The sequence below is a fragment of the Ruegeria sp. F12 genome (genome assembly GCF_056533885.1).
Window position 1 is genome coordinate 56,044 of record NZ_JBQFOV010000009.1, and the last position, 54,502, is coordinate 110,545.

The window sequence follows — 54,502 nt, forward strand, 5'->3', positions numbered from 1 at the left end:
ATCCCCCGCAAGCTGCCCGAGGGGAAGGTTAACCTTGTCGGTCTGACTCGCGACCAATTGCGCACGACGCTGGTCGCACATGGCACGCCCGAGAAACAGGCCAAGATGCGCACCGGGCAGATCTGGCAGTGGATCTATCAATGGGGTGTTCGCGATTTTGCGCAGATGACAAACCTCGCCAAAGCCTATCGGGCCCAACTGGCCGAGAGCTTTGTGATCGAAATTCCCGAGGTCGTAACACGGCAGGTGTCCGAGGATGGCACCCGAAAATACCTGTGCCGCATCGCCGGCGGGCACGAGGTTGAGGTAGTCTATATCCCCGAGGACGATCGCGGCACGCTGTGTATTTCCTCGCAAGTGGGCTGCACGCTGACTTGTTCTTTCTGCCATACAGGCACACAGAAACTGGTGCGCAATCTGACCGCGGCCGAGATCGTGGGTCAGGTGATGATGGCTCGCGATGATCTGGACGAATGGCCCACCCCCGGTGCGCCCAAAGACGAAACACGCCTGCTGTCGAACATCGTTTTGATGGGCATGGGCGAGCCGCTTTACAATTTTGACAACGTGCGCGACGCGATGAAGATCGCCATGGACCCAGAGGGAATTTCCCTGTCCCGCCGTCGGATTACGCTTTCGACCAGCGGTGTGGTGCCCGAGATTGCCCGCACGGCGGAAGAAATCGGCTGCCTGCTGGCGATCTCGTTCCACGCCACTACGGATGAGACCCGCGACGTGCTGGTGCCGATCAACAAGCGCTGGAATATTGAAGAGCTGCTACACGCACTGGCCAGCTATCCCAAGGCGTCTAATTCGGAGCGGATCACGTTCGAATACGTGATGCTGGATGGCGTCAATGACAGCGACGCCGACGCGCATAGGTTGATTGACCATATCAAGCGCCACAACATCCCGGCCAAGATCAACCTGATCCCGTTCAACGAATGGCCAGGCGCGCCTTATAAGCGCAGCTCGAACAACCGGATCCGGGCGTTTGCGAATATCATCTATCAGGCGGGTTATGCCTCCCCCATCCGCAAAACGCGGGGCGAGGACATCATGGCAGCCTGTGGTCAGTTGAAATCCGCAACCGAGCGTGCGCGCAAGTCGCGCAAGCAAATTGCAGCCGAAGCGGGCCTCGACGGATAGTAAGCATAAAATTTGATCGCCCCATAAACAGATTTAATGCGTCTGCGTCTGTCTATTGCATGCGTTTTTTGGTATGTTTGCCAGGTCAAAACTTGGGTACTGCGCTCACATCCATGCACAATGGGGTGAGAGTCGAGTGCCCCGTGATGGCGAGAAGACCCATGGCCGCTATCTAATAGCCACTCACAAGACGTGCGGCGTTTCTGTGAACCGAATTGAACAGATAGGCCATATGAATGTTTGTGCAATTGATACGACAAAACCGCAAAATTCTACTGGGGTTAGGATTGGCAGGCTTGGTGGCGACCGGAGTCGCGGCCCAGTCGAATGGTGAAAACGCGCATCTTGCGATCGAAAACCCGGCGGATCTAACCAAGGAAGAGGCGCTGGGTATCTATGCCTCATTACAGCGCCGGATGGCGCGGGGGTACGCCGCCGCGCAGATGGATGAGCTGCGAAATTATCAGAACTGGCCTTTGTTCAACGATGCGCCCTATATCTCGGAAACCCATGGCAGGCGGTTCGTAAACAGCTATGCCAACCGGATGGCGCACAATTACGGCACGCTGCAACCGGGTGAAAAGCTGCCTTTGGGGTCGGTGTTGGCCAAGGACAGCATGACTGTCACGGATGAGGGCAACACCCATCCCGGCGCCTTGTTCGTGATGGAGAAACTGGCCGAAGGCGCCAGCCCGGATACGGCAGATTGGCGCTATATCATGGTGATGCCGGACGGGTCGGTCTTTGGCGACACGATGGGCGACCGCGCCAGCGCCGTGTCTTATTGCCATGATTGTCACGAGGCCGTGGCGGATAGGGACTATACATTCTACGTGCCCGAAGAGAATCTGGTGCAGAACTGAGCTTTCCTATCGCCCGAACCGGGCGGTGCCGATCACGTCGACCAGGCTTTGCCTGACGGGCTCGGGCTGCGATTCGACGGCGTTCAGCACCTCGCGCAGTTCGGCGCGCAACCCGTGCATCTGGTCGATCAGCGAGATCATCATCGACAGTGCATCTGCTTCCATCTCGTACTGGTCGTGTAACTCGCAGGCCAGCTCTAGTCGGGCCACGTCAAGGCTATGATAGACCAGCCCTTGTTCGGTGCTTTCAGGGATCACGATTTCGGCGGCCAGATACTCGGTCAACCGGGCTGAGGTCAGGCGAGTCACGGTTGCGATCACTTCGGATTCGGTCAGGGTGCGGGTCATGACGGCATTCCTTTGCGAGGATCATAGCGGTGTGTGTCACGCCACGTTTCCATGAAAGCCTTTAGGTCATCGTCGATCTGGTCCGGCATGGCGACGGTCAATTCGATCAGTTGGTCGCCCCGGTCGGAAGAGCCGCGTTTTTTGACCCCTTTGCCCCGCAACCGCAAGGTTTTGCCGCTGCTGGTGCCGGGCGGCACGCTGACGTTGACGCCGCCGTCAATAGTTGGCGCGGGGACTTTGCCGCCCAGAACAGCCTCGTCAATGGTGATGGGCAGGGTAATGTGGATGTCATCACCCTGACGTTCAAACACCGGATGAGGTGCGACTGTCACGGTGACCAGAGCATCACCTGCAGGCCCGTCGCCAAACCCGGGATCCCCCTTGCCGCGAAGTCGGATGGTTTGGCCGTCTGTAATGCCTGCCGGGATCTTAACCTCGATCCGGTCGCCGTCAGGCAATGTCAGTTTCTGGCTGGCGCCAAACACAGCGTCCAGAAAGCTGATCTGCAGGCTGTAGCTGCGGTTATGCCCCGGCGCATGGAACCCCTGACTGCGTTGACCATAGTTGGCGCGCCCGCGCATGAATTCGGCGAAGATGTCCGACATATCGTCCGGGTCTGCCGCGCGCCCGCGATAGGGGTTTCCGGCAGCCTCGGCATAGTCACGATAGTATTGTTGTTGCGGACGCTCCTGGCCCGAGGCGTCAATCTCACCCCGATCGTATTGCGCCCGTTTCTCCGGGTCTTTCAGCAGATCATAAGCGGCGGCTGCGGCTTTGAATTTTGCCTCGGCCTCGGCGTCGCCGGGTTTCAGATCGGGGTGACAGTCCTTGGCGATACGCCGATAGGCTTTCTTGATCTCGGCGTCGCTGGCATCCTTGGCAACACCTAAAACGGTATAGGGATCGTCGCTCATCTCACCTCTCGTCGGTGGGGGTCTGACCTTGATACTTGGGTTTTATCATGCGATTTCAAAGACCCAAAAGAAAGAGGCTTTTGAAATACCTCGCTAAATCGCTTAATCCTGCTAATATCTGCATGTTTTGAATTGATTGCTGACGGAGACTTTAATGACGCGCAGACTCAAGTCCGTTCTGGCCCTGCTGGCTGGGAATGCCATCGGTTTGCTGCTGGCGGCGATCTTGCTGCCTGAATTTGCGATCCGGCCGATCTCGTTCATCGTGGTGGTGATCGTTTTCACGCTTATTCAATTGGTCGCCGAGCCACTGATCCTGAAACTGGGCGCAAAGCGCGCGCCTGCGATCAAGGGTGGCATCGCGCTGATCGTGACCTTTGTCGGCTTGTTGCTAACCGATCTGATCACAAACGGCCTGACTGTGGGCGGGATTTCCAACCTGCTGGCCTCAACCCTGCTGGTCTGGCTGGGGGCGTTGATCGCCAGCATCGTGCTGCCGATCTACGTGTTCACGGAACTACGCGAGCCCAAAAAGTAATCACAACGCGTTAAGGCTGTCGTTGATCGTCTGCCACAATTCCTCGACCGGTTCACACCCGACCGATAGACGGATGAAGGCCGGGTCCACATCGTCGCCCCAGCGCGCGCGGCGTTCGGCTGAACTGTGGACGCCTCCGAAGGATGTGGCAGGACGAAGCATCGGGCAGGCGTTGATGAAGGTTTCGGCTTTGTCTTCACTGTCCAGCGTGATCGACAACAGAAACCCGAACCGCGTTGTCTGCGCTTTGGCCAGCGCGTGCGCGGGGTCAGAGGGCAGACCGGGATAGCGGATAGCTTTCACCGCAGGGTGATCCGCTAGCCGCTCGGCCAGTACCTGCGCCGAGGCGCACATCCGGTCGAACCGCACATCCAGCGTCTCTAGCCCGCGATTCAGCAGCCATGCCTCATGCGGGCCGGGGATCGCGCCAGAGACTTTGCGCCATTCCTCGACCCGCTCCATGATCTGCGGATTGCGGCTGGAGACATGGCCCATCAGCAGGTCGGAATGCCCACCCATCGCCTTGGTGTCCGAGGCGACAACCACATCCACGCCCAGATCCAGCGGGCGCTGGCCCAGCGGGGTCATGGTGGTGTTGTCAGCAATCGTGATCCCTCCGGCTGCGCGTACTGCTTGTGCAATCGCGGGCAAGTCCATCATGTCCAGACCGGGGTTCGAGGGACTTTCGACAAAGACCACATCGAACCCCTCAAACCCGCCCTCAGTGAAACCGGTCGTGGGGCGTTCGGTGACGGACACACCCAGACCCGACAGGAACCGATCCGCCAGCACGCGGGTGACATAGTAGCCGTCGGACGGGATCAGGATGCGCGACCCGGCCTTGATGGTGGCAAACAAAGCGGCGGAAATCGCCCCCATGCCCGAGGGGAACACGAGGCAAGGCGCGTCCTCCAGATGGGCCAGAACATGTTCCAGATGCACCCATGTGGGGTTGTCGACGCGGCCATAGGTCGGCAGGCCATCCGGCGCGCCTGGCAGGTGGTACATGCTGCTTTGCGTGAGCGGCAGCGCCACAGGGTCGCCTGCATTCAGGGCATTGCCGCGCAGGTGCAGCATCTCTCCGGGTTTGGGGGCCATCTCTCAGCGCCCCGGAATGTCGTCGCGGGGCGGGGCGGGTTCCCAGTTCTCGATGATGTCGACAGCCTCTTGTGCGGTGTCTACAAAACGGAACAGGTCCAGATCTTCTTCCGAGATGGTGCCCGCATCCGCCAGTGCCTCCCAGTTGATGACCTTTTCCCAGAACTCTCGGCCAAACAGCAGGAAGGGCACGCGGTCCATCCGGCCGGTCTGGATCAAAGTCAGGGATTCAAACAGCTCATCCATGGTGCCAAAGCCGCCGGGGAAGATGGTGATGGCCCGGGCGCGCATCAGGAAATGCATCTTGCGGATGGCGAAATAGTGGAAGTTGAAGCTGAGTTCCGGCGTCACGTAGAGGTTCGGCGCCTGTTCATGCGGCAGCACGATATTCAGCCCGATGGAACAGCCGCCCGCGTCCTGCGCGCCGCGATTGCCAGCCTCCATCACGCCGGGGCCGCCGCCGGTGACGATCACGTTCTCGCGGCAGCCTGTCTGGTTCGACTTCTCGGTCATCAGCCGGGCGAATTCGCGCGCCTCGTCATAATACTCAGACAAGCCAGCCAGAGTTTTCGTGCGCGCAGTGTGTTTTTGCGACGGTTCCGGGATGCGCGCGCCGCCGAACATGACAATGGTCGAGGTGATCTCGCGTTCGGACATGATCATCTCGGGCTTGAGAAGTTCCAGTTGCAGGCGTACCGGGCGCAGCTCATCGCGGCACAGAAACTCGTCATCGGCAAAGGCAAGACGATAGGCGGGCGAGCGTGTCTGCGGCGTGTCCGGCACCTCGCTCGCGGTCGAGCGGTCGGTCTGCGCGTCGCGAAATGGACTGTGGCGGTCTTCTCTCATATGTGAGGTTTCCCTGCTTGCGTGTTTGCAAAACAGCTATAGGGTTCGCGGTCAGAGCGCCAGTCACGGAAGTACAAGAATGAATTGGAAGAACGAAATTTCAGCAGCCGCAGACCGGATCGCTGGGTACGCACAGGTTACACCCGTGATGGAGAGCCGCGTTCCGGGCTACCCGATTGAGTTGAAGCTGGAGCATATGCAGCACACTGGCAGCTTCAAAGCGCGCGGGGCATTTAATACGTTGCTCAGCATGGATGTTCCCGCGGCCGGTGTCGTGGCCGCATCGGGTGGCAATCACGGGGCAGCGGCGGCCTATGCGGCGCAGACGCTGGGCTATCCGGCCAAGATTTTCGTACCTGAACTGGCGGGTCCGTCCAAAATCGCATTGATCGAACAAACGGGAGCGGACCTGAGTGTTGTGTCCGGCGAATATGCGAACGCGCTTACGGCGGCGCAAGATCATGAGGCGCAGACCGGCGCGATGCAGATCCACGCCTATGACTCGCCGGGCACCGTCGCCGGGCAAGGCACGTGTTTCGCCGAATGGGAGGCGCAAGGCCTACAAGCCGACACAGTTTTGGTCGCCGTTGGTGGCGGAGGGCTGATCGCCGGGGCGCTAGCGTGGTTGCAAGGTGCGCGCAAGGTCGTGGCTGTCGAGCCCGAGACCTCATGCGCTTTGAATGCCGCATTGCAGGCCGGGGAGCCAGTCGATGTCTCGGTCTCGGGTATTGCGGCCAATGCGCTGGGCGCGCGGCGGATTGGATCGATTTGTTTTGGTCTGGCGCAGGGCATGACCTCGGTCTTGGTCAGCGATGCGGCCATTGCCGATGCGCAAAAGCGGCTTTGGCAAGCGCATCGGATTCTGGTCGAACCGGCAGGTGCTGCGGCTTTGGCGGCGTTGATCTCTGGCGCGTATAAGCCCGCGCCGGGGGAAAAAGTGGCCGTGCTGGTGTGCGGGGGCAATATTTCACCCGACCCGCTGATGGGCTGAGAATGCGGCTTGTGATCTTTGGGGTCGGATTTTATCTATTTTTCATGAGCGCGACCATTGCCGACACCATTTACGACAGCCTAAGCCAGCAGATCATAACTGGCGCACTGACCGCTGGGGAAAAGCTGCGTCAGGATCATATTGCACGGGCCTTTGACACCAGTCATGTGCCGGTGCGCGAGGCCTTGCTGCGGTTGCAGGCCCATGGGCTGGCCAAAAGCGAACCCCGTCGTGGAATGCGCGTAACAGCGCTGGACCCGGTTGAGATGCGCGAAGTGATCGAGATGCGCGTCGCGCTGGAGCCTCTGGCGCTGCAATACGCGGTACAGAACCTGACACCTAATGCCCTGGTACGTGCAGAAGAGGCGCGACTTGCCTGTGATGCGGCTGAAACCATGCCGGAATGGGAAGCCAGAAATCGCGCCTTTCATCGTGCCATTCTGACGCCCTGCGGGTTGCCGCGTTTGCTGCGTACAATCGACGATCTGCACATCGCCAGCGCGCGCTATCTGTTCGCGCATTGGCGGCCGAAATGGGAGCAGCGGGTCGACAGCGACCACGCCGCGCTGATGCAGGCGATCCAGAAGAAAGACACGGCAGGGGCAGTTTCAATTTTGGTGCGTCATATCAGGCGGGCAAGCTAGACGGCCCGCAAAACACCGCAGTGTCGATGTCCTGACGTAAACGCACCCGCCTTCGTCGCATTGCGTCATTGTTTTCGGCTGCGTATAGGCAACACCAACGTGAACAGATTCGTCAGGGAGCCCCGAAATGTCCAACGCGCAACTGGAAGCCGCCATCGAAGCCGCATGGGAGGCACGCGATACCATCACCCCCGCCACCACCGGCGAAACACGCGAGGCCATCGAAGACACGCTGAACGCGCTGGACAGCGGCACGCTGCGTGTTGCTGAAAAGCTGGACAGTGGAGACTGGCACGTGAACCAGTGGGCCAAGAAAGCGGTCTTGCTGGGCTTCCGCATCAAGGACATGGAAATCCAGACCGGTGGCCCACAGGCCGGTGGCTGGTGGGACAAGGTGGACAGCAAGTTCGCCGGTTGGGGTGAGAACCAGTGGAAAGCCGCAGGCTTCCGCGCCGTGCCCAACTGTGTGGTCCGCAAATCAGCCTACATCGCGCCCGGCGCGGTTCTGATGCCGTCTTTCGTGAACCTCGGCGCCTACGTTGACGAAGGCACGATGGTCGACACGTGGGCCACCGTTGGGTCCTGCGCGCAGATCGGCAAGAACGTCCACCTGTCGGGCGGCGTCGGCATTGGTGGCGTGTTGGAGCCGATGCAGGCCGGCCCGACCATCATCGAAGACAACTGCTTTATCGGAGCCCGGTCGGAAGTGGTCGAGGGCTGCATCGTCCGCGAAGGCTCGGTTCTGGGCATGGGCGTGTTCATCGGCAAATCAACCAAGATCGTCGACCGCGAAACCGGTGAGGTCACCTACGGCGAAGTGCCGCCCTATTCGGTGGTCGTTGCTGGCTCTATGCCGACCAAGAACAACATCAGCCTCTATTGCGCTGTGATCGTGAAGCGGGTGGACGAAAAGACTCGCTCGAAAACCGGGATCAATGAACTGCTGCGCGACTAAATAAACCCCGCGCCAGTCGAATACAGGCCGCAGCCCCGCGCTGCGGCCTTTATTGTTAGCCCTTGACCGGATAGCGGTCGGCTTCCTCGAACACGTCGATCACCCGCGACCCGGCCTTAATCTTACCGCCATGTTCCACACCTGAAGGGATCGAGTAACTGTCGCCGGGTCGGTAGATGCGTGTCTCATCCCCGATGGTCAATTCGATCTCGCCTTCAATGACCGTGCCCCATTGCGCCTTGTGCGAATGCATGGGCAGTTCGAAGTCTTGCAAAAAGGTAAAAAATGCCACCAAACCGGCGTCCGAGCGGATCACGGCGGATTGTACCACGTCCTCGGGGAACGGGACGTCGAGGCTGGGAAAATTGGTAATGAAATCTGGATAGGTCATATGGCCCCCTCTTGGCTGATGGCGTCACTATGGCCAGATGCCCGCCTTCATGCAATCGCTTGACCGGACAGGGGCGCGCAGCTATGGCCCCCAACATGGAAAAGCAAAAGAAACCCTCCCGTCAGCAAGTTTACACTCTGCTTGTGCAGATCGGCCGCAAAGAAGGCGATGGCCTGCCCGAAGGCGCGACCGGGGCGGCGTTGATGTGCTTTGCCAGCGGTGTGGATGAGGCCGAGGCGGTGCGCGAAACCGTAGCGATCCTGAAACAAGCCGACACCGCGCCTTTGGACGTGACCGGCTATGGCACATTGGCCGAGCGCGAAGCGCAGGGCCACGACATCGACCCGGATGAGCGTGCCCTGATGCAACGTGCGCTGGACGAGAACGCGGTCATTGTTGCTCAGATGACGCCGTTTTTCGGGGATGAAGACGCGGTCTAGTTCCGCGCGCCGAACCACTTTCGGTAAATCTCGTCATAGGTGCCGTCTTCGCGCAGGGCCAGCAATGCCTGATTGACGTCTTCCACCAAGGGCGAGCCGGTCGGGAAAACGATCCCGTAGTTTTCGCGCAGGAAAATACCGCCGGTCATCGAAGCGAACCTGCGCCCCTGATGCGTGGCATAGTAGGACAGGATCGGGGCATCGAACACGACGGCGTCCAAATCTTCGGCCTCGAACGCGGCCAGTAAGGGATCAAGACTGTCATAGCCTGCAAACTCGATCTCGCGCCGGTTCAGGAAACTGGCAGCGGTCGAGCCCGAGATCGTGCCGACCTGCTTGCCATAAAGGTCATTGACCGAATTCACGTTGCCGCTGATCGCATCCACCGTCATGACCGAGGTGATGCGCGCAGTGAACACCGAAACGATGAACAGGGACGACACCACCAGCACCACGCCCAGCAGGCGGCCAAAGGGGGTGCGCGGCATCCGTTCCTCGAACCCGCCATTCACGACTAGATTAAGCGCCCACCAGAAGGACGGAAACCATGCCTCATCTAGCTTGCGGTCGAAATAGGGCTGCGAGCGGCGCTCGAACACCCACATCAGCATCCCTCCGCCCAGCAGGATGGCAAAGGCCAGCCCGATGGCGATGAACAGCTCAACCGACAGCAAGGCTTGCAGCAGAGACGGGCGTCGCACCGCGTCCGAGGGAACCATGATCTGCAAACCGGCCTCGAAAATCGGTTGGCTGAAATCCATCTGCGTTTCACGCGCGGCGGTGATCGAGATATTGGCGATGGCCAGATCAGACGTGCCGTCTTGCACCGCAACCAGCATGTCGCCGAAGCCGTCCACGCGGTCGATCTCGTAGTCCCAGCTCAGGGCCTCGGCCAAAGCAGCCAGCAGGTCCATCGAGAATCCCACATCCGCCCCATCCTCGACATATGAGAACGGAGGACGGGTCACGGTGGTGACCGACAATGTCTGCGCCTGGCTTTGCTGTGCGAGAACCGCGAAAGTCAGGCAGATCCATGTGACAAGAATGCGAGTCATCAAAATTACCTGTTTCGCGGCCCTGTAACGCGAATTTATCGGGTGGGACAAGGTGGTCGCTGGGTCACACCTGATGTTTTGTTGGGGTATCACCCCGAGAGTTCTGTCAAAAAACGAGGTGAAGTGGCCGACTCAGGGGTTGGCAATTGGGCCAATTCGTTGAATCTGTGCGCGAACCTGCGTGTGAGGAATGGGAAAGGGGCAAAGATGACAGACCCGGTAGAGTTGACGGCGGAGCTGATCCGTTGCCCATCGGTCACACCCGAGGAGGGCGGAGCGCTGGTTCTGCTGGAAAATCTGCTGTCCGGCGCAGGCTTTGACTGTACCCGCGTTGATCGCGGTGGGGTCAGCAACCTGTTCGCCCGTTGGGGCGACAAGGCGCATCCGCGTAGTTTTGGTTTTAACGGCCATACCGATGTTGTTCCCGTCGGCGATGAGGCCGCATGGACCACGCCGCCCTTCGGGGCGCAGGTGAAAGACGGTGTGATGTATGGGCGTGGCACCACGGATATGAAGTCCGGCGTGGCGGCCTTCGCTGCTGCCGCGGTTGATTTCGTGCGCGACACACCCCCCGATGGGGCCGTGATCCTGACCATTACAGGCGATGAAGAGGGCGACGCGCTGGACGGCACGACCGCCCTGCTGGACTATATGGACAGCGCCGGGGAAAAGATGTCGGTTTGTCTGGTTGGTGAGCCGACCTGCCCGAACACAATGGGCGAGATGATGAAGATCGGGCGGCGTGGCTCGATGAATATCTGGTTCACCGTGACCGGGGTTCAGGGCCACGCGGCCTATCCGCACCGCGCCAAGAACCCGATGCCCGCAATGGCGCGGCTGATGGACCGGTTGGCCAGCCACGAGTTGGATCAGGGTACGGACCATTTCGACGCCTCAACACTGGCCGTGGTGACGATCGACACGGGCAACTCGGCAACCAACGTGATCCCCGCGCAATCTACTGGGGCTGTGAATATCCGGTTCAATGATCTGCATTCCGGGGCCAGCCTCAGCGATTGGTTGCGGGCCGAGGCCGCTGCCGTGGCCGATGAGTTCGGGGTTGAGATCGACCTGCGCATCAAGATCTCGGGCGAGAGCTTTTTGACCCCGCCGGGGCCCCTGTCCGCACTGGTCGCCAAGGCGGTTGAGGCGGAAACCGGTGTGGTGCCCGAGATGTCGACCACGGGCGGCACCTCGGACGCGCGATTTGTGAAAAATCACTGCCCGGTGGTGGAATTCGGGCTGGTGGGCCGCACGATGCATCAGGTGGACGAATGCGTCGAGGTAGCCCAGATCGAACAGCTCAAGGCGATTTATACGCGCATCCTGCGGGACTATTTCGCCTGAGATGCAGCGCACCCTTGTGATCATGGTCAAAGAGCCGCGACCGGGTCGGGTGAAAACCCGGCTGGGTCGGGATATCGGCATGGTTGGTGCAGCGTGGTGGTTTCGCCATCAGACCCGAAACCTGATCCGGCGGCTGCGCGACCCGCGCTGGCAGATCGTGCTCGCGGTTTCGCCCGACCGCGAAGGGCTGACCAGCCGCATCTGGCCCACCGACCTGCCGCGCGCAGCGCAAGGGCGGGGAGATCTGGGTGACCGGATGGGGCGAATGTTGCGCGGGATGCCAAAAGGACCCGTCTGTCTGATCGGGGCGGATATTCCGGGCATCACGCGTAGCCATATTGCCCGCGCGTTCACAGCGCTTGGCGGAGCGCAGATGGTGTTCGGCCCTGCGCCCGATGGCGGGTATTGGCTGGTGGGCGCGCAAAGAAACGGTGCGCTGCCCGACGGTCTATTTAGCAATGTGCGCTGGTCCACCGAACATGCACTGGCGGATACGCTGGCATCGATCCCCGGCGCGCGGGTGTCGCTGCTGGACCCGTTGCGTGATGTGGACACGGTGGCGGATCTGAAACCCTGAACCGTTTTTGGTCATGACGCCGTCGCACGCCCGTGTTACGCCAAATATATGAGTCGCATACCCACCAAGCAGGAGGTCCTTGACTGGATCTCGGCGAACCCCACCCTGACTTCGAAACGCGATATCGCCAAAGCCTTTGGGATCAAGGGTGCGGCGCGGATCGACCTGAAACGCATCCTGCGCGAGCTTGAGGCCGAGGGCCATCTGGAAAAACGCAAGCGCAGCTATGGCGACCCTGATCGTCTGCCACCGGTCAGTGTGTTGCAGGTCAAGGCTCCGAACGAGGATGGCGACCTGTTTGCGCGCCCGCTGGAGTGGCATGGCGAAGGGGTCGAGCCTATCGTTTTGCTGATTACCCGCGCCAGTGACCCGGCTCTGGGCGAGGGCGACCGGATTTTGGCCCGCCTGACCGTGGTGCATGAGGAAGACCACAACTACGAAGCCCGCCTGATCCGTCGCATCGGCACCAACCCGCGCAAGATCGTCGGCATTTTCCGCAAAGGGGCCGAGGGCGGGCGGATCGTACCCATCGACAAAGCGGGCCAGAATGAATGGCTTGTTCCCGATGGCGCTGTGTTGGGCGCAAAGGACGGTGAGTTGGTCGAGGCCGAACAGGCCGGGCCCAAGAACCGCATGGGCCTGCCCCGCGCCCGCATCGTTGAACGGTTGGGCGACCCCACCGCGCCCAAGGCGGTCTCGCTGATTGCTATCCACCAGCATGGTATCCCTGACGACTTCCCGGACAAGGTGATCGCCGAGGCCGACAAGGCCAAACCCGTCGGTCTGAAGGGCCGCGAAGACCTGCGGGATATGCCGCTGCTAACCATCGACCCCTCGGATGCGCGGGATCATGACGACGCGTGCTATGCGCATGCGGACGATGATCCGAAGAACCCCGGCGGTCACGTGATCTGGGTCGCCATCGCCGATGTCGCCGCCTATGTGCAGCCCGGAACCGCACTGGATCGCGAGGCACGCAAGCGTGGCAATTCCAGCTATTTCCCAGACCGCGTGGTTCCAATGCTGCCTGACCGTCTGTCAGGCGATCTGTGTTCACTGCATGAAGGCGTTCCGCGCGCCTGTATCGCCGTTCGGATGCAGATCGACGCCGAAGGCAACAAGATCGGTCATCGCTTTGTGCGGGGATTGATGCGCTCGGTTGCGTCGCTGCACTATGCTGAAGTGCAGGAGGCCATCGACGGGTCGCCGAATGATCGCACCGGCCCACTGTTAGAGACAGTTCTGAAGCCGCTCTATGCCGCTTATGCCGCGCTGAAAACCGCACGGGCAGAGCGTCAACCGCTGGAGCTGGACCTCCCCGAACGCAAGATCGTGCTCAGCGACACGGGTGAAGTGACCAGCGTCGCGTTCCGCGATCGTCTGGACGCGCATAAGCTGATCGAAGAGTTCATGATCCTCGCCAATGTGGCCGCCGCTGAAACTCTGATTGCCAAGCGCCGCCCGCTGCTGTTCCGTGTCCACGAAGAACCCGCGCCAGAGAAGCTGGAAAGCCTGCGGGAAACTGCTCAGGCTGCCGGTTTGAACCTTGCGAAAGGGCAGGTGCTGCAAACACGCCACCTCAACGCGCTGCTGAACGCTGCTGCGGGCACTGAAGATGCCGAGTTGATCAACCTGAGCACCCTGCGGTCGATGGCGCAGGCCTATTACAACCCCGAGAACTTCGGCCATTTCGGGCTGGCGCTGCGGAATTACGCGCATTTCACTTCGCCCATCCGCCGCTACGCCGACCTGATCGTGCATCGGGCGCTGATCTCGGCCCATGGTTGGGGCAAGGATGGGCTTACCGAGGATGAAATTGCGCGGCTGGACGAAACCGCCACCCATATCTCGGACACCGAGCGGCGTTCGATGATGGCCGAGCGTGACACAACCGACCGCTATCTGGCCGCCTATCTGAGCGAGCGGGTGGGTAACGAGTTCACCGGCCGCATCAGCGGCATCGCGCGGTTCGGGGCCTTTGTGAAGATGGACGAAACCGGCGCTGATGGGTTGGTGCCCGTGCGATCCTTGGGGCGTGAGTTTTTTCATTTCGACCGCGAGGCCGGGACGCTGATGGGATCAGACACCGGGCTGATTATCGCCATCGGCCAACGCGTCACGGTGCGCCTGACTGAGGCGACGCCGGTTACGGGCGGGTTGGAGCTGGAGTTGCTGTCCATCGACGATCAGGCCCTGCCGCGTGGGCGAGGTCCGGTGAAACGCGGCGCGCGGCGAAAGGCGCTAAGCAACAAGCGAAAGAAAGACAAGATCAAGCGCAAGGTCGAACGCAAGCGCCGGCAGAAGTAGGCGCCCTGGCCGGGCCTCAGGTCACGAACCGGTGCCGTCAGCATGCGTTCGCTGGGCAAAACACGGCGCATCGGTCTTTTGCGCGCTTTGTGAATTTCCCGTTTTGCGCTATTCTTGGCCTTGAGCAGTAATCAGGACATTCGACATGCGTAAAAGCATCAGCGGCGCCGTGACCGTCGCGCTATGGGCGTCCCTTTTGCAGGTATCGCCGGGTCACGCAGAAGACGGGTCAGGGGCTTTTCAGGTGGCCTCGGCGGATGTGACGGTTTCGCTGCGTCCGGCCTTGCGGCCATCGACACAGGAGTATCGGGTGGCAACCGAAGGAAACGCACGCTTTCAGGCATGGTTGGGCGCCTTTCGCAAACGGGCGCTGGAACAGGGGATTTCGGCGGGTACTTTGGACCGGTCACTGACCGGGCTGACCTATGACAAGGACGTCATCAAACGGGACCGCAATCAGGCCGAGTTCTCAAAACCGATCTGGGACTATCTGGATTCCGCTGTGTCGAGCAAACGCATCGCTGGTGGGCGTGCCGGGTTGGATGACTACAGTCAAACCCTGAACAAGATCGAAAAGAAATATGGCGTCGAAAAAGAGGTTGTGACCGCGATCTGGGGGCTTGAGACCTCGTATGGATCATTCAAAGGCGGGGATCAGACGATCCGCTCGCTGGCGACATTGGCCTTTGACGCCCGCCGCGCGCAGTTTTTCGAGGCGCAGCTGGTTGCGGCTTTGCAGATTGTCGAGGCCGGGGATGTAGCGCCGTCCAATATGGTTGGAAGTTGGGCGGGTGCGATGGGGCATACGCAGTTCATGCCGACCTCGTATCTGGAACATGCGGTGGATTTCGACCGCGATGGTCGCAGGGATATCTGGGCCGATGATCCAACGGATGCACTAGCCTCGGCCGCGTCTTATCTGGCGCGCCATGGGTGGAAAAAGGGTCAGCCCTGGGGGGTCGAAGTGCGGTTGCCTGAAGGGTTCGACTATAGCCAGGCGCGGCGGGATTATACTCTGAAACCATCGCAATGGGCGCGGCAGGGGGTGGTGACACCGCAAGGCCGTGCGGTTCCCAACCATGGTAAGGCCGCGATCCTGCTGCCTGCTGGTGGGCAGGGGGTTGCGTTGATGGTCTTCGACAATTTCCGGGTGATCGAGAAGTACAATAGCGCGGATGCCTATGTGATCGGGGTCGGGCACCTGTCGGACCGTTTGGCGGGTGGCGCGCCGTTTCAAGGCGCGTGGCCACGTGGCGACCGGGTGCTGAGCTTTACCGAGAAGAAAGAGCTTCAGACCCGCTTGACTGAAGCCGGGTTTGATACGCAGGGCGTGGATGGACGCACGGGCCCAAATACGGTCAATGCTGTGCGAGAATATCAGCTCGCGCAGGGGTTGGTGCCGGATGGCTACCCGTCCCTGCGGTTGCTTGAGCGGTTGAGGTAAAGGGGGCGCTGCCCCCGCCGCGGCAGGCCGCGACTCCCCCGAGATATTTTTGGCCAGATGAAGCTGCGCGGATCAATTGGCGGCTCTCATCAATCCCTGTTTGGTGATTTCTGCATGCGCTTCGTCCAGTGATTTGTGGATGCGCAGGAACATTTCGTCGATATCCGCAGGTGTCACAATCAGCGGTGGCGAGATAATCATGCGGTCGCCGACATGGCGCATGATCAGATTGTTGGCAAAGCAGCGCTCGCGGCAGATCAAGCCGATCGTTCCAGCTTCGGATGCGAATTTTGCACGGCTGGATTTGTCCGGGGTTAGGGCGATTGAGCCCATCATGCCGACAATTTTCGCTTCACCCACCAGCGGGTGGCTGGTCAGAGCTTCCCATTTTTTTTTCAGGTAGGGGGCGGCGACGTCGCGGACGTGGTCCACTATGCGTTCCTCTTCGAGGATGCGCAGGTTTTCCAACGCCACGGCGGCGGCAACAGGGTGACCGGAATAGGTATAGCCGTGGTTGAATTCGGTATCGCCGATAACTTTGGCGATGTCGTCGTTGACGATGGACCCGCCGATGGGGGCGTAGCCCGAGCTGAGGCCCTTGGCGATGGTCATGATGTGCGGGCGGATGCCCATGGTTTGTGAGCCGAACCAGCTTCCGGTGCGACCGAAGCCGCAGATCACCTCATCGGCGATCAGCAGGATTTCGTATTTGTCGCAGATGCGCTGGATTTCCGGCCAATAGGTTTCGGGAGCTACAATCACGCCACCCGCGCCCTGCACGGGTTCGGCGATGAAGGCTGCAACGCGGTTTTCGCCCAACTCCAGAATCGCCTCTTCCAATTCACGCGCACGGGCCAGGCCGAACTCTTCTGGCGCCATGTCGCCGCCCTCGGCCCACCAGTTGGGTTGATTGATATGATGGACATTTGGGATCGGAATGCCGCCCTGAGCATGCATCCCAGCCATTCCGCCAAGCGACGCTGAGCCTACGGATGAGCCGTGATAGGCGTTGTGGCGGCTGATGATGATATTCTTGTCAGGCTGGCCTTTTTCGGCCCAATAGGTGCGAACGAGGCGGATATTGGTGTCATTTGCCTCGGACCCGCTGCCTGCAAAAAACACATGGTTCAGATCGCCTGGCGCCAGTTCGGCCAGTTTGTTGGCCAAGGCGATGGCGGGGACATGGGTGGTCTTGAAGAAGGTGTTGTAGTAGGGAAGCTCGCGCATTTGGCGGGCGGCGGCATCCGCCAGTTCATCGCGGCCATAGCCGATATTCACGCACCAGAGCCCGGCCATGGCATCCAGAATCTGTTCCCCTTCACTGTCGGACAAATAGATACCATTGGCGCCGGTAATGACTCGCACACCGTCCTTGCTCAGGTCCGCATTGGTCGAGAAAGGGTGCATATGGTGGGCAGCGTCCAGCGCCTGCAACTCGGCGGTCGGCATGTGGTTGGTGATGGTCGACATCGGGGAATCTCCTGCAAGAGCGGTTGGCGATCACAATATGATCAAATTTTTCCCTGTCAATCGAATCGCACTATTCTAGGACGTCGATAGTGCTTCGGCCATCAGTTCCATCCCTTGTTCGATGTCTTGCGCGGTGGCTTTTGCAACGCGCTGGGGGTCTTGATCACGCAGTGCCGAGACGATGTCCTTATGGCGATCCGGCAGGCTTTGAGTTCCGAACCGGCCGCATACGACTCGTAGGGACGGGCCGAACCGAAGCCACAGACTTTCGGCCAAATCGTTCAGAATCGGGGCGTCGGCATGGGCGTACAGAGTTTGGTGGAACTGGTGGTTCAGGCGCAGATAGCCGCCGACATCTCCGTCCGCGATGGTGCGGTCCAATCGTTGATCGATGCGGGCGAGTGCGTCTATCTCGGCCTTGCTCATGTTAAGGGTCGCACGTCTGGAAAGCTCTGATTCTATTGCAATTCTTGCAAAAATCATTTGCCCGACATCACTGTCCTTCAGCAAAGGTACACTGACCCGGCGGTTGCCTTGAAACACCAGTGCGCCGTCCGAGATCAGCCTTCGGATCGCCTCGCGTACAGGGGTCATGCCAACTCCAAGCGAATCAGTCAGTCCTTGTATGGTAACAGGCTGTCCGGGCACCAGATCGCCGTACATGATCTGTGCGCGCAGTGTCTGATAGACCTGTTCATGCGCCGGCTGTTTCTGATCCCCGGAGACCTGTGAAACCGCCTTATTTTTGATCAAATCCAAGTGGTTTACCCTATTTTCGACTATGTTGACTTGCCAGGAATCTGACCTCGTGAAACCATACGATGGATCGGGGGAAAACGCAAAACTTGATCAAATCCAAAAAAACGGGAAAATACCCGCACACTTGCAGGGAGAAGAAAATGTCAATCAAAACGCTGACACTGACAGCGGTCATCGCATTGGGGACTTCGGCGGCCTTCGCCGAAGAGGTGCGTGTCTACAATTGGTCGGACTATATCGACGAGGAGCTGCTGGAGAAGTTCGAGGCCGAAACCGGCCTGACGCTGATCTACGATGTGTTCGACAGCAACGAAGTTTTGGAAACCAAAATGCTGGCTGGCGGATCGGGCTATGATGTGGTTGTGCCCTCGGGCACATTCCTTCAGCGCCAGATCCAGGCTGGGGCTTTCCAGCAACTGGATACGTCGCAGTTGGACAATTCAGGCAACCTTTGGGATGTCATTCAGGAACGCACTGCGGGCTATGACCCCGACAACGCCTATTCGATCAACTACATGTGGGGCACCACCGGGATCGGTGTGAATGTTGGCAAAGTGCGTGAGCTGCTGGGCGACGATGTTGCGCTGAATAGCATGGAGCTGGTGCTGAAACCTGAGAATATGGAAAAGCTGGCCGGTTGCGGCGTTCATTTCCTGGATGCGCCCGCGGAAATGATTCCGATGACGCTGCAATTTTTGGGCGAAGACCCTGACAGCCATGATCCCAAGGTGATCGGCAAGGTCGAAGAAGTGCTGACCAGCGTGCGCCCCTACATCCAGAAATTCCACAGCTCGGAATACATCAACGCGCTGGCCAATGGCGATATCTGCGTGGCCGTGGGTTGGTCGGGTGATATTCTTCAGGCCCGTGACCGTGCCGCCGAGGCCGACAACGGAGTCGAGATTGAATATCACCCCTTCGCCGAAGGCTCGCTGATGTGGTTCGACCAGATGGCGATTCCGGCGGATGCACCGAACCCGGAAGGTGCGCATAAGTTCCTGAACTTCATCCTGGATGCCAACAACATGGCTGCGGCGTCGAACTATGTGTACTACGCCAATGGCAACAAGGCCTCGCAAGAGTTTCTTGAGGAAGACGTGATCGGCGATCCGGCGATCTATCCGGACGACGCAACGATGCAGAATCTCTACATCACCACGCCCTACCCGGCAAAAACGCAGCGGGTTGTGACCCGTCTGTGGACCAAGATCAAATCGGGTACCTGATCCGATTTCCTAAGGCAGGGCGGGTTTTCCGCCCTGCCGTTTTTCCCAAGATTGCCGAACGGGGGCTGTAGTGAACTCTGACGTCTTTGCGCCGTGGGAAGACCCACAGGCGAAACCCTTGATCCAATTCCAGAATGTCACCAAGCGGTTTGGAGACTTTACGGCAATCGACAACCTGTCTCTGGATATTTTCGAGAAAGAATTTTTCGCTCTACTGGGGCCTTCGGGCTGCGGCAAGACCACAATGATGCGGATGTTGGCGGGGTTCGAGACGCCCACAGAAGGCCACATTATGTTGGGCGGTCAGGATATCGACCCGATCCCACCGAACAAGCGGGCGGTGAACATGATGTTCCAATCCTACGCACTGTTCCCCCATCTGAGCATCTGGGAAAACATCGCCTTTGGTCTGCGCCGGGACAACATACCCAAACGCGACCTTGAGGACAGAGTCGAAGAAATGCTGCGCCTGACCCGGCTGACGCAATTCGCGCGTCGTAAACCGCACCAGATCTCGGGCGGGCAGCGGCAGCGGGTCGCTTTAGCACGGTCTTTGGCGAAAGCGCCAAAACTATTGCTGCTGGACGAACCGTTGGGCGCGCTGGACAAGAAGCTGCGGCAGGACACGCAGTTCGAGCTGATGGATATTCAGGAAAAGACCGGCACCACCTTTGTCATCGTGACCCACGATCAGGAGGAAGCTATGACCGTGGCGAGCCGCGTGGCCGTAATGGATCAGGGACAGCTGATGCAAGTCGCCACGCCGGACCGGATTTATGAGAACCCCAACTCGGTCTATGTCGCAGACTTTATTGGCGACGTGAACATCATTGAAGGCCGCGCCACCGCCAATGGTGAAGACACCTATCAGATCGATTGGGCCGAAGGGCAGGCCCCGTTGACCGCGACCTCGGCCAAAGGGTTTGCGCGGGGGCAGGCCTGTCATCTGGCCATCCGCCCCGAGAAGGTAACTATCTCGGCCGACCGCCCGGCGGACGCGATCAATGCGGTGCAAGGCAAGGTCCATGACATCGCCTATTTGGGGAACCTGTCCACCTATCACGTCGAATTGCCCAACGGCACGATCATCAAGGCGCAGACGGCCAATACCCGCCGTATCTCGCGCCGTTCATTCACGTGGGAAGACCCGGTCTGGCTGTCCTGGACAGCAACGGCTGCGGTTCTGCTGGCCGACTGATGCGCCGCGCCTTTCTGATCGCCGTCCCCTATGTCTGGCTGCTGGCGCTGTTCTTGGTGCCGTTCTTCATCGTCCTGAAAATCTCGCTGTCGGATATCGCGCTGGCGATTCCGCCTTATACGCCGACGCTGGACTTTTCGCAGGGCTGGTCGGGCATCAAGGATTTCTCCAGCCAGCTTGACCTGGAAAACTATGTCTGGCTGACCGAGGATGACCTTTACTGGAAAGCCTACCTGTCCAGCGTAAAAATCGCTCTGATTTCGACGTTTTTGACCCTGCTAGTGGGGTATCCGATCGCCTATGGCATGGCCCGCGCGCCTGCCGAGTGGCGCCCGACGCTGATGATGCTGGTGATCCTGCCCTTCTGGACCTCGTTCCTGATCCGCGTTTATGCGTGGATGGGTATCCTGTCGAACGAAGGTTATCTGAACCAGTTGCTGCTGTGGACAGGGCTGATCTCGACCCCGCTGACCATTCTGAACACCAACACTGCCGTCTATATCGGCATCGTCTACACCTATCTGCCGTTCATGATCCTGCCGATCTATTCGGCGCTGGAACGGATGGACGAATCCCTGATCGAGGCCGCCGAAGACCTTGGTTGTTCGCGGGTTCAAGCCTTTTGGCTTGTGACAATCCCGCTGTCGCGCCCCGGCATCATAGCAGGCTGTTTCCTTGTGATGATCCCGGTGATTGGCGAATTCGTCATCCCCTCGCTTCTGGGCGGGTCAGGCACGTTGATGATCGGCAAGGTTTTGTGGGAGGAGTTCTTCTCGAACCGCGACTGGCCCGTGGCGAGCGCCGTGGCCGTAGTATTGCTGCTGATCCTTGTGATCCCAATCGTGCTGTTCCAGCGCAACCAGCAGAAACAGACGGAGGCCGAGCAATGAACAGGCTAAGCTGGTTCAACGCGGTCTCGCTGACGCTGGGATTTGCGTTCCTCTATATCCCGATGATCATCCTGATCATCTTTTCCTTCAACGAAAGCAAGCTGGTCACCGTCTGGGCTGGCTTCTCGACCAAATGGTATGGTGAGCTGGTCCAGAACGAGGCGTTTCTGGATGCGGCATGGGTGACAATCCGGGTGGCTGTGTTCTCGTCTACGCTGGCGACCATTCTGGGCACCGCCGCCGCCTATGTGCTGGTGCGTGGGGGGCGTTTCTTCGGTCGAACGCTGTTCTCCGGTATGATCTACGCCCCGCTGGTGATGCCCGAGGTAATCACCGGCCTGTCGCTGCTGCTGCTGTTCATCGGCATCGGGCTGGATCGCGGTATCCTGACCATCGTTCTGGCGCATACGACCTTTTCGATGTGTTTCGTCTCGGTCGTTGTCTCGTCGCGTTTGGTGACGTTCGATCAGTCGCTGGAAGAGGCCGCTCTGGACCTTGGTTGTTCGCCCGCGCAAGCGTTTCGCCTAGTGACACTGCCGATCATTGCGCCTGCCGTGATTTCCGGCTGGTTGCTGGCCTTTACCCTGTCGCTGGATGATCTGGTGATTGCGTCCTTTACCTCGGGGCCGTCGGCCACAACCCTGCCGATTAAGATCTTCTCGGCGGTCAGGCTGGGTGTCAGCCCCGAGATTAACGCGCTGTCAACGTTGATGATCGCCGTCGTGACAGTGGGCGTCATTACCGCGTCGCTGGTGACAAAACGCGCCATGATGCGACAAAAGCAGGATGAAATGGCCGCGGCACGGGCCGAATGAAACGGCTGTTTCCGGACTATACTTATGGTCCCGGCCCAAGGCAGGGATGCTGGTGGGACGAAACAATTGCCGCCCCCAATTGGCCGGAACAGTCTGGGGATTTGGTCGTTGACGTAGCCATTGTTGGCGCGGGTTTCACTGGCCTGTCCGCCGCGTTGCATCTGACCAAGGCCGGGGCATCCGTCGCTGTGCTTGAGGCCGAAACGCCCGGCTGGGGGGCGTCTGGCCGAAATGGTGGGTTTTGTTGCCTGGGCGGGTCGAAGCTTAACCCCAAGGCCATGACCCGTCTGTTCGGTGAGGCGGCGACAGCGGGCTATGCGCAGGCCGAGGAAGATGCCGTCCATCTGGTCGCCGATCTTCTGAGCAGTTATGAAATCGACGCCGATACCCATTCCAAAGGTGAAACCCAACTGGCGCACAATGCGCGGGCAATGGAGAGGCTGAGGAAAAGCGCCGAGGCCTTGGGTGTTTTGCACGAAGCTGCAGACCTGCCCGCCTTGGGGTTCGGTGGCGCGTTCCGTGGCGGCTATACCACCCCCGTCGGGTTTGGTCTGAACCCAAGGAAGTACCTGTACGGGCTGGCAGACGCCGCCAAAGCGCGCGGCGCCCAGCTCTTTCAGAGAAGCCCGGTGTCAAAAATTGTCAAAACAGCGAACGGCTTTGATGTCCAGACGCCAACTGGCCGGATACAGGCGACAAACGTTCTGATCTGCACCAACGGATATTCCAGCGAGGATGTTCCGGCTTGGATGTCTGGGCGTTATATGCCTGCGCAGTCGACCGTTCTGGTGACGCGGCCTTTGACGCAGGCCGAACTGCAGGCGCAGGGTTGGACTTCGGATCAGATGTCATATGACACCCGGAATTTGTTGCACTATTTCCGCCTGATGCCGGATCGTCGGTTCCTGTTCGGAATGCGCGGCGGCCTTCGGTCCTCGTCGCGTGCCGAGGCCGCCATTCGCCAAAAGGTTTGCCATGACTTTGCGGCGATGTTTCCCGAGTGGCGCGGGGTGGACGTCACTCATATGTGGTCGGGGATGGTGTGCCTGTCCCGCAACCTGATGCCCTATGCCGGTCCGGTGCCAGATCAGCCTGGCATGTTCGCCGGGTTTGCTTATCACGGCAACGGTGTCGCGATGGGAAGCTTTTGCGGACGGGCTCTGGCTCAACTGGCTTTGGGGCATAACCCGGACTTGCCAGAGCCGATGACCCGCAGGCCCGGTCGGTTCCCCCTGGGGCGGTGGCGACGCGCCCTGATGCCGCCTGCCTACGCGATGATGGGGCTTGCGGATTTGTAGCGAGGTCAGAGGGACGCGATTTCCAGTTCTAGCCCGGCGGCATAATCGTCGGCCCCGTTCTCGACCCGCCACAAGCAATAGGCCGCCATCCGCCATGCATACCAGGGGCGCAGCGCGTTGAAACGCGCGAGGATTTGAGGCTGGTCATAGGAGGTCAGAAACGCCGCCTCCTCCTCGGGCGTCAAGGGTGCCCCGCGATAGAGGCGCTGCATAGCTGGGGACAGGAACAAGGCGATATCTTCGCAGGGGTCCCCCAGCGCTGGGCATTGCCAGTCAATCAGCGTCAGACACATATCCGAAACCAGGATGTTTCCGGCTACCGGGTCGCCATGGATGAGGCACGTGTCCGGCGTGGCGGCAACATGGGTCTGCGGGCAAAGCTGTTCCAACCGCTGGCGAACTTGTGTCTTGCACAGACCCAGAATGCGCCGCGTATGATCCCGTAGGTCGTCGCTGCCATTGCATCCGTCGGGTGCGTCAATCCGGATTTCCATACTGTGCAGCCTGCGCAGCAATTGAGCCACCTGCGCGGCCCCGGTTTGCCAGGGCGCACCGGGCGCGTGATCATAGAACACCCAATGCCCATCATTGTCCTGCCCTGCCGCCCGCAGGCGCGGGGCAAACCCTGTGGGGGCAAGTTCCGTCAGGCAGAGCGCCTCAAGCCGGGCATCGTTTCGAAACAGAGGATTGCGCAGCCCTGAACGATACAGTTTGAGCACCTTGTCTCCGTCTCCGCCCAGAACCTTCCAGACCTGATTGGTGCGCCCGCCATAAAGGGTCTGAAAACGCGCCCCGGCCTCGACCATACCTGAGCGGCACAGATCTTCCACAAGGCGGGGCGGAGGTGCGTTTGAAGCGGGCAGAGGGATCACCGGGTCAGGAGTTGAGTCGCGCGTTGCACAGCTTTGGCCTGTCCCGGCGCGCAGATCAAGTTCCGGTTCGAACGCCCGAGACCAGACCGGCCGGTATGACCTGCCCGTTTTCGAGGGTCAGCAACACCGTATCCTCGCCCACCTGCGCCTCGATCACTTGCGCGTATGAGGACATGGGCTGCGTCGACAGAACCTCTTCCCCGTCATAGCTTTCCAATGCGGCAGAGTAGGTTCCAGCCGGAAGCGGCGTGCCGTCCTCTTTGGTTCCAGCCCAGACAAACACGGAATCGGTGGTTTGAACGGTGATCCGTTCAACCTCGGCCCCGTCTGCGTCGCGGATAACCAGAACGGCACCGTCCGCCGCCGGAGCGGCCTGGCCGTAAAGTGTCACCGGCGCGCCGTCGAACTGGAATGGAGAGGTGCTGCGCACATCCATGCCGACCCAACTGGCTAGTTCCTCCAGATTCATGCTGCTCATCGACAGGGTCAGGGCCGTCAGCAGGTCATTTGTCTGCACCTGTTGTTCCACCATCGAAAACTGCGCCAGTTGCGCGGCGTATTCCGAGGAATCCAGCGGCTCCAACGGGTCTTGGTGACGGGCTTGAGCGGTCAGCATCAGCAAAAAGGTCTCAAAATCCGAGGCCAGCGCGGCCGTCTGACCTGAGGACGCCGCCAATGGATTGGCTTTCTGCGTGGTTGAAGCGATAGGAGAGATCATGGGTCACAGCCTTATGTCGATGCGCCCGGACGTGCCAAGGTTGACCGGGCGCTGGAGAGTGGCAGAGGTGAGTTCGGATTGTACCGTCTCAGAAAAAGAATTTTCACCGGAGTCCGATGGGTCCTGTCCCTTGTCGGCGGAGTTGCCCAAGTCGAAGGACAGATCGCCGAAGCCGAGGCTTTTGAACTCGGCCTCAAGCACAGCAAGATGGCGGCGCATCAAGTCCAGCGTCTCGGGACGTTCCGCCGCGATGGTCAGATGCAGCCCATCATCACGCCCATTCAGAACCATCGAGACGCGCCCCAGTTCTTCAGGGTTCAGCGCGATTTCCACCGCACCTGATTGAGGCCGTGCGGTGATCGCTGCCGCCATCTGTCCGGCAATGGCCCGAGCAACCTCGGACCGTGCGGTCGCTGGCAGATTTGCCGTCGCCGTCTCGCGCACCGATGCGGTCGCGCCGGTTTCCTTCACGATCAGGCCTTCCTCTACCTCGTTGAGAGGAGTTGAATCGGTGTGTGCAGCGGCATTTTCCGATACCAGAAGTTGCATCTGCATAAGGTTGGGTACTTGGGTCGGTGCAGCAGGTGGTTTTGGATTTGCAGCCGACTCAACATGTGGCTCCTGGGAAATCGGCGAAGTTAGAACTTCCTTCTTTGCGGAAAACGGCGTTGGAGCCGCAGCGATTGCAAAAGCAGGAACTGACCTGCTCTCTGCTTTTGGCAATGTCGGAAGATTTGGTGAATCCTCAGGGAAGTCATCGTTGAAAACAGGCGATACCTCGGCGCGTCGATCGCCCATATTGCGCTTTGGAGGTTCTGCAAGAGCTTCGTCAGATCGTATGCTATCACCCGTTTCCGCCAAATTGTGCGGAATCCCAGCGACCGCCGGCGCAGCGTCAGGTCGCGACAGTGGGTGCGATTTGAACGTCTGCGAACCTGTTTCAACAGGCAAACCTTTTTCCACGACTATCTGCAGATCTTTGGCTTCTTCCCAATCCGAGTCGGGCACCGTTTCGGTATCCAGCAGAGAAACAAGATCTTCTGTCTGTTCGGATAGGCTCTGCTCGGGCGGCGCCTGATCATCCAGAACGGATTGAAAAGACATATCGGCCTTTTGTCCCGAACCATCGGCAGGTTGGGGAGAAATTTTGGCGTTATTTTGGGCGGGTATCACCGCTGTAAGAGGATTGGGCATTTTGCTCCCACTCAGGTTGTCTGGCCACAAACCTGCCCGCAGGAAGTTACGTTTATTTTAACTGCTTTCCTTTTTGATCGAGAAAGTTCGATGCAAATTTCGGAGAAAGCGATGAAGATTACAGCACCAGCCTTCCCTGCAATGCCCGCGTCCTCGGCGGATAGAATCAAGGCCGCAGCGGTCGAGCTTGAGGCGGCATTCCTGTCGGAAATGCTGAATTCCGCCGGGTTGGGGGAGGCACGCAGTTCGTTCGGAGGCGGTGCGGGCGAAGATCAGTTTTCCTCGTTCCTTGTCCAGCATCAGGCCCGCCAACTGGCCGAAACCGGTGGCGTGGGCCTGTCGGAAATTCTGTTTCAATCAATGATGGAGACAACCAATGACGACCAAACCTGACATGGGGCTTCTTAAGTCTTTGGAAGAGGTTCTGGACCTTGAGCGCAACGCGCTGGTGCAGGGTGATCTGGATCAGCTGACCCAGATGGCGCCCGAGAAGGAAAAGCTTATCGATGCAGTCAATGATTTGCAGGTGCTGGACAGCGAAGATCTGATTCGTCTGCAAGACAAGGTCGCGCGCAATCAGGCGTTGCTTGGCAGTGCAGCGGACGGAATTCGCGCCGTTGCAGACCGCATGGCCGAACTGCGCCGGGTACACGGCGAATTCAGCACCTATGGTGCCGACGGGCAGCGCAGCGATTTTGCCGTGCGCAGCCACGCCAAGCTGGAAAAACGCGCCTAGGTGGCGGTTTGATTCAAATCCAAAATTTCCAGCCTAGGGCCTTTAGCACTCCGTTAGGAGATCAGGGGCCAAGGTGATCGGGCACTTGAAACAGCAAGTGGCGCGAACAGCCGGACGGCGGATCGCACAGATCAGAAAGACGTTAAAGCCCGCAAGTGGTGCGGGGTTAGCACGGGCGCAAAGGGCCCATACGTAAAAAGGAAGAAGCTATGTCCAGCATTCTGACCAACAATGGCGCAATGGTTGCGCTGCAGACTCTGAAATCGGTCAACAAAAATCTGGCGATGACCCAGAACGCGATCTCGACCGGTAAAGACGTTGCCACGGCCAAGGACAATTCAGCGGTTTGGGCGATCTCGAAAGTTATGGAATCCGACGTCAAAGGATTCAACGCGATTAAAGACAGCCTAGCTTTGGGCGAATCGACTGTTGCTGTGGCGCGGAATGCTTCGGAAACCGTGACCGATCTTCTGAACCAGATGAAGGGCAAGATCGTCGCAGCGCAAGAAGACAACGTGGATCGGGCCAAGATCAACGATGACGTAACTGCGTTGAAAGATCAGATTTCTTCTGTTGTCAGCGCTGCACAATTCAATGGCCTGAACCTGGTTGACGGTTCGGCCGGTACAGCCTCGATCCTGGCGTCTCTGGATCGCGACTCTGCGGGGAATGTGACCGCATCGTCGATTTCGGTTGTGTCGCAAAACCTGTCGACCGGCGGCTATACCAGTAAGGGTGTTCTGGCGGGTTCGGACAATGTGACCTCTGACAACGATGCGGCGGGTTTCACGATGGACAAGTCCGGCGGTACCGGAGATATCGTGATCGACAGCTCTACCGACAACTTTGCGGCGGGCGACAAAGTGTCAATCACGATTGGCGACAAGGTTGCGTCCTACACCGTTCAAGACGCTGATCTGGACCCCTCGGGGACTTACGATGCGGCTTATACGGATGCCATCGTTGCAGTTGGCCTGAAGAATCAGATCGACTCCCTAGGCATTACCGGCGTCGCGATTGACTACGACTCGGGATCTCCTGGCACGCTGACCTTTGTAACGGGTACTGCCACAGCGGGCGCGGATGCGGACCGTGACGTGACAGTTTCGGCGCAGTTCACCAATGCGAACGCGGGTGGCCTGGGTGCTTTGGCTTCGATAGACGTGTCCACGGATGCAGGCGCACAGGCTGCGCTGGGAACCATCGAATCGCTGATCGACACTGCGATTGATGCTTCAGCAGCCTTCGGTTCGTCGCAAGGCCGGATCGAGACCCAGAAAGAGTTCATCTCGAACCTGGCGGACTCGTTCAAATCCGGTATCGGCTCGCTGGTTGACGCTGACATGGAAGAGACCTCGGCCCGTCTGCAAGCCCTTCAGGTGCAGCAGCAGCTGGCCACCCAGTCGCTGTCGATCGCCAATCAGGCGCCGCAGTCGATCCTGTCGCTGTTCCGTTAATCTTCGGAACTTGGCCGGGGCGTGGAAACGCGCCCCGGTTCTGACCGCCCTAAGACGGCCCATTGGAAGGATTTCAAGTGATACCGCAAACTCTTGCACAGCGTGCCTACGTACAAACCGCCGCCCCGACGCGCACGCCGCGCGACACCGAATACGAGGCGATTTCCAAGATTACGCATCGCCTCAAGGCAGCAGCAGCTCGTCAGAAATCCGATTTCGGAACTTTTGTTCAGGCGTTGCACGAAAACCGTCGGTTGTGGAACGTCTTGGCCAGTGGCGTCGCGGATTCCGATAACGCGCTGCCCAATGATCTGCGCGCGCGGATTTTTTACCTTGCGGAATTTACCGAGCAGCACAGCGGTCAGGTGTTGGGCAACAAGGCGACGGTTGAACCCTTGTTGGAGATCAATATGGCAGTGTTGCGCGGGCTCAGGCATATGGGGGCAACCTGATGGGTGGACTGGTGCTGAAACTTGCCCCGAAAGAACGGGTGCTGATCAACGGTGTGGTCGTCGAGAACGGGGACCGGCGCAGCCGGTTTTCAATCATGACGCCGCAAGCCAATGTCCTGCGTTTGCGCGATGCTATTCACCCGGATGAAGTGAACACGCCCGTCCGCCGCGTTTGCTATGCGGCACAGCTGGTGCTGTCGGGCGACATGGAGCCGGATCAGGCGCGCCAACAACTGCTGCGACGTGTCGAGGAGTTGAGCCAGGTGTTCACTGACGCCGATAGCCGAAAGGTGTTGGCTGAGGCCACAGAAGCCCTTTTGGCTGAGCAATTCTACAAATGCCTCAAGTCCCTGCGTACGTTGTTGCCGCGGGAAGAGCGGTTGATGGCCTATCAGCAATGACCTTTCAGCCCGTCATACCTTCTGGCGGTCTGGTTGGCTGGCGGTTTTTGCAGCGTACTTATGACGCGCAACTCGACAGTTTCGCAACGTCAGCGGTCAATGAACGCGAGACGCGGTATTTTCTGGACAATATCTCCAAAGTGCAGACCGCCGAGGATTTGGTTTCAGATCGACGGTTGCTGCAGGTGGCACTAGGCGCTTTTGGGTTGGAGGACGATATCAACAATCGGTTTTTCATCCAGAAGGTGCTGTCAGACGGCACTTCAGCGGATGACGCCTTGTCAAACCGGCTGTCTGACAAACGGTATCGTGAGTTTTCCGAAGCGTTCGGTCTTGGTCCGGGGGAAATTCGTAGAACCGGCTTAGTCACATTCATGGAGGACATTGCGCGGGACAATGTCGTGTCCCGATTTGAGGTCGCGGTGGGTCAATCTGACGAATCCATGCGTATCTCGCTTTTTGCTCAGCACACACTGGCAGATTTGGCGGCGCGGGAGGGCAGTGCAGATACTAAGTGGTTTGAGTTGATGGGTTTGCCACCGCTGCGTAGTATGATGGAAACCGCCCTGGGGCTTCCGTCCAGTTTTGGGCAGTTGAATATAGATAAGCAGTTGGATGTGTTCAAGGACAGGCTATCGCGCCTGACTGGCTCGGATGATCTGGCGCAGTTCACGGATGACGGGGCCATAGCCGAACTGACGGACAGGTATCTGGCGCGCAGCCAGATCTCGCAACTACAAAACACGATTTCGCCCGCGCAAACGGCTTTGATCCTTTTGGGTGGCTAGGGACTCGGCGTTTGCCCGTCCAGTATGTGATCAGCCGCTGTTTTGAGCGCAAAAGATGGCACCGGCTGAGACACATTATGGAGCGCGACATCCCCAAGGGGCAGCGCGTCGGCGCAGGCGGGGACAATGTCAGACGAGACCACGATCCTGTGACCCACGGTCTTACCATATTCCCCCAATCGCGCGGCGATGTTGGCAGCCTGACCGATCACGGTGAAATCAAGCCGTTCGCGGGATCCGACATTGCCATAGGTCACGCGCCCATAGGCGACGCCGATGGAGCAATCGCAATGGGCATCAGAGCCTGAGGCCCGAAACTCACCAAGCTTTTCAACAATACCGATAGCAGAGCGCTGCGCATTGGCACGGGCCGTGATCGAGTTCTCACCTGCGGGGAACACGGCCAAAACAGCGTCGCCGATAAATTTCAAAACCTCGCCGCCATTGTCATGCACGATGCCCGAAACGGTTTCAAAAAACCCATTTAACAGGCTGATATAGGGGGTGCGGCCCAGTTTTTCCTCTAACCGGGTCGAGTTACGTAGATCGCAGAACATGATTGCGGCGTCGATCTCATCCCCGTCGCCGCGTCGGATTTCACCACCCAGAACCCGCGCGCCGGACCGTTTGCCCACATAGGTCTCCAACAAAACCTGCGCATTTTCGCGCTGCATGAACACCTCGTAGAACCGGGCAATCACCGCCGAGCATTCAAAGACAAGACCTAGATTCTCGGTCGTGAACCCATCCGGGTGGTCGCTGGTCAGAGTCAGAACATTGGTGCGGCCATCGGAAAATGGCAGGGGCATGGCGACGTAGTCGGTTGCACCTTTGGCGCGCAAATCCTCGATAATGGGAAAACTGTTATACGGGTTGTCGTCACTCAGCCGCTGGCGAACTCCGCCCAACCCGTTCGAGACATGTCGCAACGGGCTGTTGATATAGGCCGGATGGTCGTGAATTTCATAGGTTGGCACATTGGTCGAGATCTCATCCTCGCCCTTTTCCCAAATGTAGTGCTTGCCCGCGATCAGCGGATGCAGCGACCAGACCAGAATGCTGAGGCGTTGAATGGCAATGCCGTGCTCCAGCATCTTCTCGGACAGCGCTTTGGTAAAGGCTTCCGAGGTTTCGATTTCCGAGGCGCTGCGCATCAGCCAGTCAATCAAAGGGCCGCTGATATTGCCGTCTTGGGGTTGTTCAAGCGTATTGCCACCCAGATCAAGCCGGTCATAGGCGTTGGGCAGGAACCCGATATGGCCCTGAATGGCCTTGCTTTCGGGCAGCGCGTCCTCATACGCCCAGACCGAGTTCGCAAGGCGCTGATCCCCAAGGACCACGTCATGATAGGTTGCCGTTCCCTTGAACGGGCAGAAGGTTTGCAATTCGGTCTCTTCGCTCAATTCGACAGACACATCTGCGCGGGGGATGTAGATCGTCGGAGGCAAGCGGGTTTCATACATCACCACGGCGTTGGCACTTTCAGCCAGCAGCACGTCGCCGCGATAGATGGCGATCCGACCTTTTAGTCGTTCAACCGAGATGCGATAGCCTGTGGAATGCGGAGTGGTGTGGACGTTCATCATCGACCTCCCTGTCCGGGGTCCTATAAGGATGGGACTTCGGACCGGGAATGCCAAGAGGGACCGCGCACAGTTTTTTGCACATGCGGCGTGCGCGGCAGCGGGGTCAGACCATCTGGATCACGTCTTTTTCGATCGACAGCATATATCCCCGTTTGGCGATATTCTTGACCAGCAACTCACTGACCATCTGATTGCCTAGCGCGTCGCGCAGGCGTTTGATCCGGGTTGCCCCGGCGGCCTCTTCGCAATCGGCGGCGTCCTTGCCCGAGATCACCGCCTCGATCTGGGCACCGGACAGGACTTCGTCATCCAGACGGGATTCCGCCAGAACTGACAGGGTCTCCATCGCGGCGGGGGTCAGTTTGAAATCCATATTGTTGAGGTAGACGGTGTTTTCCTCGCGGCTGATCAGCAGGGATGTGACCTGAATACCGGTACGCTCGATCTGGGCCATGCGGCGGTTCAGAAGGACCAGCATCACCAAAAACACCAACGCAGTGACCAGCATCGCGCTGGCAAAGACCAACAGCACGAAGATCACCATACGGTAGCTGGACAAGGTGTCGGCAAATGCAGTGCCGGATTGCGCCAGAATTTCCAGCAGGCGGATCTCGGCCTGTGTGGTCAGGTCGCTTTCGACGAACAACCGCTCGACCCGGGCATTGAACGCGTTTGCGTCGGGCAGGGACCAGAACAGGAAGACGGCGGCAGTGATCAAGATCAGGACAATCGCGGCAATACCAGCGCCGACCAACCGTACCCCGGATCGCCGCGCGTCAGTAACGGAGATAGAATTTTCCGGCATCGGCCTTCCTCTTGTCCAACCCTTCCGGTCCGAAAACCGACATCACGTTCAGCAGGGTCCAGCCCGAGGTGCGCAGCCGCTGGGACACCTCTTGTTGCGCCTGACTCTTGTTGCAGGACGACACCTGCATGACGCCGTAATGCAATCGCAATGGATTGTCCTGCTTGGCTTTGTAATCCGCAAAGCAATCCGCCGCAGACGCCGCCGTGCCGAGCGATATCAGGGCCGCGAAGGCCAGAGAAGAGAGGATAGGTTTCATAGGCTGCATCCTGCGCATGTGTTGCCCTGATATTCAATATCCTAAGGGGTTTGCGGGCCCTGATATTCGATAACAATGTCCCGATATTGCTTGTCGGAGGGCGGTGAACCCAGTGTTGACCCAACGAATTCACGAGCCCAGCCGGGTTCGTCGCAACACGGTCAAAAGGACACGCATCATGCACCGGAAATTTATCGCCCTGATCATCGCAACTGCCGTCGCTGTTACGGGTGTTTCAGCCTCGCAGGCGCGGGCTGCGGATGCCAAGGATATTCTGGGCGGTCTGGCCGCCATCGCCATCATTGGCGCGGGCGTTCACTACTATAACAAGGAAAAGGACAAGAAACGCGCCAGCCGTCACCAAACGCATATCCAACCCCATCACCCGGTGCGTCCCCGCCCGCACCATCTGGCGAAATACGACCTGCCGCAGAAATGTCTGCGCACCTTTGATCACTATTCACCCCGTCATCAATTGCTTGGAACCGGGTGCCTCAAGAAACACTACAAATATGCCAATAGCCTGCCGCGAGAGTGCAAAGTCGGTTTCTGGAATGGCAAGAAGGTCAAGCGGGCCTATGAACCCGCCTGCCTGCGCCAGCAAGGTTATCGTGTCGTTTACAAGTAACCGTTTTCGAGCAGGAGCGGCGTCGCAGAAGCGCCGCGCAGGAGAGGGTGGCGCAAGCCGCCCTCTCTTTTTTGTTGCGACGGAGCCTGAAACAGGGTTTCCCAAGGGGATGACGACGCCGACATACGATATCGAACAAACCGCGCTGGACGATGGGTTTCTGCGCATCGCGGGCGTAGATGAGGTGGGTAGAGGGCCTTTGGCCGGGCCCGTGGTGGCTGCCGCCGTGATTCTGAAACCTGGTGACATTCCGCCGGGGCTCAATGATTCCAAGAAGCTGACCGCCAAACGTCGCGCGACGCTGGATGCCACCATTCGCGAACAGGCTGATTTCGCAGTGGCTGAGGCGACAGTGGCCGAGATAGACGAGCACAACATCTTGCGCGCTTCGCATCTGGCAATGGAGCGCGCGGTGGCCGCTTTGAACCCTCCGCCGGATTATCTGCTGATCGACGGGAACATGATTCCGCGCGGGCTGAGCATACCTTCGCAAGCGGTTGTCAAAGGCGATGCGCGGTCGGTGTCGATTGCGGCGGCCTCGATCCTTGCGAAAAACTGGCGCGATCAAGTGATGGTGGATTTGGCGCAACAGCATCCCGGCTATGGGTGGGAGTCGAACGCAGGTTATCCGACAAAAATGCATCGCGAAGCGCTGCGAAATCTTGGTGTGACCCCACACCATAGACGTTCGTTTAAACCGGTCCACAATATCTTGTATCAAGAGTAAATCGTAAGTCTCTGATTCAAAAAAGAAATTGACGGCGAATCGTCTTTGACTCATCCTTGTCTCAACCAAATGAGCGCAAAAGCGCCGTGGACACTTGAGGCAGTGATATGACTACGACCACCAAAAAGGGCGCAAAAGCGCTCCCTTTAAACACGATTCTTTCCGGGGACTGCATCGATGTGATGAACAGTCTGCCCGAGGCGTCGATTGACCTGATCTTTGCGGACCCGCCGTATAATTTGCAGCTGAAAGGCCAGTTGCACCGCCCGGATAACTCTCAGGTGGATGCGGTTGATGATCACTGGGATCAGTTTTCCAGCTTCGGGGCCTATGACCAGTTCACTCGCGAATGGCTGAAAGCAGCGCATCGTCTGTTGAAGCCCAATGGGGCGATCTGGGTTATTGGCTCTTATCACAACATCTTCCGGGTTGGCTCGGCCCTTCAGGATGCGGGATACTGGATTCTGAACGACGTGGTTTGGCGCAAATCGAACCCGATGCCAAACTTCCGTGGCAAGCGGTTCACCAATGCGCATGAAACGATGATTTGGGCGTCCAAACGTGAAGGTGCGAAATACACGTTCAATTACGAGGCGCTGAAGGCGCTGAATGAGGGCGTACAGATGCGCAGCGACTGGGTGCTGCCGATTTGCACAGGGCATGAACGTCTGAAAGATGAAAACGGCGATAAGGCGCATCCAACGCAAAAGCCTGAATCGCTGCTGCATCGGGTGCTGGTCGGTTCGACCAATCCGGGCGATGTGGTGCTGGACCCGTTTTTTGGTACGGGCACGACCGGCGCTGTCGCCAAGATGCTGGGCCGCGAGTTCATCGGGATCGAACGCGAGGAAAGTTATCGCAAAGTGGCCGAAAAACGCATCGCCAAGGTTCGCAAATTCGACCGCGAGGCGCTGGAAGTCAGCGCCAGCAAACGCGCCGAGCCGCGCGTGCCGTTCGGCCAGTTGGTCGAACGCGGCATGCTGCGTCCGGGGGAAGAGCTCTATTCCATGAACCAGCGTCACAAGGCCAAGGTCCGCGCTGATGGCACGCTGGTCGGGCAAAATGTCAAAGGCTCGATCCATCAGGTAGGGGCGCATTTGGAGAACGCGCCTTCCTGTAACGGCTGGACCTATTGGTGCTTCAAGCGCGATGGCAAGACCGTTCCCATCGACGTGCTGCGTCAGCAAATCCGGGCTGAAATGCACAACTAAATACCGCCGGTGCCTGTGGCCTGACACAAGGCACTAAGCCTTGCCCCGCCGGTCTTCGGCGGGGTCTTTTGTTTTCATCACATTCTCACTTCTATATGAATTCTGCAAAGCCCGCCGCGCACCGAGGGAGCCTCAGCCATGTCGGACACCACAGCCAGTCAATCCCGCTTCAGCCGGTTTTTCGTCACTCGCCCGGATCCGGTCGACTTGGACAACAAATACACCGAGGCCGCGCTAGAGAGACACAAGCGAGAAGGACTGGAGCTGGCGGTACGCGCACGTTGGATCGCCATGGGGTTGACCGGCATTCTGCTGGTATTCCTGAACCCTCATTGGGAGGTGTTGTGGTACCATTTCATCCTGTTGCTGATCTGCGCCAATGGCTGGTTGATCCGACGGGCGGGGCAGGTCGGGCAGTCGCGGACCGAGTTGCTGCTGATCTTTGTGGACCTTCTAATCATGACGCTGGGGATGATCGTCCCGAACCCATTCAGTGACGATGTGCGCCCGTTGGCGATGCAGTACCGGTTCGACAACTTCCAGTATTTCTTCATCATTCTGGCCGCCGGGACATTGGCTTATTCTTGGCGGACGGTTGTGGCGATCGGGTCCTGGACCGCGATGATGTGGACCGTTGGCTGGATCATTGCATGGTGGGTCGCCACGCCGTTCCCTGGTATCAGCGAGCGCGTTGCCGAAGCATTAGCGGAGTACCCGGATGTAGCTGAGTTGATGGACCCAAACAGTTTTATGCCCTCGCAACGCATTCAGCAGGTGGTTGTTTTTATCATGGTCGCGGTCACGCTGGGCATTTCGATGAGGCGGCTGAATCGCTTGCTGATGACAAACGCCGGGCTTGAGCGGGAACGGGCAAACCTGTCGCGCTATTTCTCGCCCAATGTGGTGGATGAGCTGAGCCAGAATGACGAACCGCTGAAGCAGGTGCGAAAAGAGAGTATTGCGGTTCTGTTTATTGATATCGTGGGCTTTACAAAATACGCGGCGGGTCGTGATCCTTATGAAGTGATCGAGGTGCTGCGCGGGTTTCATGCGCGTATGGAAACTGAAGTGTTTCGCCATCATGGCACGTTGGACAAATATCTGGGCGACGGGTTGATGGCGACCTTTGGCACGCCGGTGCCGACGCCTTTGGATGCCAGCAATGCGGTGGCCTGCGCGCGCGACATGACCCGTGTGATCAATCAATGGAATACTGACAGGCGCCGCGCGGGTGAGCCGGAAATCCATGTGGGTATCGGAGTGCACTATGGGCCGGTGGTTTTGGGCGATATCGGCGCGAACCGGCTGGAATTTGCAGTGATCGGAGACGCGGTCAATGTGGCGGCCAAGCTCGAGGCTTTGACCCGAGTCAAAATGGCTCAGGTGATATTGAGCGACGAGGTTTGCAGCCAGCTTACAATGGAAGGACACAATGCCGCGACCCTGACAGAGGGGTTTGAAAAGCTGCCGGGCCAGACCGTGCGCGGGGTTGAGCACCCCATGGATATCTGGGTGATGCGGGCGCTTCCGCCGATCTGAATTGCATCATAGATGCAAGGCAGATCGTTGGGCCAGGCAGCGCGCGGGCGCGCGCTGCGGTCACGCCCGAGGCAATGGGTTTAGCGATTTGTTGTAGGGTTTCCAGTTGCTGACCTCGGGGTAGTAGTGGCGTCTCCAGGCGCGAACGCGCGGATTCATGACGCGCCGCCAAACGGGCGGGATCATGGCGGCGACGGTCATCACAGGGTAACCGTAAGGCAGTTGCGGGGCAGCATCTTCGGAATGGTGTTGTAAAAGGGGAAAACGGCGATTGGGTTTATAGTGGTGGTCCGAATGCCGTTGCAGATTGATCAGCAGCCAGTTTGACGCTTTTTGTGATGCATTCCAGGAATGCTGCGGCTTGACGTGTTCGTATTTCCCATCGCCCAGATGCTTGCGGGTCAGGCCGTAATGTTCGACATAGTTGACCAACTCCAGCTGCCAGATCGCGACACCGGCCTGAAGCAGGAACAGGGCGACGCCGGACCACCCTCCGACCCCAAGAGCCAGCAGCACCATACCGCCCTGCAACACCCAATAGCGCCAGAAGGGGTTCGAAGCGTCCGTCCATGGGCGGTCTTTCCGCGCCAGCTTGTCGCGCTCGGCCCTGAAGGCCGAGGTCAGGCACTGCCGCAGGACGCGGGGATAAAAGCGGTGAAACCCTTCATTAAAGCGGGCGGTTACTGGGTCTCGAGGGGTGCCGACATAGCGGTGATGCACCAGCAGATGCTCGGACCGGAAATGCGAATACAGGACCATGGCCAGAAGAATATCGCCCAGCCAACGCTCGAACCGGCCTTTTTGATGCATCAGTTCGTGGCTGTAGTTGATCCCGATTGTGCCAGAGATGACACCCATGCCGAAGAACAACCCGATCTTGGACGCCAAGGACAGGTGATCAGTATGAGTGGCAAACCAGATCAGACCGAACAGCGTGATGAACTGCACCGGGACCCAGATATTGGTCAGCAGGATGTACCAGCGCAGGCCTTTGTCAGGGGTGTCGGGGTCCGCGTTGTTCAGCTCCAGCCCGGTCAGCAGGTCCAGTATGGCAAAGGCCCACCAGGTGAAAATCGGCACAAGAAGAACCCACCAGCCACCAAGGGTGGCCGATATCCAAATTATGGGAATCAGCATGAAGGATACCCAGAAGGGCAGCGCTGATTGCCAGCGGGACAGGGTGCCGGATGAAATCATGCGCCAACTCCGAATGACCGCTTCTGGGATGCTCCAGAGGCCTTTTTGAAAAACCTGTTACTGCCCGAGCCAGAGGTCAAGCGCCTTGCGCATCACAGTTGGAAGAACTTTGGGTCGGAACGTGTGTTTGTCCATGATGATCAGGTCATTCGGGGCTAGATCTTCCGGCAGGGGGGCGGTCCAGACGCGCAGAATCAGGTGGAAATGGGTGAAGGTGTGGCGCACCTCGCCGGGCAGTGCCTGCCAATCCGCCGGGAAGGGCGGTGTCTCGGCTGGCGCATCCGACCAATCTGATCCGGGCCAGCCCAACATCCCACCCAGCAGGCCTTTGTCCGGGCGACGCTCAAGCAGCAGCGCGGCATCGTTACGCTGGGCGATATAGACATGGCCATAGCGCGTGGGCTTTGGTTTTTTGGGCGTTTTGCGCGGCAGGTCAGCCTGCGTTCCGGCCTTGCGCGACAGGCAGGGATCGCGCAGCGGGCAAATCCCGCAGGTAGGTGATTTGGGCGTGCAGATCGTGGCCCCCAGATCCATGACAGCCTGCGCGTAGTCTCCGGGTCGTACGTCAGGTGTCAGCGTTGCGGCTTTGTTCTTTAGCGCAGGTTTCGAGCCGGGCAGCGGGTCGTGAATGTTGTAGAGCCGGGCCATGACGCGTTCGACATTCCCATCCAGCACGGTTTCGGGGCGGTCAAAGGCGATGGCCGAGATTGCGGCGGCGGTATAAGGGCCGATGCCGGGCAAGGCCAGCAACGTGTCATAGGTGTCTGGGAAGATGCCGTCGTGATCTTCAGCCACCGCTCGCGCGCATTTCAGCAGGTTGCGGGCGCGGGCGTAGTAGCCCAGCCCGGCCCATTCGCCCATGACCTGATCATCGGGGGCCGCGGCCAGCGCCTGCACCGTGGGCCAGCGCGTCGTGAACCGCATGAAATAGTCACGCACGGCGGCCACGGTGGTCTGCTGCAGCATCACCTCAGACAGCCAGACGCGATAGGGGTCGGGCCGCACTCCGGCGGCGCGGTCAGCGGGGCTGACGCGCCACGGCATCTTGCGGGCGTGGCGGTCGTACCAGGCCAGCAATTCGTTGCTGACGTCAAATTCGCCTGTGTCACGCAATTTTTAATCATCTCCCTGTCGGGTTTCGCTGGCGCCCGGTGTCCTGCCCTCTACAATAGTGGCGCAGGAGTTGGAAACCAGATGCAGCGCAGACGTTCTTCGACCCGCGGGTTCAAACGCACCGCGACATTGCTGAGCGATCAGATCAGACGCGCCGGTGAAAGCCGGGGCTTTGCCGTGTCGCGCCTGTTGACCCATTGGGCCGAGATCGTGGGGCAGGACATGGCTGCCATCGCGCGCCCTGTGAACGTGGGCTATGGCAAAGGCGGCATGGGGGCGACGCTAACCGTGCTGACCACCGGCCCGCAAGCCCCGATGCTTGAGATGCAAAAGGAACAGCTGCGCGGTAAAGTGAACGCGGTTTATGGCTATAACGCCATCAGCCGGGTGCGCATCACCCAGACCGCTCCGACAGGATTTGCCGAGGGGCAGGCCAGTTTCGATCACAAACCGAAAGTGGTGAAACCCACACTGAAACCGGAAATCGCGGCCGAGGCGGACCGGGCAGCGCAAGACGTCCATGATGGCGACCTGCGTGCAGCCCTTGAACGTCTGGGTCGTAACGTTCTATCCAAACAAAAACGCTGAGAAAGGGCTGATACATGAGCCGTATTGCAACCGGAATTTGCGCGGCCGTCGCCATTGCCGCAGGCAGCTTTTTGCTGTCGTCACCAAACGCGTCATTTTCGCTGATCGGCAGCGCCAAGGCGCAAGAGGCCGAGCTGGACACCTCGACCATCGTCGAGATGACCCTGGGGGCCGAGGACGCGCCGGTCGAGATCATCGAATATGCCTCGTACACCTGTCCGCATTGCGCGAATTTCCACAAAGGGCCGTACAAGCAACTCAAGAAGGATTTCATCGACACCGGCAAGGTCAAGTTTGTCTACCGCGAGGTGTATTTCGACCGCTACGGCCTGTGGGCGTCGATGGTGGCGCGCTGTGCGGGTCCTGACAAGTTCTTTGGCATCTCGGATCTGATCTATGAAGGCCAGTCCGAGTGGACCCGCGCGGGTGGCCCGGCTGAGATCGTGGATGAACTGCGCAAGATCGGGCGTCTGGCCGGGATCGACAATGACCAGCTTGAAGCCTGTCTTCAGGATGGCGATCGTGCCCGCACATTGGTGGCCTGGTACCAGGAAAACGCCGAGCGTGACGGCATTCAGGCCACTCCGTCGTTTATCGTGAACGGCAAAGCGGTCGAGAACCAGTCCTATGACGCGTTCAAGAAGCTGATCGAAGACGAGCTGGGCAGCTAAGCCTGTATGGCGACCGGCCCTTTTGGGCTGGTCGATTTTTAGGGCGATGGGGCAACTTGCAAGAGCATTTGTTTGACCCTGTCGCTGTCCGCGACCTTTAGGCGAACGGGTAGGGTGATGACCTTGCTGCGGAACGCCGCGGGCAGGCGGACGGCGTCTTTCTCGGTCGTGACCATCTGTGCACCGAGCAGGCGCGCCTCATTTTCCAACCGGGTCATCAACGCCGGGGTCAGTGGCTGGTGATCGTCCAGTGCTTCGGCCCGCAACAGGGTTGCGCCTTGCTGGCGCAGGGTTGCAAAGAACTTCTCCGGGTGGCCGATCCCGGCAAAGGCCAGAACCGGCGTGTCGGCCCAGTCCATCCCGGTTTGCAGCGCCTCGACCACACCCGTGGCGTGGGGAACGGTCAGCTTCAGCCCCCATCTGTTGGTGAATTCGGTCTGCGCGGCGGCATCCCCTAGTGACAGGACGAGATCGGCACGTTTCAGGCCCACATCGACCGGTTCGCGCAACGGTCCGGCAGGCAGGCACAACCCGTTGCCGAACCCGCGCTGGGCATCCACCACGATGACCGAGAAATCCTTGGCGACCGAGGGGTTTTGAAACCCGTCATCCAGCACGATCACCGTCGCTCCGGCCTCGACGGCGGCTTTGGCCCCGGCGGCGCGGTCCTTTGCCACCCAGACATCGGCAAAGGCGGCCAGCAACAGCGGCTCGTCCCCGACCTCGGCTGCGGTATGCTTGCCCGGATCAACGCGCACCGGCCCGTCCAGCGATCCGCCATGGCCGCGTGTGACCACATGGGTCTGATGCCACGCATCGCGCAACTGTTCGATCATCCAGATCACGGTGGGGGTCTTCCCGGTGCCGCCCGCATTCAGGTTGCCAACGCAGATCACTGGTACGCCGGGTGTTAGACCCGGCTGGGCCGCAACGCGCCGGGCGGTTGCGACCGCGTAAAGTCCCCCAAGCGGAGCTAGAAGTCGTGCCCGGATTGCCAATCGGTCAGGTGCGGTGTGCCAGAAATCAGGTGCCTGCATGATCTGATCCCCGCCGATCCAATGTGTCCTGCACCAATTCGATCAGGCGATCCGCCTGCGGTGCGCCCTCGGTTACGACCTGCCATCCGGCCAGCGCCATATCGGCGGCGCGGTCCGGGGCCAGGCTTTCCACAACAGCGTCGCCCAGTTCGGTTGCACTTCTGACCACTCTTGCGGCACCCACCCGGTCAAGTTGATCGTATATCTGTTGGTGTTGATGTACAAACGGGCCGTGAATAACCGCCGAGCCCAGGGCAGTCGCAATCAACGGATCCTGCCCGCCTGACCCCCGCTCTAGCGTGCTGCCGATGAAGGTCACGGCCGAAACGCGCTGCCAGAGACCCAAAGCTTCGGCATCCGAGGACAGGATCACCTGCGTGTTGTCCTCGATTGTTCCGCCTTCATCCCAGTTGACGCAGCGCAGGTCCATCGCCTCAAGCCGTCGGTGCAGCGGGGCTGCCTCGTAGATATCCGCGACATGCAGCACAAGGGCCAGCCTGGGCAGCATTCGGGTCGCTTGCCTATGGGCGCTGAGAACCGAGATGAATTCCTTGTCCTGCACCCAGGAAGCCAGCCACACGGGGCGACCAGACAGGGCATGCGTCATCTCGATCAACTCATCCTCAGGCCAGGGGCGGGGGTTGGGGCTGACCAGAAGGGGCGGAGCTGTGCCCACTTTCGAGGACGAGATACCCAGCCGGCGGATTTGCCGGGCGGCTTCGTTATTCGTGGTTAGGATGGAGGTGAAACTGTCGAAGGTCAGTCGGGTCAGGTCTGGCAGCCAGCGTCCACCCGGTGCGATGTTGAAGTGATATGCGGCTTCGGCAAGGATCAGAGGGATGCCCCTTTCCTGCGCCCGCGTGATCAGGTTGGGCATCAGCCCGCCGCCAATCCAAAGGCCGATATCTGGGCGCCAATGCTCTAGAAAGGCGCGCGCGGCGCCGGTCTGTTCGGATGGCAGGTTGATCAGGGGAAAGTCGCCCGACGGCCAGCGAGACAGATCTGCATCCGGCGGGGCCGTCAACAGGATCGACAGATCGGGTCGGACCTGTTGCAGGCGTTGACAAAAATCAACCACTGCCCGCTGCCGATCCCGTGCGCCGATATGTATCCAGATCAATTCACCCCCGGGGCGTGGGGCGTAGGCGGTGTCTCCTGCGCTGGACACCCCCCAAGACAGGACGCGATAGGCCGTCAAGCTCATCGAGCGCGTCTTGGTCATGACCAGGGTCCGGTGCTTTCCGGCTCCAGCATGTTGGTTATACGGCTGTGCAAGGCGGCCCCTGCAGCGACGACCCCATTTAGGCGGGGATGCGGGTTGTTGAAGCGCAGCGGCCCGCCCAATCGGTCGGAACACACTCCGCCCGCTTCGCGGATGATCAGATCACCGGCGGCGATATCCCATTCCCAGCTTGGGCGCAGCGTCAGCATCCCGTCGAACCGCCCTTGCGCAACCGTAGCCATGCGATAAGCCAGCGACGGGCGGTAGTTGCGCTGAAAGCCGGGAATTGTGCCATTGCGCCAATGGCTGGCGTCCATATTTGGTCTGGCTGCCAGAACTTCAGCGCTGTTCAGATCGTCGATGCCAGACACGCGTATTGCGGTGCCGTTTAGCGTTGCTCCCTGCCCTTTGGCTGCCGCAAAAAGCAGGTCGCGGCGGGGTAAGTATATAACAGCTGCCGTAACTTCTTGGCCTTCTGTAACGGCTAGCGAATGTGCCCAGGTCCGCGAGCCTTCGGCAAAGCTGCGCGTGCCGTCGATGGGGTCGATGATGAACACCCGGTCTTTTGTAAGCCGCGCTTGGGAATCCTCGGTCTCTTCGCTGAGCCAGCCATAGCCGGGCCGGGCAGCAGGCAGCTTCTGCTCCAGCATCGCGTTCACCGCCAGATCGGCTTCGGTCACCGGGCCCGCGCCGCCGGGTTTGTCCCAGCGCTGGGCCGTGGTGCCCGAATAGCGGGTAGCGATCTTTCCGGCCTCCAATGCGGCGTCGATCAGCAGGGGCAGGTCAGTTGCCGGCAAGTGTCATCCCTTCGATCAGCAACGACGGCACCACGCGCGACAGATAGGGGCGGGCGTCATTGGCCGGAACGATCCGTTTCAACATGTCGCGCAGATTGCCCGCAATGGTGCATTCGTTGACCGGATAGGTGATCTCGCCATTTTCGACCCAAAAGCCTGATGCGCCGCGGGAATAGTCGCCTGTATTGGGGTTGATGGTTGACCCGATCATCGACGTCACCAAAAGCCCGGTTCCCATATCGCGCAGCAGGTCAGCCCTGCTTTGATCACCCTGCGTCAGGCTCAGGTTCCAGTTGCTGGGAGACGGGGGCCCCGAGACCCCGCGAGCAGCGTTACCCGTCGAGGTCATGTCCAACTTGCGCGCACTGGCCAGATCCAAGGTCCACCCGGTCAGAACGCCGTTTTCGACAATCGCCCGGCGTCGGGTTGGCAGGCCTTCGGCGTCAAACGGGCGGGATCCGGCAATGCGCGGGCGATGCGGGTCTTCGATCAGCGATATACGCTCGGGCAGAACCTGTTCGCCGAGACAATCCGACAGCCAGGATGCGCCGCGCGCAATGGCTGCGCCGTTGCTGGCCCCCAGCAAATGCCCGATCAGCGAGGACGAGATGCGCTCGTCAAACAGAACCGGAAAGGTGCCGGTGGTTGGTTTCCGTGCACCCACTTGCTGAACCGCACGCTCCCCGGCGGTGCGGCCGATCTCGTCGGGTGCGCGCAGATCGGTCTGAAAGGTGCGGCTGTCACCATCATAGTCCCGCTCCATCCCGGTGCCTTCGCCCGAGATCGCCACGCAGGATGTTGACCGGCTGGACCGAGTATAACCGCCGGAAAATCCATTGCTGGCTGCCAAATGCACCCGGTGCGTCCCATAGGCCGCCGCCGCATCCGAGACCTGAGACACCCCGTCAACAGCCAGCGCCGCAGCCTCGGCGGCCAATGCGTCCTGCAACAGGGCTTCGGCCGTGGGTTCGGGGGTGGGATCAAACAGCTCCAGCGCCTGCATGTCCCAGGTTTTGGCAAGCTGGTCTGGGTCGGCGAGGCCGGTAAAGGGGTCCTCGGGGGCTTCACCCGCCATGGCGACAGCACGTTCGGCCATTGCCGTCAGGGTCTCGGGGCGGCTGTCCGAGCTGGATACGATCGCCTGTCGCTTGCCCAGAAACACACGTAATCCAAGATCGGTACCTTCCGACCGTTCGGCGTGTTCCAACGCCCCGGCGCGCACCTCGACCGACACGGAGGAGCCGTCCAATATAATGGCATCGGCAGCCTCGGCCCCCGCTTTGCGGGCCGCATCCAGCAGGTTCTGGCTGATTTCTTCAAGTGCGCGGGTCATGGGGCCTCCGGGTGTGGTTGTATTGGACCTAGCCCCGGACCGGGCGTCCCGCAAGGCCCCCAATGCCATTGGGCACAACGAAGTTGCGTGAACGCAGGGCGCATTTCAGGGCAATGGAAAATCGTCACCGGGTTCGAACCGGAAAGGACGTCAGAGGGCAGGTGATGACCACCCTCTGACAGTGCAGGTCACTTGATGCGCTGACCATTGGCCAGAATTTGGCCATCCTCGGTGAATTCGATCTTGGAATTCAGCGTATCGGGTTCTTCGCCAGGAACGGCCATCAGACCCATCATCATCCGTGCGCCCAGGGCATCGCTTTCCGCAACCAATCCCATGCTGATCAGCGTGTCGATCAACTTATTGGCCCCGACCAGTTGCAATGTAGTGCTGCCGACAGGTGTGGGCAGGCCGCCCAGTTCTTGCGTATTGGTGTTGTCGAAGGTGAAGTCGCCCTCACCGGTCAGTTTTGCACCGACCAGAGACACCAGCAGCTCGTTGATCTTCAGCGAATGCAACTCACCCGGCGCGTCTTCGGACAAGGCCAGCGACTCGACTGCCTCGGGGTCGAAGAAATCTGTCAGGATTTTTGCAGTGCCCGCCGTATCCAAAGCAATGGTGGCTGGATCTCGCGGCAGCGCACCTGCGGGGTCAAAAATGCTCCACAACACGTCCGACATGGTGAAATCGGTCAGGTTGAAGGCAAAGCCGAACGGTTGAATTTCTTCGGATTTCTGCACCGGGAATTCGAATTTCAACCCGGCATTGGCCATCGCAATCTCGATCGGGAAAGGCAGGTCTGCCGTGGTCACTGCCAGTTTGGTGCTGTTCTGCTCCAGATCATAGGCCAGACGCTGCGCGTCAAAGCTGGCCCCGAACCGCCCCCCCTCAGAGGAACTGCTCATGTCAAAGCTTTCTCCGTCCGAGGTGCCCGCGATGGCCGTTTTGCCGGAGGCATAGGTAAACAGCCCCGAGAATTCGAAACCATTTTGGTAAAAGGCCAGAGGGTCCGAGACATCGAAATTCGACGGAATGACGTTGGTGCCTTCAAACGCAAGCTGTTCCAACTTGCCGTCGATCTTGCCGGTATCGTCGTTTTCAGGGTCGTCGAAGGCCAGATCATAGCTGAGTGCGCTGGCGGTGAAGGTCTGGTCTATATCGCGGTTTTCACCGATCTTCATGCGTGAACTGCCTGCCAGATTGGCTAGCTGTACGGCCACACCCAAAACGTCGCTGGGCAGAGTTTCATCATTGGCCGTTATCTCGTCCAGCGTGATCCCCAGCGTGTCGGCGGTGTAGTCATAGGTCATCTCATCCGGGCTGCCCGACACGACCATGTTCAGACCTTTGTGGGTGTATAGGATCTTGGCCGAGAACGCCTCGCCCTCACCCTCACCCGAGACAGTCATCGGCAGAGTTTCGGGCAGGGAAATGCTGACGGTTCCATCGCCGTTTTCGGTCAGCGTCATCTGCGGGACCTGCATTTTAAAACTGCTGTCCTCTTCGGGCAGAACCATGTTTAGGTTCATGTCCGTGATGCTAAGTACATTGCCATTGGCTGATTGCTGCGCCTCGACCGTGTAGCCCATCTGGGACAGATAGCTTTGCCAGTCGTTCCACACATCCTGTGCAGTAACATCGGCAAACGCGCCTTGGGAAATGACGGCATAGGCCAAAACAGCGCCGCTGCTGCGGCGAAGGAAAACGGACATTACAAGAACCCTTCTTGATCAATTTTGCGGGCATCGTCGTGCCTGTGGCGTCGGGCGTCAAGGGGCAAGGGCTGGACCCTTTCCCCGTTAGCGAGGTAGAGGTTTACACAATCTCAAAACAACGGAGGTACAGGGTCCACATGCAAGGAAAAACCGTACTGATAACTGGGGCCAGTCGCGGCATCGGGGCCGAAGCAGGGCGCGTTTTTGCCGCGGCCGGGGCGAATGTCGCCCTTGTTGCGCGCAACCGGGACCAGATCGATGCTCTGGCGGCTTCGCTGGGGGAGAATGCGATTGCGTTGCAATGTGACGTCAGCGATTTTGCACAGGTCGAACAGGCCGTAGCCGATTGCGTGGACCGCTTTGGCGGGCTGGACGTGCTGATCGGCAATGCGGGTGTGATTGATCCGATCTTTCATCTGTCGAATGCCGATGTCGAGGCTTGGGGTAAGGCGATCGATATTAACCTCAAGGGCGTTTTCTACGGGATGCGCGCCGCGTTGCCGATTATGCGGGCAGCCGGTGGAGGGACGGTGATCACCATCTCGTCCGGCGCGGCCTCGAACGCGATTGAGGCGTGGAGCCACTATTGCGCCTCCAAGGCCGGGGCGAAGATGCTGACCGAGTGTTTGCATCTTGAGGAATCTATTCACGGCATCCGCGCGATGGGGCTATCTCCGGGTACTGTGGCCACGGATATGCAGCGCGTGATCAAGGCCAGCGGCATCAACGCCGTCAGCCAGTTGGAGTGGAGCGATCACATCCCCGCCGATTGGCCCGCGCGCGCGTTGCTATGGATGTGCACCAAGGACGCCGATGAGTTTCTGGGTGATGAGATATCGCTACGCCGCGAGGATATTCGACAACGGGTAGGTCTGACGTGATTGAGTTAAGTAAGGCGGACGGGCTTTGGACCGTTACGCTGAACAACCCCGGAAAGGCCAATGCGCTGACCGGGGCAATGCTGACCGAACTTTGTGAAATTGCCGAAGCCGCGACAGAGGCACGCGCCTTGATCCTGACCGGTGCGGGCAAGGTGTTCAGCGCTGGTGCCGATCTGGATGAGGCGCGGGCAGGGCTGGCAACCTCGGATTTGTGGGAACGTCTGTCCGGAGCCATTGCAGCGCTGCCATGCCTGACCGTGGCGGCCCTGAACGGGACGCTGGCAGGCGGGGCCAACGGGATGGTTCTGGCCTGTGACATCCGCATTGCCGTGCCTACGGCCAAGTTTTTCTACCCGGTCATGAAGCTGGGATTTTTGCCTCAACCCTCTGATCCGAGTCGTATGGCGGCGCTGATCGGGCCGTCTCGGACCAAGATGATCTTGATGGCCGGGCAAAAGATCGCAGCGGATGAAGCCTTTGCTTTCGGTCTGGTCGACCGTGTGGTTGAACCTGACGTATTGATGCAGACGGCGCGGGATCTGGTGGTAGATAGCCTGAGCGCCGATCCGAAAATCGCGGCTGGAATTGCCGAGCTTTGCCCATGAGATTATCTGCCATCCGTCTTCGGGTCGCGGACCCTGAACGCCTGTCCGCGTTCTACACTGGGCTTTTGGGCATGCGCGCGCAAGAACAGGGGGTGAGCCTGCGTCTGGGATATGCGGGCGAAGATGCCGATCTGCTGCTGATGCCCGGCGGTGGGGGTTATAGCCACGACCAAGGGCAGCGCTATTGGAAGATTGGCATTACCCTTCCCGACGTCGATCTGGCAGCAGCCTATCTGCGGCGACAGGGGGTTGAGGTCTCGACCCCTCGGCAGTTTCTGGACATCGGCTATATGTGCCACCTGACCGACCCCGAGGGGTTTGTCATCGAACTGCTGCAACATGATTTTGAGGGCAACCGCTCGGACAACGCGGCGGACCCCAGTGATCCTTTTGCGCAGGCCCGGATCGGTCAGATCACCCTGCGCACAGGCGATATCGGGGCCGAGGACAGGTTCTGCCGCGCGCAGGGCATGCGCCTTTTGTCGATGCAGGATGTTGCCCAGTATGGGTTCGATCTGCATTTCTATGCCTTCACCGACGAAACGCCCCCGGATGCCGATCCGTGGGCCGTGGCGAACCGGGAATGGCTGTGGAAACGCCCCTACACGACCTTGGAATTCCAGAACGTGGCAGGTGCGCAATTCGCGCCCGCGCCGGATTATCGCGGGATCGAGGTCGAAGGGCTACCCGCCCCTATCCACGATGCGTTTGGGGATCGCGTCTGGCCGGGTTGATCAACGCCCCCGCCGCTTGCCCGGAACTTTTGAGCGAAAGTCGGGCGGGCGTTTACGCACCCAGTTCAGGAACTTCTCAATTCGAGGGTGGGTGCGCAGGGCCTCGACCGTGTTGAAATTGCGGGCCAGTTCGGCTTCGGACAGGGTGGCGTGGATCTCTTTGTGGCAGATCACGTGCAGTAAAACCGTGGGCCCGCCCTTGCCCCCTTTGAGTTTTGGGATCAGATGGTGCAGGCTTCCGCCCCCGTCAGGAATGGGGCGGTCACATAGTGGGCAGATGGGGTCGCGGTCGGACATGGGGCAGACTGTGCCTCGGAGCGAGTGAAAGGCAAGAGGACAGCAATGGCAAACGCAGTTGTAATCGGGGCCGGGCCTGCGGGTCTGATGGCGGCAGAGCAGCTTGCCGCAGCAGGTCACGACGTGTTGGTGGCCGAGGCCAAGCCTTCGGTCGCGCGCAAGTTTCTGATGGCAGGCAAATCCGGCTTGAACCTGACCAAGGATGAGACGTTCGAGAATTTGATGCCCGCATATGGCGCGGCCGATTGGCTGCGTCCGATCGTGGCCGAGTTCGACGCCGTCGCAGTGCAGGGCTGGGCACGAGGGTTGGGGCAAGAGCTGTTCACCGGTTCGACCGGGCGGGTGTTTCCCTGCGCGATGAAAGCCTCGCCGCTGTTGCGGGGCTGGTTGCGGCGGTTGGACGAGACGGGTGTGCAGATCAGAACCCGCTGGCGTTGGTTGGGCTGGGACGGCGACGCGTTGCGCTTTGATACGTCTGAGGGGCCTCAGGTTATCAAACCCGACGCGACCGTGCTGGCGCTGGGCGGGGCCAGTTGGGCGCGGCTAGGATCAGATGGGCAATGGGCGAAAATGCTAGCAGAGAAAGGCGTGGCGCTGGCCCCGTTCGAACCGGCGAACTCTGCTCTGTCGGTGGCGTGGAGCCCTCATATGCAGCCGCACTTCGGCAACGCACTGAAATCGGTGCGCTGGATTGCCGGAGAGTTGCACAGCAGGGGTGAGGCCACGATCTCTGCCACCGGGCTGGAAGGCGGCGGGCTGTATTCGCTGACTCCGGCGCTGCGTAGGGGGGTGGATCTTTATGTCGATCTGGTGCCCGATCTGGATGCGAAAGCTCTGCAGGCGAGGTTTGAGGCAAAAAGCGCGAAAACCACGCTGTCTCAATGGCTGAAAAAGGCTCTGAAACTGCCGCCGCAGAAAATCGCGTTGTTTCATGAGATGTTCAAGCAAGCAGGTGTGCCGCAAGGGCACGAAGCGGCGTCGCTCAAACACCTACCCATCCTTGGCGCGCAGTTGCGCCCGATGGACGAGGCGATCTCAACCGCAGGTGGGGTTCAGCGAGGCGCCATGGATGACCACCTGATGCTAACGGCCAAACCCGGCGTGTTCTGCGCGGGTGAGATGCTGGATTGGGAGGCCCCGACGGGGGGATATCTTCTGACCGCGTGCCTCGCCACAGGGTGCTGGGCCGGGCGTGGGGCCGTGCAGTGGTTGGCGCGCTAACGCGACCGGGCCAGCATTGCCAGGCGGATCATGGCGCGTTCCACCAATGCCATGGCGGGTGCGGTTTGACCGGCGGACCGCAAGGACAGGTCCGTATCGGTCAGAACGGTCAGCGCGGTTTGCAGCTTTGGCGCGCCCCATCCCTGCGCCTGCCGCAGAATCCGGTCGCGCCGTTTGCCATAGACCGGCGGACGCAGCTTGCCGATACCCTGCGCCGCCCCACCAGGGTCGGACGCACAGGCGTAAAGCGTACGAAAATGCCGGGTGGCCCCAATGCACAAAGTCACCGCATTGGTGCCCTGCGATTGCAAGCGGCGGATCAGCGGACCGATTTCGCCTGCACGGCCCTCGGCCACCACGTTCAGAACGTCATCCAACCCGGCCTCGGTCGAGCGTGGGGCGCAAGCTTCAATATCCTCGATGGTCAGGTCCGAACTGTCTCCGCGCTTGTATAGGGACAGCTTTTCAATGGTTTGCGCAAAGTCACCGGGGCTGATTCCGGCTGCAAGTTCGGTTATCGCCGACATGGAATCGGACGGGATGTTCTTCAACCCGGCCGTGGACAGAACCCGTTCGACCTCGGCCCGCGATGGTGGATCGTCGTAGATGCCGACCGCATAGGCAGAAGGGTGCGCTTCAAAGGCCTTGCGGATTTTCGAGCTGGGTTTCAACTGCCCGGCGGTGACGATGATCTGAGCGTCGCCAGGCGCCCAATCCTCGAAGGCTGCAAGGATCGCAGGGGCGGCCACGTCGGTGGTGTCCTCGACAAACACGGCGCGTGGGCCGGGAAAGAACCCGACGGCTTTTACTGCATCCAGCAACAGGGCCGGGTCGCCGCGCAGATCGCTGCCGGGCATCCGCGTCAAGCGCATCTCTTCTTCGGCATTTGCGCCCAGAAGGGCCGCCAGAACCTGCTGGCGCTTCAACGCCACACGCATCGCATCCGAGCCGTATATCAGCAACCCAAGCTTGTCGGCGTCAGGCCGCGCAAAATACCCCTCAGCCTCGCGTGGGCTGAGCTTCATGTGCCAAGTCCCGGGACGGTGTAAAGCTCGGTTACGATCTGGTCCGACAGAATCACCATCAGCCGCTGCATCGCATCCCGCTCGTCCGCCAGAGTCGACACGGTCGAACCGGCTGCGGAATAGCCGACGAAATTGTTCACCCGGCCCGAGGCCAAAATCTGCCCGGTCTCATTCGACCGCAGCGCGTAGGTCGCGGTGCCTTCGATATTCAGACGGTTGGTCTCGTTGGTCTGGGTGATCGCGGCAGAACGAACTACAGTCGAGACATCGACATCAAGATTATAGGCGTTACCCGAATTTGCACTGCGGCCCAGCCGTTGTTCCAGATTCTGGACCAGCAGAAAACTGTTGGTTGAATTCGGCGCCGATACTGTGACACGCCCGTCCAGAGCCGCGCCAGCGCCACCGGGGGCATAGACCGGTTCAAAGCCGCAGGCAGCGAGTGCCAGCGGCAGCATCAACAGGGTTCTGCGGTCAAACAACGACATTCACGATCCGGCCCGGTACAACGATCACCTTTTTCGGCGCATTGCCATCCAGCGCCTTTTGCACAGCTTCGGTGCTGAGCGCGATTTTTTCAACCTCGGCCTTGTCCATTTCCAGCGGAACGTTGATTTCCGCGCGGCGCTTGCCGTTGATCTGAATGGGCAGGGTGACAGTATCGTCGACCAGCATCGCCTCATCTGCGACGGGCCACGCGGCGGTGGCAACCAGCCCCTCACCGCCCAGCAATTGCCACAGCTCTTCTGACAGGTGCGGGGTCATCGGGGACATCAGCTGCGCCAGTGTTTTGGCCGCCTGACGTTTGGCAGCTGCGCCCGCCTTGGATTTCGCAAGTGTATTGGTAAAGGCGTAAAGCTTGGCGATCGAGGCATTGAAACCAAAGGATTCGACCCCGCCTGACACATCATGAATGGCTTTGTGCATTTCACGCAGCAGGGTTTCATCCTCGGCATTGGCGGGCGCATCGGATTCGGCGATCTCAGTGGCGATGCGATGCACGCGGCTGAGGTGCTTAAAGGCGGCCTCGGCCCCGGATGCGGTCCATTCCACGTCGCGTTCGGGCGGCGAATCGGACAGCACAAACCAGCGCGCGGTATCTGCGCCAAAGGCCGAGATGATGCTGACCGGATCCACCACATTCTTCTTAGATTTGGACATTTTGGCCGAAGGGATGATCTCGACCAAACGACTCGGATCCTTCATTTTAGCGACGGCTGCATTTTCGCCGAAAGAGATTCCGTTATCGTAGTCTTGTTTTAGAACGCCGCAATAAAGCTCGCCCCAGTGCCCAACGATTACATCTTCTGGCAGGTGATATTTGGTAAATTTCTTACCGCGCAGAATCTCGTTCGGATCGCTATCAGGCACTACGTCTACAGTTGAGTAGATCTCATGCGTGACCATGCCTTGGGTAAACAGGGCGTTGAACGGCTCGATGGCTTTCTTCGGCAGGTGGCCGGTGATCTGCATGGCCCGCGCAAAGAAGCGCGAATAGAGCAGGTGCAGAATCGCATGTTCGATGCCGCCGATATACTGATCCACGTTCATCCAGTATTCGGCCTCGGCCAGATCGGTCGGGGTTTCGGCACGAGGCGCGGTGAAACGGGCGAAATACCACGACGAATCGACGAACGTGTCCATAGTGTCGGTTTCACGCTTGGCCGGGGCCCCGCATTTCGGGCATTCGCAGTCGCGCCAGGTCGGGTGACGATCCAGCGGGTTGCCGGGCTTGTCGAATGTCACATCGTCGGGCAGGCGAACTGGTAGGTTCTCTTTCTTTTCGGGCACCACACCACAGGAATCACAATGCACCACGGGAATCGGGCAGCCCCAGTAGCGCTGGCGGCTCAGACCCCAGTCGCGCAGGCGATATTTGGTGACACCTTCGCCCCAGCCCGCCTTTTCGGCGAAATCGACGGTGGTGTTGATGGCCTCATCACCCGTCGCCTCAGTGAGGCCGGCGAAGTGATTCACCCAGCGGACTTTCTCGGTTTTCGGCGGAACGAAAGCGATCTTGTCCACCGGGGTGTCATCGTCCAGAGCAAAGAACGTATCGACCACCGGCAGACCGTATTTGCGGCAAAAGTCCAAATCACGCTGGTCATGGGCTGGGCAGGCAAAGATTGCGCCGGTGCCGTAATCCATCAGGATGAAGTTCGCGATCCAGACCGGCAGTTCCCAATTCGGGTCCAGCGGGTGTTTGACGGTGATGCCAGTGTCATAGCCCAGCTTTTCTGCTGTCTCGATCGCCTCTTCGGTGGTGCCGCCCTTGCGGCATTCGGCTACGAATTCAGCGACTTCGGCGTTTTCAGCCTCCAACTGCTTGGCAATCGGGTGGTCAGGCGAGATACCCACAAAAGACGCGCCCATCAGCGTATCGGGGCGGGTTGTGTAGACGGTGATCGGCTCGGCCCCATCGGTGCGTTCAAAGCTGAACTGCAGGCCGCGCGACTTGCCGATCCAGTTTTCCTGCATCAACCGCACCTTGGCGGGCCAGTTTTCCAGTGTGTCCAGCGCGCCGAGCAGTTCTTCGGAATAGTCGCTGATCTTAAAGAACCACTGGGTCAGTTCACGCCGCTCGACCAGAGCGCCCGAGCGCCAGCCGCGCCCGTTTTCCACCTGTTCATTGGCCAGAACAGTCATGTCGACTGGGTCCCAGTTCACCACGGCGTTCTTGCGATAGACCAGCCCGGCCTCAAGCATATCCAGAAACAACGCTTGTTGCTGGCCGTAATATTCCGGGTCACAAGTGGCGAATTCGCGCGACCAGTCGATCGACAGGCCAAGCGGTTTCATTTGCCCTCGCATGTCGGCGATGTTGCCGTAGGTCCAGTCTTTGGGATGGCCGCCGATAGCCATCGCAGCGTTCTCGGCAGGCATCCCGAATGCGTCCCAGCCCATTGGATGCAGCACGTTGTGCCCAGTCGCCAGTTTGTGCCGCGCGATCACGTCGCCCATCGTGTAGTTGCGTACGTGTCCCATATGGATTCGGCCAGACGGGTAGGGGAACATCTCAAGCACGTAGTATTTCGGCTTGTCCGCCTTGTGATTAGCGGCAAAGATTCCGGCCTTGTCCCAGGCCTCTTGCCATTTTGCTTCGATTTCGTTGGCCGAGTAGCGCGACATC

Annotated in this window: 57 protein-coding genes (1 of these 57 cut by a window edge); 32 read left to right on the forward strand and 25 right to left on the reverse strand. The window is 59.6% G+C overall.

Annotated elements, in window-relative coordinates; all coding sequences use genetic code 11:
• On the forward strand, positions 1-1,149 hold the 3' portion of the coding sequence (gene rlmN, locus ACR0CA_RS13210; protein WP_170783118.1) for a dual-specificity RNA methyltransferase RlmN. 39 nt of this gene lie to the left of the window's left edge; only the last 1,149 of its 1,188 coding nucleotides appear in the window; its start codon lies beyond the left edge, outside the window; its stop codon occupies positions 1,147-1,149.
• Positions 1,150-1,385: 236 nt separating this feature from the next.
• Complete coding sequence (locus ACR0CA_RS13215) at positions 1,386-2,012, forward strand: cytochrome P460 family protein (protein ID WP_480899498.1); 627 nt, start codon at positions 1,386-1,388, stop codon at positions 2,010-2,012.
• 6 nt (positions 2,013-2,018) lie between these two features.
• Here ACR0CA_RS13215 and ACR0CA_RS13220 read toward each other — a convergent pair whose 3' ends face one another.
• Together ACR0CA_RS13220 and ACR0CA_RS13225 are read right to left on the reverse strand one after the other, a co-directional pair.
• On the reverse strand, positions 2,019-2,360 hold the full coding sequence (locus ACR0CA_RS13220; RefSeq protein WP_480899500.1) for a hypothetical protein: 342 nt from the start codon (positions 2,358-2,360) through the stop codon (positions 2,019-2,021).
• Positions 2,357-3,274 (reverse strand): DnaJ C-terminal domain-containing protein, encoded by a 918-nt coding sequence (locus tag ACR0CA_RS13225; protein WP_480860203.1) that lies wholly within the window; start codon positions 3,272-3,274, stop codon positions 2,357-2,359. Before ACR0CA_RS13225 ends, ACR0CA_RS13220 begins: the two co-directional genes overlap by 4 nt.
• A gap of 154 nt (positions 3,275-3,428) precedes the next feature.
• On the opposite strand from ACR0CA_RS13225, the gene ACR0CA_RS13230 reads away from it, so the two are divergent.
• Positions 3,429-3,812: a hypothetical protein gene (locus ACR0CA_RS13230; protein ID WP_480899502.1), complete on the forward strand. Its 384-nt coding sequence runs from the start codon at positions 3,429-3,431 to the stop codon at positions 3,810-3,812.
• Here ACR0CA_RS13230 and ACR0CA_RS13235 read toward each other — a convergent pair whose 3' ends face one another.
• Both ACR0CA_RS13235 and ACR0CA_RS13240 read right to left on the reverse strand, forming a co-directional pair.
• The gene (locus ACR0CA_RS13235) at positions 3,813-4,910 is read right to left on the reverse strand and encodes a cystathionine gamma-lyase (RefSeq protein ID WP_480899504.1); all 1,098 of its coding nucleotides are present in this window, start codon (positions 4,908-4,910) and stop codon (positions 3,813-3,815) included.
• A gap of 3 nt (positions 4,911-4,913) precedes the next feature.
• Entirely contained in the window at positions 4,914-5,756 is an 843-nt protein-coding gene (locus ACR0CA_RS13240; RefSeq protein ID WP_480860199.1) for an LOG family protein, read from the reverse strand.
• A gap of 79 nt (positions 5,757-5,835) precedes the next feature.
• Between ACR0CA_RS13240 and ACR0CA_RS13245 the strand changes: the two genes are divergently transcribed.
• The 3 genes from ACR0CA_RS13245 to dapD all read left to right on the forward strand — a co-directional run bounded on the left by ACR0CA_RS13245 (position 5,836) and on the right by dapD (position 8,346).
• Positions 5,836-6,747 carry a threonine/serine dehydratase gene (locus ACR0CA_RS13245; protein WP_480505187.1) on the forward strand — a complete coding sequence of 304 codons (912 nt, stop codon included), beginning with the start codon at positions 5,836-5,838 and terminating at the stop codon, positions 6,745-6,747.
• 44 nt (positions 6,748-6,791) lie between these two features.
• Positions 6,792-7,391: a GntR family transcriptional regulator gene (locus ACR0CA_RS13250; RefSeq protein WP_480505189.1), complete on the forward strand. Its 600-nt coding sequence runs from the start codon at positions 6,792-6,794 to the stop codon at positions 7,389-7,391.
• 127 nt (positions 7,392-7,518) lie between these two features.
• Positions 7,519-8,346, forward strand: a complete 828-nt coding sequence (gene dapD / locus ACR0CA_RS13255; RefSeq protein ID WP_170783112.1) for a 2,3,4,5-tetrahydropyridine-2,6-dicarboxylate N-succinyltransferase — start codon at positions 7,519-7,521, stop codon at positions 8,344-8,346.
• 55 nt (positions 8,347-8,401) lie between these two features.
• Here dapD and ACR0CA_RS13260 read toward each other — a convergent pair whose 3' ends face one another.
• The gene (locus ACR0CA_RS13260) at positions 8,402-8,737 is read right to left on the reverse strand and encodes a cupin domain-containing protein (protein WP_170791301.1); all 336 of its coding nucleotides are present in this window, start codon (positions 8,735-8,737) and stop codon (positions 8,402-8,404) included.
• Positions 8,738-8,832: 95 nt separating this feature from the next.
• Between ACR0CA_RS13260 and ACR0CA_RS13265 the strand changes: the two genes are divergently transcribed.
• Entirely contained in the window at positions 8,833-9,177 is a 345-nt protein-coding gene (locus tag ACR0CA_RS13265; RefSeq protein WP_170775019.1) for a hypothetical protein, read from the forward strand.
• Here the strand turns inward: ACR0CA_RS13265 and ACR0CA_RS13270 are convergent.
• Positions 9,174-10,232 (reverse strand): transporter substrate-binding domain-containing protein, encoded by a 1,059-nt coding sequence (locus tag ACR0CA_RS13270; protein WP_170783110.1) that lies wholly within the window; start codon positions 10,230-10,232, stop codon positions 9,174-9,176. The genes ACR0CA_RS13265 and ACR0CA_RS13270 overlap by 4 nt on opposite strands.
• A gap of 207 nt (positions 10,233-10,439) precedes the next feature.
• Between ACR0CA_RS13270 and dapE the strand changes: the two genes are divergently transcribed.
• The 4 genes from dapE (at position 10,440) to ACR0CA_RS13290 (ending at position 15,907) form a co-directional block, all read left to right on the forward strand.
• Positions 10,440-11,579, forward strand: coding sequence for a succinyl-diaminopimelate desuccinylase (gene dapE / locus ACR0CA_RS13275; protein ID WP_480899508.1), 1,140 nt, complete (start codon positions 10,440-10,442; stop codon positions 11,577-11,579).
• Between the two features lies 1 nt (position 11,580).
• Positions 11,581-12,156 carry a TIGR04282 family arsenosugar biosynthesis glycosyltransferase gene (locus ACR0CA_RS13280; protein ID WP_480899510.1) on the forward strand — a complete coding sequence of 192 codons (576 nt, stop codon included), beginning with the start codon at positions 11,581-11,583 and terminating at the stop codon, positions 12,154-12,156.
• Positions 12,157-12,204: 48 nt separating this feature from the next.
• Complete coding sequence (rnr, locus tag ACR0CA_RS13285) at positions 12,205-14,463, forward strand: ribonuclease R (RefSeq protein ID WP_480899512.1); 2,259 nt, start codon at positions 12,205-12,207, stop codon at positions 14,461-14,463.
• A gap of 145 nt (positions 14,464-14,608) precedes the next feature.
• The gene (locus tag ACR0CA_RS13290; protein WP_170783106.1) at positions 14,609-15,907 is read left to right on the forward strand and encodes a lytic murein transglycosylase; all 1,299 of its coding nucleotides are present in this window, start codon (positions 14,609-14,611) and stop codon (positions 15,905-15,907) included.
• 72 nt (positions 15,908-15,979) lie between these two features.
• Here ACR0CA_RS13290 and ACR0CA_RS13295 read toward each other — a convergent pair whose 3' ends face one another.
• On the reverse strand, positions 15,980-17,377 hold the full coding sequence (locus tag ACR0CA_RS13295) for an aspartate aminotransferase family protein (RefSeq protein WP_480899514.1): 1,398 nt from the start codon (positions 17,375-17,377) through the stop codon (positions 15,980-15,982).
• 75 nt (positions 17,378-17,452) lie between these two features.
• Positions 17,453-18,136, reverse strand: coding sequence for a GntR family transcriptional regulator (locus ACR0CA_RS13300; protein ID WP_480505204.1), 684 nt, complete (start codon positions 18,134-18,136; stop codon positions 17,453-17,455).
• Positions 18,137-18,276: 140 nt separating this feature from the next.
• On the opposite strand from ACR0CA_RS13300, the gene ACR0CA_RS13305 reads away from it, so the two are divergent.
• The 5 genes from ACR0CA_RS13305 to ACR0CA_RS13325 all read left to right on the forward strand — a co-directional run bounded on the left by ACR0CA_RS13305 (position 18,277) and on the right by ACR0CA_RS13325 (position 23,563).
• Entirely contained in the window at positions 18,277-19,362 is a 1,086-nt protein-coding gene (locus ACR0CA_RS13305; RefSeq protein WP_170774881.1) for a polyamine ABC transporter substrate-binding protein, read from the forward strand.
• Between the two features lie 70 nt (positions 19,363-19,432).
• Positions 19,433-20,560, forward strand: coding sequence for an ABC transporter ATP-binding protein (locus ACR0CA_RS13310; protein ID WP_480505208.1), 1,128 nt, complete (start codon positions 19,433-19,435; stop codon positions 20,558-20,560).
• Positions 20,560-21,450, forward strand: coding sequence for an ABC transporter permease subunit (locus ACR0CA_RS13315; RefSeq protein ID WP_480899516.1), 891 nt, complete (start codon positions 20,560-20,562; stop codon positions 21,448-21,450). The genes ACR0CA_RS13310 and ACR0CA_RS13315 overlap by 1 nt, the downstream gene beginning before the upstream one ends.
• Positions 21,447-22,265 (forward strand): ABC transporter permease, encoded by an 819-nt coding sequence (locus ACR0CA_RS13320; protein ID WP_170774875.1) that lies wholly within the window; start codon positions 21,447-21,449, stop codon positions 22,263-22,265. Before ACR0CA_RS13315 ends, ACR0CA_RS13320 begins: the two co-directional genes overlap by 4 nt.
• The gene (locus tag ACR0CA_RS13325; RefSeq protein WP_480899517.1) at positions 22,262-23,563 is read left to right on the forward strand and encodes an NAD(P)/FAD-dependent oxidoreductase; all 1,302 of its coding nucleotides are present in this window, start codon (positions 22,262-22,264) and stop codon (positions 23,561-23,563) included. Before ACR0CA_RS13320 ends, ACR0CA_RS13325 begins: the two co-directional genes overlap by 4 nt.
• A gap of 5 nt (positions 23,564-23,568) precedes the next feature.
• Here ACR0CA_RS13325 and ACR0CA_RS13330 read toward each other — a convergent pair whose 3' ends face one another.
• From ACR0CA_RS13330 to ACR0CA_RS13340, 3 genes are read right to left on the reverse strand one after another with little or no spacing between them, the layout of a single operon-like run.
• On the reverse strand, positions 23,569-24,435 hold the full coding sequence (locus ACR0CA_RS13330; RefSeq protein ID WP_480899518.1) for a phosphotransferase family protein: 867 nt from the start codon (positions 24,433-24,435) through the stop codon (positions 23,569-23,571).
• 55 nt (positions 24,436-24,490) lie between these two features.
• Positions 24,491-25,153: a flagellar hook capping FlgD N-terminal domain-containing protein gene (locus ACR0CA_RS13335; protein ID WP_170791276.1), complete on the reverse strand. Its 663-nt coding sequence runs from the start codon at positions 25,151-25,153 to the stop codon at positions 24,491-24,493.
• A 3-nt stretch (positions 25,154-25,156) separates the two neighbouring features.
• Entirely contained in the window at positions 25,157-26,347 is a 1,191-nt protein-coding gene (locus ACR0CA_RS13340; protein WP_480899520.1) for a flagellar hook-length control protein FliK, read from the reverse strand.
• 111 nt (positions 26,348-26,458) lie between these two features.
• On the opposite strand from ACR0CA_RS13340, the gene ACR0CA_RS13345 reads away from it, so the two are divergent.
• The 6 genes from ACR0CA_RS13345 (at position 26,459) to ACR0CA_RS13370 (ending at position 30,181) form a co-directional block, all read left to right on the forward strand.
• On the forward strand, positions 26,459-26,740 hold the full coding sequence (locus tag ACR0CA_RS13345; protein ID WP_170774867.1) for a rod-binding protein: 282 nt from the start codon (positions 26,459-26,461) through the stop codon (positions 26,738-26,740).
• On the forward strand, positions 26,724-27,083 hold the full coding sequence (locus ACR0CA_RS13350; protein ID WP_237218066.1) for a flagellar protein FlgN: 360 nt from the start codon (positions 26,724-26,726) through the stop codon (positions 27,081-27,083). Before ACR0CA_RS13345 ends, ACR0CA_RS13350 begins: the two co-directional genes overlap by 17 nt.
• 209 nt (positions 27,084-27,292) lie before the next feature.
• Positions 27,293-28,540 (forward strand): flagellin N-terminal helical domain-containing protein, encoded by a 1,248-nt coding sequence (locus ACR0CA_RS13355; RefSeq protein WP_480899522.1) that lies wholly within the window; start codon positions 27,293-27,295, stop codon positions 28,538-28,540.
• Between the two features lie 77 nt (positions 28,541-28,617).
• Positions 28,618-28,992 (forward strand): flagellar biosynthesis regulator FlaF, encoded by a 375-nt coding sequence (flaF, locus tag ACR0CA_RS13360; protein WP_480899524.1) that lies wholly within the window; start codon positions 28,618-28,620, stop codon positions 28,990-28,992.
• Positions 28,992-29,393 (forward strand): flagellar biosynthesis repressor FlbT, encoded by a 402-nt coding sequence (flbT, locus tag ACR0CA_RS13365; protein WP_170774861.1) that lies wholly within the window; start codon positions 28,992-28,994, stop codon positions 29,391-29,393. The genes flaF and flbT overlap by 1 nt, the downstream gene beginning before the upstream one ends.
• Positions 29,390-30,181: a DUF1217 domain-containing protein gene (locus ACR0CA_RS13370; RefSeq protein WP_480899526.1), complete on the forward strand. Its 792-nt coding sequence runs from the start codon at positions 29,390-29,392 to the stop codon at positions 30,179-30,181. The genes flbT and ACR0CA_RS13370 overlap by 4 nt, the downstream gene beginning before the upstream one ends.
• On the opposite strand, the gene ACR0CA_RS13375 is transcribed toward ACR0CA_RS13370, so the two are convergent.
• From ACR0CA_RS13375 to ACR0CA_RS13385, 3 genes are all read right to left on the reverse strand, one after another.
• The gene (locus ACR0CA_RS13375) at positions 30,178-31,764 is read right to left on the reverse strand and encodes a DUF427 domain-containing protein (protein WP_480899528.1); all 1,587 of its coding nucleotides are present in this window, start codon (positions 31,762-31,764) and stop codon (positions 30,178-30,180) included. The two genes, ACR0CA_RS13370 and ACR0CA_RS13375, sit on opposite strands and share 4 nt — an antisense overlap.
• A gap of 106 nt (positions 31,765-31,870) precedes the next feature.
• Positions 31,871-32,572: a winged helix-turn-helix domain-containing protein gene (locus ACR0CA_RS13380; protein WP_170774855.1), complete on the reverse strand. Its 702-nt coding sequence runs from the start codon at positions 32,570-32,572 to the stop codon at positions 31,871-31,873.
• A complete protein-coding gene (locus ACR0CA_RS13385; RefSeq protein ID WP_480899530.1) occupies positions 32,544-32,831 on the reverse strand; it encodes a hypothetical protein in 288 nt (95 codons plus the stop codon). Before ACR0CA_RS13385 ends, ACR0CA_RS13380 begins: the two co-directional genes overlap by 29 nt.
• Before the next feature lie 178 nt (positions 32,832-33,009).
• On the opposite strand from ACR0CA_RS13385, the gene ACR0CA_RS13390 reads away from it, so the two are divergent.
• The 4 genes from ACR0CA_RS13390 (at position 33,010) to ACR0CA_RS13405 (ending at position 36,936) form a co-directional block, all read left to right on the forward strand.
• Positions 33,010-33,459 carry a hypothetical protein gene (locus ACR0CA_RS13390; RefSeq protein WP_170774851.1) on the forward strand — a complete coding sequence of 150 codons (450 nt, stop codon included), beginning with the start codon at positions 33,010-33,012 and terminating at the stop codon, positions 33,457-33,459.
• Positions 33,460-33,568: 109 nt separating this feature from the next.
• Positions 33,569-34,186, forward strand: coding sequence for a ribonuclease HII (locus ACR0CA_RS13395; RefSeq protein ID WP_480899532.1), 618 nt, complete (start codon positions 33,569-33,571; stop codon positions 34,184-34,186).
• A 107-nt stretch (positions 34,187-34,293) separates the two neighbouring features.
• Positions 34,294-35,397, forward strand: a complete 1,104-nt coding sequence (locus ACR0CA_RS13400; RefSeq protein WP_170791263.1) for a site-specific DNA-methyltransferase — start codon at positions 34,294-34,296, stop codon at positions 35,395-35,397.
• Positions 35,398-35,535: 138 nt separating this feature from the next.
• A complete protein-coding gene (locus tag ACR0CA_RS13405) occupies positions 35,536-36,936 on the forward strand; it encodes an adenylate/guanylate cyclase domain-containing protein (RefSeq protein WP_480877249.1) in 1,401 nt (466 codons plus the stop codon).
• 60 nt (positions 36,937-36,996) lie between these two features.
• Here the strand turns inward: ACR0CA_RS13405 and ACR0CA_RS13410 are convergent, their stop codons facing one another.
• The gene (locus ACR0CA_RS13410; RefSeq protein WP_480899534.1) at positions 36,997-38,133 is read right to left on the reverse strand and encodes an alkane 1-monooxygenase; all 1,137 of its coding nucleotides are present in this window, start codon (positions 38,131-38,133) and stop codon (positions 36,997-36,999) included.
• A 57-nt stretch (positions 38,134-38,190) separates the two neighbouring features.
• Positions 38,191-39,246, reverse strand: a complete 1,056-nt coding sequence (gene mutY, locus ACR0CA_RS13415; RefSeq protein ID WP_480899536.1) for an A/G-specific adenine glycosylase — start codon at positions 39,244-39,246, stop codon at positions 38,191-38,193.
• Between the two features lie 81 nt (positions 39,247-39,327).
• Between mutY and ACR0CA_RS13420 the strand changes: the two genes are divergently transcribed.
• Together ACR0CA_RS13420 and ACR0CA_RS13425 are read left to right on the forward strand one after the other, a co-directional pair.
• On the forward strand, positions 39,328-39,834 hold the full coding sequence (locus tag ACR0CA_RS13420; protein WP_480505241.1) for a DUF721 domain-containing protein: 507 nt from the start codon (positions 39,328-39,330) through the stop codon (positions 39,832-39,834).
• A gap of 14 nt (positions 39,835-39,848) precedes the next feature.
• Positions 39,849-40,505 carry a DsbA family protein gene (locus tag ACR0CA_RS13425; RefSeq protein WP_170774838.1) on the forward strand — a complete coding sequence of 219 codons (657 nt, stop codon included), beginning with the start codon at positions 39,849-39,851 and terminating at the stop codon, positions 40,503-40,505.
• 38 nt (positions 40,506-40,543) lie between these two features.
• On the opposite strand, the gene lpxK is transcribed toward ACR0CA_RS13425, so the two are convergent.
• From lpxK to ACR0CA_RS13450, 5 genes are all read right to left on the reverse strand, one after another.
• On the reverse strand, positions 40,544-41,542 hold the full coding sequence (lpxK, locus tag ACR0CA_RS13430; RefSeq protein ID WP_480899539.1) for a tetraacyldisaccharide 4'-kinase: 999 nt from the start codon (positions 41,540-41,542) through the stop codon (positions 40,544-40,546).
• Positions 41,529-42,764, reverse strand: coding sequence for a 3-deoxy-D-manno-octulosonic acid transferase (locus ACR0CA_RS13435; protein WP_480899541.1), 1,236 nt, complete (start codon positions 42,762-42,764; stop codon positions 41,529-41,531). The genes lpxK and ACR0CA_RS13435 overlap by 14 nt, the downstream gene beginning before the upstream one ends.
• Positions 42,761-43,561 carry an inositol monophosphatase family protein gene (locus tag ACR0CA_RS13440; RefSeq protein ID WP_170791247.1) on the reverse strand — a complete coding sequence of 267 codons (801 nt, stop codon included), beginning with the start codon at positions 43,559-43,561 and terminating at the stop codon, positions 42,761-42,763. Before ACR0CA_RS13440 ends, ACR0CA_RS13435 begins: the two co-directional genes overlap by 4 nt.
• Positions 43,548-44,894, reverse strand: coding sequence for a TldD/PmbA family protein (locus ACR0CA_RS13445; protein WP_170791245.1), 1,347 nt, complete (start codon positions 44,892-44,894; stop codon positions 43,548-43,550). Before ACR0CA_RS13445 ends, ACR0CA_RS13440 begins: the two co-directional genes overlap by 14 nt.
• A gap of 188 nt (positions 44,895-45,082) precedes the next feature.
• A complete protein-coding gene (locus ACR0CA_RS13450; RefSeq protein WP_170791243.1) occupies positions 45,083-46,606 on the reverse strand; it encodes a DUF2125 domain-containing protein in 1,524 nt (507 codons plus the stop codon).
• Positions 46,607-46,746: 140 nt separating this feature from the next.
• On the opposite strand from ACR0CA_RS13450, the gene ACR0CA_RS13455 reads away from it, so the two are divergent.
• Genes ACR0CA_RS13455 through ACR0CA_RS13465 form a run of 3 tightly spaced genes read left to right on the forward strand, consistent with a single transcriptional unit; the run spans position 46,747 to position 48,829 of the window.
• A complete protein-coding gene (locus ACR0CA_RS13455; protein WP_170774826.1) occupies positions 46,747-47,490 on the forward strand; it encodes an SDR family oxidoreductase in 744 nt (247 codons plus the stop codon).
• The gene (locus ACR0CA_RS13460) at positions 47,487-48,095 is read left to right on the forward strand and encodes an enoyl-CoA hydratase/isomerase family protein (RefSeq protein ID WP_480899544.1); all 609 of its coding nucleotides are present in this window, start codon (positions 47,487-47,489) and stop codon (positions 48,093-48,095) included. The genes ACR0CA_RS13455 and ACR0CA_RS13460 overlap by 4 nt, the downstream gene beginning before the upstream one ends.
• Positions 48,092-48,829 (forward strand): VOC family protein, encoded by a 738-nt coding sequence (locus ACR0CA_RS13465; RefSeq protein ID WP_480899546.1) that lies wholly within the window; start codon positions 48,092-48,094, stop codon positions 48,827-48,829. The genes ACR0CA_RS13460 and ACR0CA_RS13465 overlap by 4 nt, the downstream gene beginning before the upstream one ends.
• On the opposite strand, the gene ACR0CA_RS13470 is transcribed toward ACR0CA_RS13465, so the two are convergent.
• Positions 48,830-49,126: an HNH endonuclease gene (locus ACR0CA_RS13470; protein ID WP_480899548.1), complete on the reverse strand. Its 297-nt coding sequence runs from the start codon at positions 49,124-49,126 to the stop codon at positions 48,830-48,832.
• A gap of 45 nt (positions 49,127-49,171) precedes the next feature.
• On the opposite strand from ACR0CA_RS13470, the gene ACR0CA_RS13475 reads away from it, so the two are divergent.
• On the forward strand, positions 49,172-50,347 hold the full coding sequence (locus ACR0CA_RS13475) for a TIGR03862 family flavoprotein (protein WP_480899550.1): 1,176 nt from the start codon (positions 49,172-49,174) through the stop codon (positions 50,345-50,347).
• On the opposite strand, the gene holA is transcribed toward ACR0CA_RS13475, so the two are convergent.
• Genes holA through leuS form a run of 3 tightly spaced genes read right to left on the reverse strand, consistent with a single transcriptional unit; the run spans position 50,344 to position 54,501 of the window.
• Entirely contained in the window at positions 50,344-51,372 is a 1,029-nt protein-coding gene (gene holA, locus ACR0CA_RS13480; RefSeq protein ID WP_480899552.1) for a DNA polymerase III subunit delta, read from the reverse strand. The two genes, ACR0CA_RS13475 and holA, sit on opposite strands and share 4 nt — an antisense overlap.
• Complete coding sequence (locus ACR0CA_RS13485) at positions 51,369-51,860, reverse strand: LPS assembly lipoprotein LptE (RefSeq protein ID WP_170774815.1); 492 nt, start codon at positions 51,858-51,860, stop codon at positions 51,369-51,371. Before ACR0CA_RS13485 ends, holA begins: the two co-directional genes overlap by 4 nt.
• The gene (gene leuS, locus ACR0CA_RS13490; protein WP_480899554.1) at positions 51,847-54,501 is read right to left on the reverse strand and encodes a leucine--tRNA ligase; all 2,655 of its coding nucleotides are present in this window, start codon (positions 54,499-54,501) and stop codon (positions 51,847-51,849) included. The genes ACR0CA_RS13485 and leuS overlap by 14 nt, the downstream gene beginning before the upstream one ends.
• Between the last annotated feature and the right edge of the window lies 1 nt (position 54,502).

What these genes read in the sequence shown, in the direction of transcription:
- ACR0CA_RS13215 (WP_480899498.1), top strand. Translation starts at nt 1,386, where the DNA reads ATGTTTGTGCAATTGATACGACAAAACCGCAAAATTCTACTGGGGTTA.
- ACR0CA_RS13220 (WP_480899500.1), bottom strand. Translation starts at nt 2,360, where the DNA reads ATGACCCGCACCCTGACCGAATCCGAAGTGATCGCAACCGTGACTCGC.
- ACR0CA_RS13225 (WP_480860203.1), bottom strand. Translation starts at nt 3,274, where the DNA reads ATGAGCGACGATCCCTATACCGTTTTAGGTGTTGCCAAGGATGCCAGC.
- ACR0CA_RS13230 (WP_480899502.1), top strand. Translation starts at nt 3,429, where the DNA reads ATGACGCGCAGACTCAAGTCCGTTCTGGCCCTGCTGGCTGGGAATGCC.
- ACR0CA_RS13235 (WP_480899504.1), bottom strand. Translation starts at nt 4,910, where the DNA reads ATGGCCCCCAAACCCGGAGAGATGCTGCACCTGCGCGGCAATGCCCTG.
- ACR0CA_RS13240 (WP_480860199.1), bottom strand. Translation starts at nt 5,756, where the DNA reads ATGAGAGAAGACCGCCACAGTCCATTTCGCGACGCGCAGACCGACCGC.
- ACR0CA_RS13245 (WP_480505187.1), top strand. Translation starts at nt 5,836, where the DNA reads ATGAATTGGAAGAACGAAATTTCAGCAGCCGCAGACCGGATCGCTGGG.
- ACR0CA_RS13250 (WP_480505189.1), top strand. Translation starts at nt 6,792, where the DNA reads ATGAGCGCGACCATTGCCGACACCATTTACGACAGCCTAAGCCAGCAG.
- dapD (WP_170783112.1), top strand. Translation starts at nt 7,519, where the DNA reads ATGTCCAACGCGCAACTGGAAGCCGCCATCGAAGCCGCATGGGAGGCA.
- ACR0CA_RS13260 (WP_170791301.1), bottom strand. Translation starts at nt 8,737, where the DNA reads ATGACCTATCCAGATTTCATTACCAATTTTCCCAGCCTCGACGTCCCG.
- ACR0CA_RS13265 (WP_170775019.1), top strand. Translation starts at nt 8,833, where the DNA reads ATGGAAAAGCAAAAGAAACCCTCCCGTCAGCAAGTTTACACTCTGCTT.
- ACR0CA_RS13270 (WP_170783110.1), bottom strand. Translation starts at nt 10,232, where the DNA reads ATGACTCGCATTCTTGTCACATGGATCTGCCTGACTTTCGCGGTTCTC.
- dapE (WP_480899508.1), top strand. Translation starts at nt 10,440, where the DNA reads ATGACAGACCCGGTAGAGTTGACGGCGGAGCTGATCCGTTGCCCATCG.
- ACR0CA_RS13280 (WP_480899510.1), top strand. Translation starts at nt 11,581, where the DNA reads ATGCAGCGCACCCTTGTGATCATGGTCAAAGAGCCGCGACCGGGTCGG.
- rnr (WP_480899512.1), top strand. Translation starts at nt 12,205, where the DNA reads ATGAGTCGCATACCCACCAAGCAGGAGGTCCTTGACTGGATCTCGGCG.
- ACR0CA_RS13290 (WP_170783106.1), top strand. Translation starts at nt 14,609, where the DNA reads ATGCGTAAAAGCATCAGCGGCGCCGTGACCGTCGCGCTATGGGCGTCC.
- ACR0CA_RS13295 (WP_480899514.1), bottom strand. Translation starts at nt 17,377, where the DNA reads ATGTCGACCATCACCAACCACATGCCGACCGCCGAGTTGCAGGCGCTG.
- ACR0CA_RS13305 (WP_170774881.1), top strand. Translation starts at nt 18,277, where the DNA reads ATGTCAATCAAAACGCTGACACTGACAGCGGTCATCGCATTGGGGACT.
- ACR0CA_RS13315 (WP_480899516.1), top strand. Translation starts at nt 20,560, where the DNA reads ATGCGCCGCGCCTTTCTGATCGCCGTCCCCTATGTCTGGCTGCTGGCG.
- ACR0CA_RS13320 (WP_170774875.1), top strand. Translation starts at nt 21,447, where the DNA reads ATGAACAGGCTAAGCTGGTTCAACGCGGTCTCGCTGACGCTGGGATTT.
- ACR0CA_RS13325 (WP_480899517.1), top strand. Translation starts at nt 22,262, where the DNA reads ATGAAACGGCTGTTTCCGGACTATACTTATGGTCCCGGCCCAAGGCAG.
- ACR0CA_RS13335 (WP_170791276.1), bottom strand. Translation starts at nt 25,153, where the DNA reads ATGATCTCTCCTATCGCTTCAACCACGCAGAAAGCCAATCCATTGGCG.
- ACR0CA_RS13340 (WP_480899520.1), bottom strand. Translation starts at nt 26,347, where the DNA reads ATGCCCAATCCTCTTACAGCGGTGATACCCGCCCAAAATAACGCCAAA.
- ACR0CA_RS13345 (WP_170774867.1), top strand. Translation starts at nt 26,459, where the DNA reads ATGAAGATTACAGCACCAGCCTTCCCTGCAATGCCCGCGTCCTCGGCG.
- ACR0CA_RS13350 (WP_237218066.1), top strand. Translation starts at nt 26,724, where the DNA reads ATGACGACCAAACCTGACATGGGGCTTCTTAAGTCTTTGGAAGAGGTT.
- ACR0CA_RS13355 (WP_480899522.1), top strand. Translation starts at nt 27,293, where the DNA reads ATGTCCAGCATTCTGACCAACAATGGCGCAATGGTTGCGCTGCAGACT.
- flbT (WP_170774861.1), top strand. Translation starts at nt 28,992, where the DNA reads ATGGGTGGACTGGTGCTGAAACTTGCCCCGAAAGAACGGGTGCTGATC.
- ACR0CA_RS13370 (WP_480899526.1), top strand. Translation starts at nt 29,390, where the DNA reads ATGACCTTTCAGCCCGTCATACCTTCTGGCGGTCTGGTTGGCTGGCGG.
- ACR0CA_RS13375 (WP_480899528.1), bottom strand. Translation starts at nt 31,764, where the DNA reads ATGAACGTCCACACCACTCCGCATTCCACAGGCTATCGCATCTCGGTT.
- ACR0CA_RS13380 (WP_170774855.1), bottom strand. Translation starts at nt 32,572, where the DNA reads ATGCCGGAAAATTCTATCTCCGTTACTGACGCGCGGCGATCCGGGGTA.
- ACR0CA_RS13385 (WP_480899530.1), bottom strand. Translation starts at nt 32,831, where the DNA reads ATGAAACCTATCCTCTCTTCTCTGGCCTTCGCGGCCCTGATATCGCTC.
- ACR0CA_RS13390 (WP_170774851.1), top strand. Translation starts at nt 33,010, where the DNA reads ATGCACCGGAAATTTATCGCCCTGATCATCGCAACTGCCGTCGCTGTT.
- ACR0CA_RS13395 (WP_480899532.1), top strand. Translation starts at nt 33,569, where the DNA reads ATGACGACGCCGACATACGATATCGAACAAACCGCGCTGGACGATGGG.
- ACR0CA_RS13400 (WP_170791263.1), top strand. Translation starts at nt 34,294, where the DNA reads ATGACTACGACCACCAAAAAGGGCGCAAAAGCGCTCCCTTTAAACACG.
- ACR0CA_RS13405 (WP_480877249.1), top strand. Translation starts at nt 35,536, where the DNA reads ATGTCGGACACCACAGCCAGTCAATCCCGCTTCAGCCGGTTTTTCGTC.
- ACR0CA_RS13410 (WP_480899534.1), bottom strand. Translation starts at nt 38,133, where the DNA reads ATGATTTCATCCGGCACCCTGTCCCGCTGGCAATCAGCGCTGCCCTTC.
- ACR0CA_RS13420 (WP_480505241.1), top strand. Translation starts at nt 39,328, where the DNA reads ATGCAGCGCAGACGTTCTTCGACCCGCGGGTTCAAACGCACCGCGACA.
- ACR0CA_RS13425 (WP_170774838.1), top strand. Translation starts at nt 39,849, where the DNA reads ATGAGCCGTATTGCAACCGGAATTTGCGCGGCCGTCGCCATTGCCGCA.
- lpxK (WP_480899539.1), bottom strand. Translation starts at nt 41,542, where the DNA reads ATGCAGGCACCTGATTTCTGGCACACCGCACCTGACCGATTGGCAATC.
- ACR0CA_RS13435 (WP_480899541.1), bottom strand. Translation starts at nt 42,764, where the DNA reads ATGACCAAGACGCGCTCGATGAGCTTGACGGCCTATCGCGTCCTGTCT.
- ACR0CA_RS13445 (WP_170791245.1), bottom strand. Translation starts at nt 44,894, where the DNA reads ATGACCCGCGCACTTGAAGAAATCAGCCAGAACCTGCTGGATGCGGCC.
- ACR0CA_RS13450 (WP_170791243.1), bottom strand. Translation starts at nt 46,606, where the DNA reads ATGTCCGTTTTCCTTCGCCGCAGCAGCGGCGCTGTTTTGGCCTATGCC.
- ACR0CA_RS13455 (WP_170774826.1), top strand. Translation starts at nt 46,747, where the DNA reads ATGCAAGGAAAAACCGTACTGATAACTGGGGCCAGTCGCGGCATCGGG.
- ACR0CA_RS13465 (WP_480899546.1), top strand. Translation starts at nt 48,092, where the DNA reads ATGAGATTATCTGCCATCCGTCTTCGGGTCGCGGACCCTGAACGCCTG.
- ACR0CA_RS13470 (WP_480899548.1), bottom strand. Translation starts at nt 49,126, where the DNA reads ATGTCCGACCGCGACCCCATCTGCCCACTATGTGACCGCCCCATTCCT.
- ACR0CA_RS13475 (WP_480899550.1), top strand. Translation starts at nt 49,172, where the DNA reads ATGGCAAACGCAGTTGTAATCGGGGCCGGGCCTGCGGGTCTGATGGCG.
- holA (WP_480899552.1), bottom strand. Translation starts at nt 51,372, where the DNA reads ATGAAGCTCAGCCCACGCGAGGCTGAGGGGTATTTTGCGCGGCCTGAC.
- ACR0CA_RS13485 (WP_170774815.1), bottom strand. Translation starts at nt 51,860, where the DNA reads ATGTCGTTGTTTGACCGCAGAACCCTGTTGATGCTGCCGCTGGCACTC.
- leuS (WP_480899554.1), bottom strand. Translation starts at nt 54,501, where the DNA reads ATGTCGCGCTACTCGGCCAACGAAATCGAAGCAAAATGGCAAGAGGCC.